Below are 54590 nucleotides of genomic sequence, written 5' to 3' on the forward strand. Positions count from 1 at the left end.
CGCCCAGCTCGCCATCGCCCAGGGGCTGGGCACCGAGGTGGCGCTGTGGCAGTGAGCGCCGCCGGCTGGCCCACGCTGCCCGCCCGGCCCGCCCCGCCCCCGCCGCCGGTCCGTGCTGCTCAGTCGGCGGCGCGGAAGCCGCGCAGGCGCAGGGAGTTGCCGACGACGAAGACGGAGGAGAAGGCCATGGCCGCCCCCGCGATCATCGGGTTGAGCAGTCCGGCCGCGGCGAGCGGCAGGGCGGCCACGTTGTAGGCGAAGGCCCAGAAGAGGTTCGAGCGGATGGTGCCGAGAGTCTTGCGGGAGAGGCGGATGGCGTCTGCCGCGGCCCGCAGGTCTCCTCGTACGAGAGTCAGGTCGCCGGCCTCGATGGCGGCGTCCGTGCCCGTCCCCATCGCAAGCCCCAGGTCGGCCTGGGCGAGCGCGGCCGCGTCGTTGACGCCGTCGCCGACCATGGCCACGCTGCGGCCCTGGGCCTGGAGCTTCTTGACAACGTCGACCTTGTCCTGGGGCATGACCTCGGCGATCACTTCGTCGATGCCGACCTCGGCCGCGACCGACTCGGCGACCGCCTTGTTGTCACCGGTCAGCAGGATGGGCGTCAGCCCCAGGGCGCGCAGCCGGCGGATGGCTTCCGGGCTGGTCTCCTTGACCGCGTCGGCGACCTCGAGGACCGCGCGGGCCTCGCCGTCCCAGGCCACCGCGATCGCGGTACGCCCGGCCGCCTCCGCCTTCGCCTTGGCACGCTCCAGCTCCACCGGCAGCGCCATGGCCCATTCGGTGAGCAGCTTCTCGCGGCCGACCAGGACCGCGTGCCCGTCGACGACACCCTGGACGCCGAGTCCGGGGATGTTCGCGAAATCCTCGGGGGTGGGGAGGGTTCCGACGCGCTCGGCGGCTCCGGTGGCCACCGCCTGGGCGATGGGGTGCTCGGAGGAGTGTTCCAGGGCGCCCGCCAGGCGCAGTACCTCAGCCTCGGTGGTGGTGGGGGTGGTGTGGACGGCGAGCAGGGTCATCTTCCCGGTGGTGACAGTGCCGGTCTTGTCGAGGACGATGGTGTCGACCTTGCGGGTGGTCTCCAGGACCTCGGGGCCCTTGATCAGGATGCCGAGCTGGGCGCCGCGGCCGGTGCCGACCATGAGGGCGGTCGGCGTGGCCAGTCCCAGCGCGCAGGGGCAGGCGATGATCAGTACGGCGACGGCGGCGGTGAACGCGGCCGTCAGCCCGGCCCCGTTGCCGAGCCAGAAGCCGAGCGTGCCCAGTGCCAGGGCGATGACGACCGGGACGAAGACGGCGGAGATCGTGTCAGCGAGACGCTGGGCGGCGGCCTTGCCGTTCTGGGCGTCCTCGACCAGCTTGGCCATCCGGGCGAGCTGGGTGTCGGCGCCGACGCGGGTGGCCTCGACGACCAGGCGGCCCCCGGCGTTGAGCGTGGCGCCGGTGACGGCGTCACCCACGCCGACCTCGACCGGCACCGATTCGCCGGTGAGCATCGAGGCGTCGACGGCGGAGGAGCCCTCGACGACCGTGCCGTCGGTGGCGATCTTCTCACCCGGGCGGACCAGGAAACGGTCTCCGGCCTGCAAGTCCGCCGTGGCGATCAGGAGTTCATGGCCGTCGCGCAGCACCGTGACCTCCTTCGCGCCGAGCTCCAGCAGGGCCTTGAGCGCGGCCCCGGCCTTGCGCTTGGAGCGGGCCTCGAAGTAGCGGCCGGCCAGGATGAAGGCGGTGACGCCGGCGGCGGCCTCCAGGTAGATGTTCCCGGCGCCGTCGCTGCGGGCGATCGTGAACTCGAAGGGGTGTGTCATGCCGGGGGTGCCAGCGGTCCCGAAGAACAGCGCCCACAGCGACCACAGGAACGCCGCCGACGTGCCGACCGAGATCAGCGTGTCCATCGTCGCCGCGCCGTGCCGGGCGTTGGTCCAGGCGGCGCGGTGGAAGGGCCAGGCCGCGTAGGTGACCACCGGAGCGGCCAGCGTCAGCGAAAGCCACTGCCAGAACTCGATCTGCAGCGCCGGAACCATCGCCATCGCGATGACCGGCACGGCAAGAACCGTCGCGGTGACCAGCCGCTGACGCAGCGGCCGCAGGGCGTCCACCTCGGGGTCGGAGGCATCCGCGCCGGAGGCGTCGGGAGCGCTCGGACGAGCAGGAGCCGGACGCGCCGCGGTGTAACCGGTCGCCTCCACGGTGGCGATCAGGTCCGCCACCGAGATGTCGTCGCCACGGTAACTGACCTTGGCCTTCTCGGTTGCGTAGTTCACGGTGGCCTCGACACCGTCCATGCGGTTGAGCTTCTTCTCGATACGGGCGGCGCACGAGGCGCAGGTCATGCCGCCGATGGCGAGTTCGACTTCGGCGGCTTCCGGGACCGTGGTAGTCATCACTGCTCCTCGAGCTGGTGCGGGTGGGGCCGCCGGACCCTGGTGGCCCGGCGGCATGCCCGGGGGGCGTCAGGCCGCCCGGCTGATGAGTTCGTATCCGGCGCCATCGATGACCTTGGCGAGCAGCGCGTCGTCGGGCTCACCGGAGGTGGTGACGGTCACCTGGCCGGCTTCGAGGTCGACCTCGACCGACAGCACGCTGTCGAAGGCGCCGATCTCCTTGGTGAGCGTGGCCCTGCAGTGCCCGCAGGTCATGCCGGAGACGTTGTAAACAGTGGCCTGGCCATCGGCGGTGGACGCCGGCGCTGTGCTTGTGGAGCAGCTGCCATCAGAAGTACAGCAGGACATGGGGTTCCTCCTCGGACGACTGTATACCCCTATGGGGTATCCTCCATGCCATCAATATATACCCCCCGCCCGTATCATTCGCAAGCGATCCCAGGATCACTTGCATATACCCCCCAGGGGTATATGCTCGGAGTGCGGGGCCACCTGGGCCCGCCCGGAGAAGAAGTAGGAGCAGTCATGAACACCGCCGTGAAGATCACCGCGTTCAGTGCCGCACTCGCGGCGGCCTTCGGCGCTGCCTACGGCCTCGGCGACGCCGTCGGGCCCCTTGCCGGCGGCACCGAACCTGCCGCGCACGCCGACCACGCCAAGGGCGCTGCACCGGATCCGGGAAACGGCCACAACGGCCACGTGGACACACCGGCCGGCGGACTCCAGGTTGCCGAGGCTGGTTACTCCCTGGATCTCAAGACCCCGCGTCTCGAGGCGGCACGGAAGAGTGAACTGCGCTTCGCCCTACGCGATGAGGCCGGCCGGCAGGTCACCGCGTACCAGCGCGAACACGGCAAGGAGCTCCACCTGATCCTCGCCTCACGCGACCTGGCCACCTACCAGCACCTGCACCCCACCCGCGCCGCCGACGGCACCTGGAGCACCCCCGTCGAACTCCCCGCCGCGGGCGACTACCGAGTCTTCGCCGACTTCACCCCCGCCGGCAAGAACTCCACCAATCTCACCCTCGGCGCCGATCTCGCCATCTCCGGGCCCTACAAGCCCGCAGAGCTGCCCAAGCCCACCCGCACCGCTACCGTCGACGGGTACACCGTGACCCTGAACGGCGCTCTTCGCCCCGGCGCAGCGGAGGAACTCACGCTCAACGTGCGCAAGGACGGCCGCCCGGTCACCGACCTGCAGCCCTACCTGGGAGCCTACGGGCACCTCGTCGCCCTGCGCGCGGGTGACCTCGCCTACCTCCACGTCCACCCCAACGGCGAGCCCGGCGACGGCACCACCAAGCCCGGTCCGGCGATCTCCTTCACCGCGACCGCGCCCAGCCCCGCTCCCTACCGCCTCTTCCTCGACTTCAAGCACAACGGCACTGTCCGCACCGCGGCCTTCACCGTCCGGGCCGGAACCTCGGCAAGTGCCACTCAGCCGGCGGAGGACGCGACCGAGCACGAGGCCGGAGCCGACAGCCACGAGCACTGAAAGCCCGAACGCGATGCGGACCAAGCCGGGGTGCGGAGCTGGTAGCGGCCCCGTTCGCGAAGGCCGCTACCAGCCCGCCGGCCGCCGCAGACGGGGCCGCCGATCGCCCAGCCGGGCGGCTGCCGCGTGGACCACTGCGGGCGGTACGCGGTGGACCAACCAGGCGGTACTACGCAGCCGCAGCGCACCCTTCTGCCCGTGCGGGCGCAGTGTGCGGGTGAGCCGGCGGCGAGCAAGGCCCTGCGCGTCCTGTCCAACCTGGTTGATCAGGTGACGCCCGGGGCCGGAGTCCAACAGGAAGGCGGCCGCATCCCCGGCGTCGCGGCCCCACGTCCCGTACGCCTCGGCGTGCGTCGTGTCGATGCCCGCATACCCGGCGGCGGACAGCACGGCCCGGACGGTGTGCGGGTCCGCCAGGGAGAACATTCCGGGTCCCCCGGGGCGCCGAAGCCGCCGATGGGCAGGATGTCACCCAGCGCCGCCAAGGCTTGTAGCCACTCGTTCCCTTCGGCCTCCGCCGCGCAGACGAACGCGATACGGCCGCCCGGGCGCAGGGCCCTCCCTGCGTTAACGAAGGCGGCGACGGGGTAGTGGCGGCCGTGCTGTGGTGGCGGCGATAACCTGCCCGGCTGAACCCGCTGACCGGTAGGTGAGCAGCAGCGGCTCCAACTGTGCGTGCAGACTGGCCATGTGGGCCGCGCGCTGCCGGACGACGTGGGCTTGTACGCCCTCGTGCCGCAACAACGATGCCGAATCCCCGGCCGGGATGCGCAGTTCGCCGATCAGCCCCTGTTGCAGGACGGTCGAGCCACGCTGCTGTTGGTAGACGTACAGCGCGGGGCGGTTGTCGCGCACGAGCACGCCACGCTGGAGCCAGCGCTGGAGTTCTCGTGCGGCGTGCTGTGGATGGCGAGCAGGCGGGCAGGGTGGTGGGGTGTTCCGCGCGAGGCGCGTGGCTGGGCGGGACCGATCTCGTCATGGGGTGGACAGATCAAGCTGGAGGGGGCGTCAGTGCGGTCAGGGGCGTAGCGCACGCCGCGGAAGGGGCGTGGCTGCAACCCGGTCTCGGCCGCCTGGGCCGGGGTGGGCATACGGATACTGCTGGAGTGTTGGGGCGGCCGGTGCAAGGGAGGGCGGGTGGTGGCTGCCCTCCCTTGCACTTCCTGGCCGGTCGCGTCAGGCCGTGGCGGGTTCGGGCGGGGCGACGGGCGCCGGAGGTGCGAGGCGGCCGGCGCGGTCGAGCCCGTACAACGCTGCGGCGCACGCAAGGCCCAACAGGAGCAGGGCGATCCTCATGGCCGCCCGAGGGGTACGGCAGGCGATGGGAGTCCGCCCCCCTCACCAGGGCGCCACGCCCTCCTCCGTGACAAAGGCGCGGTCGGGCAGCTCATCGGGGGCCAGGGTGGCGAAGCGGACGATCGTCCGGGCGCCTTCCTGAACCGTCTTCGAGCCCGCGAAGTTGTTCATGTCGGTCGCTACGTATCCGGGAGAGACCGCGCAGACCGTGACACCCCATTCCCTCAGCTGGTCGGCGAGGAGCACTGAGGTCATGTTCAGGGCCACCTTGGACGCGCAGTACGGAATGAGGTCGGCCGGTCCTGCCGGGCCCCTTCCCGTGGTCCGCGCGAAGGTGGCAAGCGCGCTGGTTACGTTCACCACCCGGCCGCCGGCGGTGCGCAGCGCCGGCAGCAACGCGTGCGTGAGCGCGAACGCTCCGACAAAGTTCGTCTCGAGCGTGCTCCTCAGCGTCTCGACGGACATCTCGTCGAGAGACCGGCGTTCACCCCGGACCACTCCGCTGACTCCCGCGTTGTTGACGAGGATGTCGAGCCGGCCGAAGGATTCGCCGACGAGTTCGGCGACCGACCGGATCGACTTCTCCTCGGTCACGTCCAGCCGCGCGAACCGGATGTCGCCGCCCTCGGCTGCGAGTTCGGCTGCCGCGGCTCTGCCGCGTTCTCCGTCCCGGGCGGTGAGCAGAACGCTCATACCCCTTGCCGCGAGCTGTCGGCTCACCTCTTTCCCGAGCCCCTTGTTCGCGCCGGTCACCAGTGCCGTGGGCCGTGGGGCGCGGTCGGCTCCCCCGGATCTCGTCATCCTCGGCCCCCTTCCTCAGCGGTCGGTGACGGCGTCCGCGACGTGGCCACGGGGGCGGCCTGCGCCTGCGGCGGCACGGCGACGCGCAGCCACAGCACGCTGATGACCAGTGCGAGGCCGGCTGCCACGGTGCAGAAGGCGAAGACATCCGCATACGGGTCGAGGCCCCGGCCGCCCGCGCCCTCCATGCTCTGCTGCATGATCACCGCCAGTGCGGCGATGCCGAGCGCGCCGCCGAACTGCCGCGCGGTGGTGTTCATACCGCTTGCCGCCGCGAACCGGGTGGGCGGAGCGCTGAGCGCCGCCGACGCCGAGGTCCCCATGGTGGCCGCGCCCATGCCGATGCCGACCAGGCACCCCGCGGGCAGCCAGAAGGCGAGGAACGAGGGGGTTTCGGTGAGCCCGAAGATCATCCAGAGGCCGCACGCCACGAAGGCAGCCAGCCCGGCCAGTGTGGCGCCCCGGGGGCCGCCCAGCCTGGGGGCCAGCCGGCTCAGGGCCAGCGCGGCGACGGAAGCGGCGACCGCCCCCGGTGTCATGGCGAAGCCCGCCTTGAGCTCGGAGTACTGCCATGCCCCCGTCAGGTAGAGCACGCTGACGAGCAGCCAGGGGTACTGCGCCATGCCGTACAGGAGCGACACGACGTTCGTGACGGCGAAGGAACGATTGCCCAGCAGGGACGCTTCGAGAGCCGGCGCGGGATGCTTCCCGGAGCGCAGCACGGCGACGACTCCTCCGGCGGCTCCGCCCACGAGACAGGCCAGCGTCCGGGCGTCCCACCAGCCCCAGGTGCCGCCCTCGGTGACTCCCAGGGTCGTGGCGCCGACCGCCAGAGCGACGAGAAGCGTGCCCAGTGGGTCCGGAATCTGCTTCTTGCCCGGGTCCGCGGGACGGGGCAGCAGCCGTACCGCCGCGAAGATCAGCAGGATGCCGAACGGGAGGTTGACGTAGAACACCGAGCGCCAGCCGAACAGGTCGACCAGCACCCCGCCGACGCTGGGGCCGACCGCCGCGGCGAACGCCGAGGCCGCGCTCCACAGCCCGATGGACTTCACCCGTTGGTCCGCCGGCCCGTCGAGGAGCAGAATCGCCAGCGACGCCGGGATCATGGCGGCGGCGCCGATCCCCTGGAGCCCGCGGGTGATGATCAGCACGGGCAGGTTGGGCGCGATGCCGCACACCAGCGAGGCTGCGGTGAAAACCCCGATGCCGAGGAGGAACAGACGCCTCCGCCCCAGTACGTCCGACAGCCGTCCGGCCGGCACCAGGAGCGCCGCGAACATCACCGCGTAGGCGCTGATGACCCATGAGAGGTCGGGCAACGAGGCGGTGGGGAAGTCTTCGGACAGATCCGGCACCGCCAGATTAGTGACGGTGGAGTCGAGCATCGCGAGGAAGGTACCCCCGGACGCCGTCAGCGTCACCGCGAGATACCCCCGCCGCTTGTTGGCGGGTTCAGACATCGTCACTACTCAGCACTCCTGCGGAAACTGGATGCGTACAAGCCGGTTACGGCCCTCAGACATGAGGCGGCAGTCAGACGTCGGGGCCGCCCAGCGTGATCACTTTCTCGACCTGCTCGATCCTGGCCCGGTCGAGATCAGTGGCGATTTTCTCGTCCTGCTCCATGAGGGCGTCGAGATCGTGGTGCTCGTACCCGATGATCCCCATCTCGCCGAACGCGTGCTGCATCTTCTTTCCGAAGAGGCCGATGTCCTTGAGCGTCGGAACAATGCGGGAGAAGAGATGGCTGCGGAAGGAACGGAAGTGCTCCGACTCGCGCATGAACTTGATGCATTCGTCCGCGTCGATGTCGAGATTGCGCCAGACTTCCTCACCGACGAACCGCTCCTGCATCTGGTAGCAGGCCTCGATGCAGAACTCCTCGCGCTCGTCCCGTTCCGCCTGCGTGAGTTCCGGATAGTACTCGCGCAGGGCGAGCCGGCCGAATGCCACATGCCGGGCCTCGTCCTGCATCACATAGGTATTGAGTGTCTGGGCCAGCGGCTCCGTGGCATTGTCCCGGATCAGCCCGAACGCCGCGAGTGCCAGTCCTTCGATGAGCACCTGCATGCCCAGATAGGTCATGTCCCAGCGCGAGTCGGAAATGACGTCGTTGAGGATGGACTTGAGACTGGGATTGATCGGATACGCGAGCTCAAGCTTTTCCCTGAGGTAGCGCGAATAGACCTCGACATGCCGGGCCTCGTCCATCACCTGGGTTGCCGCGTAGAACTTGGAATCCAGATCGGGCACGGTGTGGACGATCTTCGAGGAACAGATCAGCGCGCCCTGCTCGCCGTGCAGGAACTGCGAGAACTGCCACGAGGCAAGGTGATGGCGGACAACTCCCTTCTCCTTCTGGCTGAGCTTGTCCCATACCCGGGATCCGTAGATGGCAATGGTCTGTTCCGGCACGCCCATGGGGTTGTCGAGGTCGACGTCGATCGACCAGTCGAGTCGCTCGGCGGCATCCCACTGCCTCTGCTTGCCCTTCTCGTACAGGCCGAGCAGCCGGTCGCGGCCCTCGTCGTACTCCCAGTCGAACACCGTCGTTGCCCCGCTGGGCACTTGCCACCGTGTCTGTTCGACCGGGAGTGCGTAGATCCGTGTGCTCACAGGCGTTCCTCCAAACGGCGACAGCCCGTGCACGTCGGACACAGCAGTGCACAGGTCAAGAGGAAGTACGCGCCAAGTCTGGTCCACCCGTGGCCCACGAGGCATTGGGGATAACCCTGGGCGGGAGGCGGCCAGGGGCCGGGGGGCGCCACCGACGAACAAGCCGTCCGCCGTCCGTCTCGGCCACAGCCACTGCGAATCAGCCAACGTCCGTCGCAGGTTTCAGGTCAACTCCTCACCGTGCGGATGCAAATATGCAATAACCATCGATAATCTGTGCGATGGGCCACCCTGCTGCTAGTGTGCAGGGCGCACTATGCGACACCCGGGGGAGCAGTCCGCACCGGCGCGGACATGAGTCCTGTATGCGACGACGGGGGGGCGATGACACGTACCGGCCGTAATCTGCGCCAGCATGCTATTTCATCCGATTCAGACATGTGGAGTGCAGCGGGGGCTGCGCCCATTCATGCGGAATCAGAGACTCTCGCCGGACGGCGAGATGTATTGCGGACACTGAGCGACGCACTCCGCCAGGTAGGAGGGCGTCAGCCGGTTGCCCGGCTTGTCAAAATAACGGGCGACCCGGGCATTGGCAAGAGTGCGGTATTGGGGAAGTTCGCCGCCATCGCGCGTTCCGGGAACTCCCGCGTATTCACCGGCAGGGTGGATCACCAAGAAGATACCGCACCATTCGGCCTTTTCTCCGACGCATTCGGCGACCAGCACGATCTCGTGCGCACGGCCGTGGAGGCTCTCCCTCCGTGGCAGCGCGACGAGTTGAAAATCGCTCTCCGGCTGACCGGGGAGGGCGACGGAGAACACGCGGCAGACGCCGTGAAGACCATGGCGCGGACCGGCTTCCGCTCCATACGCGAATTTCTCGAACAACTGTCCGCGCCCCGGCTGGTTCTCGTCCTTGACGACTACCACGCCGCCGACCCGGCCTCCGTCGAACTGCTCGGCAGTCTGCTGCGCAGGCCGCCGCGGGCGCCCATGCTGTTCGTGATGGCGTACCGCAATCGACAGGCGACGCCCGCACTGCAGGCGGCTCTCCGCGGCCGATCCGAACAAGTGGTCGTCGAGCACGTGCACCTGGAACCGCTTCTCGAAGACGAGGCAAGCCAGATGCTGGCCGGCGAGGCCACCGCCATCAACCGTCAACGCCTCTACCGGGAGAGCGGCGGCAACCCCGGGTATCTGAACGCGCTCGTCTCCGAACAGCCTGTCTTCACCGCACGCGACGACCTGGGCCGGCTCAACCAGACCCCGCGCTTCGGCAATTACGCCCGGTACACCGAGGAATTGGTGCCGCTCCGGCCGGAGATGAGGGAGGTGATCGATGCCGCTGCCGTCGTCGGCCACGAGTTCGAGGCGGGGCTGCTTACGCAGATGCTGGGCCGGACCGAGACCGCGGTCCTGGGCACCATCGGCGAGCTGATCCGGCGCGACCTGGTCCACCCGGTCGTACCCGGGCAGTACTTCGCCTTCCGGCACCCGGTGGTCCACCGGGCCGTATACAACTACAGCGAGCTGAGCTGGCGCGTGGACATGCACCTGCGCGCCGACGAGGCTCTCTGCACCCGTGGCGCCTCCGCCGTCGAGCGCGCCCCGCACGTGGAGCAGTGGATCAAGCATGGCGATCTCGCCGCGGTCGAAGTCCTCGCCGAAGCGGCCGGGGTCATGGCCTCCACCGACCCCGGCACGGCATCGGCCTGGCTCACCACCGCGCTGCGCGCCCTGCCGCAGCAGCCCCGGTTCGAGGCCCGGCGGGCCGGCATGATGACCCAGCTCGCGGAGGCGCGCGGGGCAACGGGGCAGTTGCAGGAGTGCCGTGATCTGCTGCACGAGGCGCTGAGTATTCTGCCCAGGGATCCGGCGCCCGCCCACGCCCGAGCCGTGGCCTTCGCGGCGATGGTGCAGCGGCTGCTCGGCCGCCGCGAGGAGACCGACGCCATGCTGCGCATGGAACTGGACGCGCTGGGCAGCGAGGACGCCCTGGTCCGCGCATCGCTCCAGTTCGAGATAGCCGCCGGCCAGCTGCACAGCGGTGACCCACTGGGCTGCTACCGGTGGGCACAGGAGGCGCTGGCCGTGGTGGAGCGGCACGGGGACCGCCCCCTGCAGGCGTCCTGCCTCGGTCTGATGGCCATGGCGAACACCGCCAACGGGTGCACGGAGCTCGCCTACGAGCTGCTCGGGCAGGCCACCACGATCCTGGACGGGATGCTGGACAGCGAACTCGCCCACAGCCTCGACGCGGTGATCTGGATCGGCTGGAGCGAGGTGCTGCTCGAACGCTGGGACGAAGCACTCCGCCACTTCGACAAGGGCGTGGGCTTCGCCACGCGCAGCGGGTACCGGCTGTTCATGCCGCACCTGCTGGCCGGGCAGGCGTTCGTGCTGCGCGACCGGGGCAAACTCGCCGACGCGCGGATCGCCGTCGAGCACGCGGTCTATCTCGCCGAGCGCACGGACAGCCCGGAAGAGCTGGTCAACGCCTACGCGGTGCAGGGCTACGTGGACATCGCGCTCGGCAATCTCGACGGCGCCCTGCAGAGCTCCCTCGCCGCCACCTTGCAGCCCCGGCACTCGGCGAGCAGCTGGAAGGAGGCGCTCGCCCTGCGGGTTCTGGGTGAGGCGAGACTGCTCAACGGCGACCACGAGGGATGCCTGGCGCTGGTGAGCGACGCGGGCGGAGCCGACCTTCCGACCGCGGACGCCGGTTCCCGGGTCGCCTGGTACGAGTTGCTCGTACGGGCGGAACTCGCCGCGGACCGGCCGGGACGGGCCGCGGAGTGGGCGCAGCGCGCCAAACGGGCCGCGGACCTCCTGGAACAACCCGGCCGCATCGCGCTGGCGACGCTGGCCGAGGCGCAGGTGCTGCTCCGCCAGAACCCGGAAAGAGCGCTGGCTCCCGCGCAGCGGGCCGCAGCAGGTCTGGAGGAGGCGGGCCGGACGATCGACGCACTGCGCGCTCGGGTGATCGCGGGCCTCGCCCTGTGGCAGGACGGCCAATTCGACGAATCGGCACACGAGTTGAAGGCCACCCAGCTGGCCTGCGAGCAGCTGGGGGCCTCCGCTCTGGCACGCCAGGCCCGCGTCGAGCGGCGTCGGCTGGCCGCCCGTGCTCCGCGCGCGAAGAGTTCCGACTCGGAGAGCAGCGTGATGGTCCTGACCGGACGGGAGCAGCAGATCGCCGCGCTCGTGAGCGACGGGCTGACCAACCGGCTGATCGCCAAGAGGCTGCATATCGCGGAGAAGACCGTGGAGATGCATCTGTCCAACGTCTTCGCCAAACTCGGCGTCTCGAACAGGGCGGCCGTCGCCGCGATGGTGACCCGTGGGGGCCCGGACTCCCCGCCCGGGTTCTCCTCAGGGGACTGACGCGACGGGGGCCGGGGAGACGGGCCGGCCGGCCGGGCCCTCCCCCAGGTGCCCGGCCGGCCGGCCGCACCTCAGGCAGGCCGGGTCGTCGACGGTTGTGCCCGGGCTGTCCCTGCCCTCGGGCACACCCATGCCCGGACCCAACGGGATTCCTGCCGAGATCCCGATGAGGGTCCGCAGCCGGGCGTTGAGTTCCTCCCGTTCGTCTGCCATGAGATCAGCAACTCCTGTCCTGTCGAGAGTCAGAGTGGAATATTGCTGTGCTTCTTCGGCAGCGGCGCGACCCGCTTGCTCCGCAGTGCGCGCAGCGCCTTGATCACGGCGATCCGCGTCTCGGACGGCGCGATGATGTCGTCGACGCAGCCGCGTTCGGCTGCGGCGTAGGGACTGGTCAGCGTCTCCTCGTACTGCTCGGTGAGTGACCGCTCCAGTGCGGCGGGGTCGTCGGACGCGGTGAGATCGCGGTGGAAGAGCAGGTCGATGCCGCCGCGGGCACCCATCACGCCGATCTCCGCGGTCGGCCAGGCGAAGCAGATGTCCGCGCCCAGCTCCTTCGAGCCCATCACCGCGTACCCGCCGCCGAACGCCCTGCGGGTGATGACGGTGATCTTGGGCACGGTGGACTCGATGTACGCGAACCCGAGTTTGGCGCCGCGGCGGATGATCCCCCCGTACTCCTGGACGGTCCCCGGCAGGAAGCCCGGGACGTCGACCAGGGTCAGGATCGGCACACCGAAGGCATCGCAGAACCGGACGAACCGAGCGGCCTTCTCCGCGGCGTCGATGTCCAGCGAACCAGCCAGGTGGAGGGGCTGGTTGGCCACCACGCCGATGGTGTGCCCCTCCATCCTGGCGAACCCGCACAGAATGTTCTGTGCGAACTCCGGGTGCACCTCGAGCAGGTCCCCGTCGTCCACGAGCCGTGCGATGACCTGCTGCATGTCGTAAGGCTGCTCGGAGACGTCCGGGATCACGGAGTCCAGTTCGAGATCGCCGGCCGTGCCCGCCGCATCCACGCGTGTCGGATAACTCGGCGGCTCCGTGAGGTTGTTGCTCGGGAGATACGACAACAGGTCCTTGACGTACGCGAGGGCCTCCTCCTCGTCCGCCGCCATGTAGTGCGCGTTGCCCGTCCGCCGCGCATGGACCCTCGCCCCGCCGAGCTCCTCCAGGCCCACCGTCTCACCGGTCACCGACCGGATCACGTCAGGGCCGGTCACGAACATGTGCGAGGTACGGTCGACCATCACGATGAAGTCGGTCGCGGCCGGGGTGTACACCGCGCCCCCGGCGCACACCCCCATGACGACCGAGATCTGCGGGATCATTCCCGACGCGGTGACCACCCTCCTGGCGACCTTGCCGTACGCGGAGAGAGCCAGCACACCCTCCTGGAGCCGCGCGCCGCTCGAGTCGTTCATGCCGATCACCGGGCAGCCGATCTGCATGGCGATGTCGAGGAGTTTGCCCACCTTCTCCCCGAACACCTCACCGACGCTGCCGTTGAAGGAGGTCGCGTCCTGGGCGTACACACACACCTGACGGCCGTCCACCGTTCCCAGGCCGGTGATCACGCCGTCGCCGGCCGGGCGCCGGCTGTCGATGCCGAAGTTGGCCGAGCGGTGCCGGGCCAGCGGGTCGGTCTCCATGAAGGAGTCGTCGTCCAGAAGCAGTTCGATGCGCTCGCGCGCGGTGTGCTTTCCCAGTACGTGCTGTCGCATCGCCGCCCGGGGCGATCCGGGTTGGCGTGCCAGCCGCTGTTTTTCCCTGTACTCCTCGATGCGCTCCGCGGTGGTGTGCCGTACGGCCCGGGCCGGCTGGGATGCGGACTCGTGCTGCGCGGTCATCCGGTCACCCCCGCCATGGCTTCGCTCGATCCACCGAACGCCATGGCGAACGCGGTCACTTGGCGGCCGACCGTCAGCAGCTGCGTCTCGAACCGGTCGCCGGTCCCCATGCCGGCCGAGGCCAGTGGATGTTCGGTGGTGTTCAGGGCGACGCCCAGCGGGGTCGGCCAGCCGCGCAGCGCGTGCACGATGGACCGCAGCGCGCACAGGGTGGTCCCGGCGGACTGCCAGCCGGCGGCGGTGACCACGCAGCCGACCGCCCGCCCGTCCAGGTAGGGGCGCGGATCGTCCCGGAGGTCCTCCAGATAGTCGAGCGCGTTCTTGATCAGACCCGATACGCCGCCGTGGTAGCTGGGGCTGGCCAGCAGCACGCCGTCGGCGCGGGCAAGGGCGTCCAGCAGTTCGATCGTGGTCTCGCCGCGCTCCTTGTGCTGCGGCTGGAAGAGCGGCAGCACGCCGAGAGTTCCGGCATCGAAGAGACGGGTCCGGGCACCGGCCTCCCGCGCGCCCCGCAGCGCCAGTGCCAGCGCCTTGTCCGTCGTCGATCCAGGTCGTCCCGTGCCGCCGATGCCGACGACCAATGGCTTCATCTCGCCCGACCACGTGGCCAAGTGAATCTTCTCCCCTCCTGGCTGGCCGGCCGGCTGTTCAGCCGGCGCGCATGCTGCGTGGGCGCAGATCCGTCCACACGTTTTCGATGTGGGCGAGGCAGTCGTCCCTGCTGCCGGAGAACCCCTCCGCGTGCCAGCCGTCCGGCATCTGCAGCGCCACGTCCCAGATCGAGTACTGCTCCTCCTCGTTGAGCACCACCGCATAGGTGGCGGGTGCTGCCGGAGTGCTGTCGTGGTCGGCCATGAGCTGCCTCTCCCCCGCTACTTGCGGGTGTCCTTGACGATGGTGCCGCCCTTCATCACCAGGACGACTCGGTCGGGGTTGTCGAAGAGTTCGGGCTCGGCGAGCGGATCGAAGTCCACCGCCACGAGGTCGGCGTACTTGCCTGGCTCGATGGAGCCGATCCTGTCCGCGACACGCATGATGGAGGCGTTCACCGAGGTGGCCGACATGATCGCTTCCCGGGCGCCGATGATCTCGGCCTTGAGGGCGATCTCCAGGCCCCGCCGGTTCTGGTTCGGTCCGATGAGGTCGGAGCCGGAGCCGATGGGGACGCCGGCCTCCCGCGCGGCGAGCAGCCCGTCGGTCATGCCCCGCATCGTGTCGCCGACGCGTTCGCGGATCTGCGGCGGCAGCCCGTGCTGTTCGAAGTTCTCCGTGAGGACCTTGGCGATGGACAGGGTCGGTACGAGGCTGACCCGGCCGGCCGCCATCATCGCGGCGGTCTCCTCGTCGATCCCGGTTCCGTGCTCGACGCATTCCACACCCGCCTTGACCGCGTTGTGGATGCCGGCGACGTTGTGCGCGTGGACCGTGACGTAGGTGTGCCGGGCCCGTGCCTCGGTCACCGCGGTGGCGATCTCCTCGATGGTGAACTGGGTGTCGTCCAGGGAGTCGGCGATGGACACCACGCCGCCCGTGACGGCCATTTTGAGGAAGGTCGCGCCCTGTCTGAAGCACTCGCGAGCAGCCTTGCGCACCTCGTCACTGCCGTCGGAGATACGGCCGACGGCAGTCAGCCCGCGCACCCGGAAGTGAAAGGTCTCGTCCGGCGGCAGGAACGGCGACCCCAGGTGCCCGTGTCCGCCGCACTGCACGAGGGGGGACGCGGACGCCCAGATCCTCGGCCCGGGGACAAGTCCGCGCCCCACGGTCCGCAGCACTCCGTGGTCGATCCCGCCGCAGTCGCGCACGGCGGTGAACCCGGCGTCGAGGGTCTGCCGCAGCGTGCGGAAGATGTCCGCGGCCCGTTCGGCGACAGAGAGTTCCATGTTGAGGATCGCCCGGGACTCACTGGAGTGCCCGAGGTGGACGTGCGCGTCGATGAGACCGGGCAGCAGCGTCAGACCGCTCAGGTCGACGAGGTCGGCATCGCGCGCCGGTCCCCGTACGTCCGTCCCGGTGATCCGTTCGCCGTCGACCAGCACCGAACCCGCGGGCACCGGGTCGCCGCCCAGGCCGTCGATGACCGTGGCGCCGGTAAGGAGTTGTGGCATGTCTCGTTACTTCTCCGTCCTGGTGGTGGTCGCGCCGCTCTCGGGCGCGGGCAGCAGTCGCCGGCGTACGAAGAATCCGAGCATCCGCTGGAAGAAGGGAGCGTCCAGGGCCGGTGCGGGGGCCAGCTCCGGCGGCAGCGTCCGCAGCACGTTGGCGCAGTCGATCGCGGGCATCCGCCGGTCGGGCACGTCTCCGAGCATGGCCATCAGCGGCGCCAGGGCGTTGTCCTCGCCCTCGCGGTCCACCTGCTCGATGAGCGCCGCACGCCACTCCTCGAACGGCACGCTGCGCACGGGATACCCGAACTCCCTGATCCTCTCGAAGATGTGGTTCCACTCGAGCGGCCGCGGGTCGATGGTGTGGAACGTCCGGTTCCGGGAAGCCGGCCGCTGGGACAGCCCGACGACCTGCTTCGCCAGGTGGTCGACCGTACCGACGGACAGCCGGTAGGCCCGCTGCGGCGCGAGCCCCAGCTGGACGCAGCCCTGGATGACCTTGGTGATGTAGTCCTCGCTGTTGGCGGCGCCGTTGCGGCTGTCGCACAGCACCCCGCCCGCGCGGTAGACGGACACCGGTATCCCGCGCTCCCGCGCGATCCGGACCAGCCCTTCCGCCACCCACTTGCTCTGGCTGTACGCCGTGTCGTGGCCGACCGGCCCGGGCAGCGGATCGTCCTCCAGGAGGGTGTCCCTGTCCCCGGTCATCGCCCCCGCCAGGACCGCCAGCGTGGAGATGTGGTGCACGGGCTTGAGGCGCGAGCGGGCTGCCAGCCGCAGAACCTCCTGGGTGCCCAGCACATTGGCCGACTTCAGCGCACGGTACGGGCGTACGAAGTTGACCCATGCGCCGCAGTGGTAGACGGCGTCGGCCTCGGCGGCCAGCTCGTCGAAGGTGTCCGGCGTCAGGCCGAGCAGCGGCTTGGCCAGGTCGCCGGTCACCACGCGCAGCCGGGAACCGCGGGGCGCCGGCAGGCCGTACGAGTCCAGCGCGGCGCGGACCCGGTCGAGTCCCTTCGCCGCGTCCGCGGCCCGTACCAGGCACAGGACCGTGGCGTCCGTACGCTCCAGCAGTTCGGCGCAGAGGAAGGCGCCGACGAAGCCGGTGGCACCGGTGAGCAGCACGGTTCCCGGCGGCCCGTCGTGCGGGGCGGGCAGACCGTCCGCCCGGATGTCCTCGTCCAGCCGCACCTCGTCCTCCAGGTCCGGGCCGGGCGGCGCGGCAGGCGCGTCCGTGCCCCCCAGCGCCCGTTCGACCACGGCGGCCAGCGCCGCCACTGTCGGCGCGCGCAGCACGTCCCGGGCGGCGAGGCCGGTGACTCCCATACGCCGTAACCGGCGGGTGGCCTGGGTCACCATCAGCGAGTGCGCTCCGAGATCGAAGAAGTCGTCGTCGACTCCGATCCGGTCGATGCCCAGCAGGCTGCACCAGATGCCGGCCACTTGGCGTTCCGTCCCGGTGCGTGGCGCCACCAGGGCGTCGGCCCGGTCCTCGCCCGCCTCCGGCGCCGCTTCCCCGGCGTACGGCTGCGGCCCGGCAGCGGGCCGGGTCTGCCGCGCCTCGACCCAGTACCGCTTGCCCCGGAACGGATAGGCGGGCAGCGGCACGCGGCGCGGGGCGGCCTCGCCGTGGAAGGCGTCCCAGTCCACGGCGACCCCCTGCTGCCACAGCCGGCCGACCGCCGTGACCAGGTGGGCCAGGTCGGGGGCCGGGTCGCGCGGCAGCCCCATCGTGGCGACCGCGACCGGCGCCGGGGCCATCCGCTGGGCGGCGATCAGCGACGTCAGCGCCTTGCCGGGGCCGACTTCGAGCAGGGTCCGGCCGGGCCGGTCGAGGACACTGCGCACCCCGTCCGCGAACCGCACCGGACGGCGCAGGTGCTGAGCCCAGTACTCGGGGGACGTGGCCTCGACCGGGGTGATCCAGGTACCGGTGACGCCGGAGACGAAGGGGATCTCCGGCTTGGAGAGGGTGAGCCGGTCCACCTTGCGGGTGAACTCCTCCAGGTAGGGGTCGACCATCCACGAGTGACTGGCCACCGGAACGCTCACCTTGCGGCAGTCGATGCCGCGCCCGCGCAGGTCCTTCAGCAGCGCCGCGATGTCCTCGTCCGGACCGGCGACCACCGTCAGATCGGGTGCGTTGACCGCCGAGACCGACACCCGGTCGGGCAGCAGGCGCAGCAGCTCCTCCTCGGGCAGCTGGACGACGAGCATCCGGCCCGGCTCCATCTTCGCGAACAGCTCGCCGCGGGCGAGGGTGATGTCGAGCGCGCCCGGAAGGGTGAACACTCCGGCGAGGCAGGCGGCGACGTACTCGCCGAGGCTGTGTCCGATCATCGCTGCCGGGCGTATGCCCCAGGCCGTCAGCTGACGCGCCAGCGCGTACTCGATCGTGAACAGCGCGGACACGACCCCGGCTCCCTGGCCGCGTCCCATCGTGGCGGCGCCGCCGGTGAGTTCCCTGCCGCTCAGCGGTGTGAAGGCGGCGGGGAAGAGCAGCCTGCGCAGGTCGAAGCCGAGCCTGGGCACCAGCAGTTCCGCGCACTGGTCCACCTCGGCGCGGAACACCTTCTCCGAGCGGTAGATGTCCAGGCCCATGTCCGGGTGCTGCATGCCGCCGCCGGGGAAGGCGAAGACCGCCTCGTGCTTCCCGTCGGGCGCGCTCCTGGTGTGGAGCCGGTCCGGATCCTCGCCGCGCAGCGCGCGCACCGCGTCCGCCGCGTCCGTGCAGACCGCGAACCTGCGCAGCCCGAAACTTCGCCGGCCGTCCTGGAGCGTGTACGCCACATCGGCCAGGGCCGGGGGCGGATCCGCGCGGTCGAGACGGGCCGCCAGCCGCTCGGTGGCGGCGTCCACGGCGGTCCGGTCACGTCCGGAGACAGGGAGCAGCTGCCACTCCCGCGGCTGCGCCGAAGAGGGTCCGGCGGCCGGGGCCTGCTCGATGACGACGTGCGCGTTGGTGCCGCCCACTCCGAAGGAGCTCACTCCGGCCCGCCTCGGCCCGCTCGCCGGCTGCCAGTCGCGCACGCCGTCCGGCACGTAGAACGGCGTGTCCTCCAGCCGGAGACCGGGATTGGGCAGCGTGAAGTTCGCGGTGGGAGGGATCTGCCCGTGGTGGACGGCCAGTGCGGCCCGCATCAGTCCGGCTGCGCCGGCTGCCGCGTCCAGATGGCCGATGTTGGCCTTCACCGAGCCCAGCGCGCACTGGCCGGCGGCGTCGCCCGGCAGCTGGAACGCCTGGGTCAGCGCGGTGACTTCGATCGGGTCGCCCACCTGTGTGGCGGTGCCGTGCGCTTCCAGGTAGCCGATGGTGGACGGGTCGACACCGGCCATCGCCAGCGCCGAGGCGATCACCCGGGCCTGGCCGTCGACGCTGGGAGCGGCGAATCCGGCCTTCATCGAGCCGTCGTTGTTGACCGCCGAACCCCGGATCACGGCGTAGATGTGGTCCCGGTCGGCCAGCGCCTCCGAGAGCCTGCGCAGCACGAGCACCACAGCGCCGTTGCCGGGCACCGTGCCGCCTGCCTTCGCGTCGAAGGGGCGGCAGCGTCCGTCGGCGCTGAACAGCCCGCTGTCGGCGACCGGATAGCCGGCCTTCAGCGGCACATTGACCGTCACTCCCCCGGCCAGCGCCACATCGCACTCGTAGCTGAGCAGTGACTGGCAGGCCAGGTGAGTGGCGACCAGAGAGGTCGAGCAGGCCGTCTGCACCGTGTACGCCGGGCCGGTCAGGTCGAGCAGATAGGCGATGCGGGTGGCGAGGAAGTCCTTGTCGTTGAACATCCGCGCCACGGGGGCCATCGGCGAGTGCAGGAAGCGCGCATTGGTGTTCAGGTTCTGGGCCATGTACTTGTTCATGAACGAGCCGCCGAAGACGCCGACCGCCCCGTCGAAGCGGGCCAGGTCGTGGCCGAAGTCCTCCATGGCCTCCCAGGCGGTCTCGCAGAACATGCGCTGCTGGGGGTCCATCGTCTCGGCCTCGCCCGCGTTGAAGCCGAAGAACGAGGCGTCGAAGTGGTCCGCGCCGTCCAGATGGCCGGAGGCGGGGACATAGTCGGGATCGGCGAGGGTCTCCTCGTCGACGCCGGCGGCCGCCAGCTCCTCCCGCCCGAACCAGGTGATCGAATCCACCCCGTCGCGCATGTTGCGCCAGAACTCGTCGACGGTCCTGGCCCCCGGCACCCGGCAGGCGAGGCCGACAATGGCCACCGGCTCGACGCCGTCCAGCTCTTCGCCCCCTGTCATGCCCCACTCCGTTCCGCTCGTCGCTTCGCCTGCCGGGCGAACGCGTCGGCCCGCCGGCCGGCCGCCTTGCGTACCCGGTCCAGCCCGTCGCCGCTCCCCGCCGCGCCCGGTGTGCCCGCCGTGTCGAACGCGGCGACCAGCGCCCGCGCCGTGGGATAGCGGAAGATGTCCACGAGGGACAGCCCGTCGCCGAGCACGGGCTGCAGCCGTGCCCTCGCCTGCACGGCGAGCAGCGAGTTCCCGCCCGCGTCGAAGAAGTTGTCGTCCATGCCGATCCGCTCGGCGCGCAGCACCTCGGCCAGTGCCTCGGCCACGTGACGCTCCTTGTCGTTGTCCGGCGGCCGGTAGGCGGCGGCCGGCCGGTTCTCCAGGCCGGGCAGCCGGCCGCGGTCCACCTTCCCGTTGGCCGTCATCGGCAGGGCGTCGAGGAGGACGACGTCCGCGGGAACCATGTAGTCCGGCAGCGACTTGGCGCCGAACGCCCGCAGTGCGGGCGCGGTCAGGGCGTTCGCACCGTGCGGGACGGGGACGCAGTAGGCGACGAGGCGGCTGTGCCCGCCCTCCCCGCGCACGGTGACGACCACGTTCCGTACGTCGGGATGCGCGCCCAGGGTGTTCTCGATCTCGCCGAGTTCGATGCGGTGGCCGAGGACCTTGACCTGGTGGTCCAGCCGGCCGAGGAACTCCAGCTCACCGTCGGCACGTCGGCGCACCAGGTCCCCGGTGCGGTAGAGCCGCTGCCCCGGCTCCGCGGCGAAGGGGTCCGGGACGAAGCGTTCCGCGCTGAGCCCGGGCCGGCCGAGATAGCCGCGCGCGACACCCGGGCCGCCGAGGAGCAGCTCTCCCGGGGCGTTGGCGGGCGTCGGCCGCAGATAGCCGTCGACGACGTACGCCCGTACGTTGGCCAGCGGCCGCCCGATCGTCACCGGCCCGGGGCCGCCGACCGGCGCCGTCGTCGCCCAGACCGTCGCCTCGGTGGGGCCGTACATGTTGTGCACCTTGCCGGGCAGCAGTGTCGCCAGCCGCTCGGCGAGCGGGGCGGGCAGCGCCTCGCCACCGACCAGCAGCCGGTCCAGCCCGTGGAACGCGGCGGCCGCGCCGTCGTCCTCCGCCAGCAGCCCCGCCACCGAGGGCGTGCACTGCAGATGGGTGACCCCGTGCCGGACGAGCTGCGCCGCGAGGGGCTCGTCGGCCTGCGCGGTGCGGCGCCGGGACTCGCTCAGCTCGCGTGCCGTCGCGAGGTGCTCCAGGGAGGCGAGCACCCGCTCGTGCTCGACGCCGAAGTCGATGAGGCAGGCCACCTCGTCCACCTCGATCGATTTGAGCCGGTCGATCACATCGGCGCAGTGCTCCGGCGTACCCAGCAGCCCCGACGTTTCGAAGAACCGGTCGAAGGCCTGCGCGACGAGGTGGTCGAGCTCGTCCTCGGGCAGCGTACGCAGATCGGTCTCCCGCCCCATGGCCTGTCCGAGGCCGGCCAGCAGGTCGAAGGAGGACTTGAGGTACGCGCACAGGGGCTCGCGTACGGTCTCCCGCACCTCGTCGGTGTCCGTCCCGACGAAGGTGTGGAGCATGACCGTCACCTGGCCGCTGCCCGGATGCCCGGCATCGTGCCACGCCTGCCGGTAGAGCTGGATCTTCTCCGCGAGCTGTTCGGCGCTGTGGCCGAGCAGGTGGGTCAGCAGCCCCGCCCCGCTCTCACCCGCGAGCTGGAACGTCTCGGGGCTGCGGGCGCTGGTGACCCACACCGGCAGTTCGTCCTGGACGGGCGGCGGGAAGATACGTACGTCTGCCTCGGCGCCGGCCCCGTTGCGGCGGCGTACGGTCTCCCCGCGCCACAGCCGGCGCAGTTCGCCGAGACCGCTCATCATGGCCTTCTTGCGGTCGGCGTAGACGTCGGGCGCGAGCACGAAGTCGTCCGGCTGCCAGCCCGACGCGACCGAGACGCCGGCCCGGCCGTGGGAGATGTTGTCCACGACGGACCACTCCTCGGCCACCCGCAGCGGATCGTGCAGCGGCAGGACGACGCTGCCCGCCCGTACCGCCACGCGCTCGGTGATCGCCGCGATCGCGGACGCGGTGACCGACGGGTTCGGGTACAGCCCGCCGAACGCGTGGAAGTGCCGCTCCGGCGTCCATACGGCCGAGAAGCCGTTACGGTCGGCGAACTTGGCGCCCTCGATCAGCAGCCGGTACGCGTCGCCCGGCTCGCCTCCCCGGTCGCCGCCGAAGTAGAACAGGCTGAGGTCGAGCGGCCGCGCCTGCGTCGAGGAGGTCACGGCCGGGCTGCCGGACCCGACGCTGTGCCGGGTCGGCTCGTCGCCACGGATGATCACCCGGTAGCCGTGTGCCAGCGTCCACAGCAGCTCCAGAACCGAGATGTCGAAGGACATGCTGGTGACGGCGAGCCAGGTGTCCGGGGCGTCTCCGCCGAGCACCTTGTCCATGCCGCCGAAGAACGTCTGGACATTGCGGTGCGAGATCATCACGCCCTTGGGCCTGCCGGTCGAGCCCGAGGTGTAGATGACGTACGCCAGGTGCTGCGGCGAGACGGCGGCGGCCGGGCCCACTGCCCCGGCGGGCGTTCCGTCCGGCTCGGGCGTGTCGAGCAGCAGCGGCGACGCGGGCAGCCCCGCGACGCGGCGGGCCAGGGCCGCTCGCGTCACGATCACCGGGGAGCGCGAGTCCTCGGCCATGAACGCGATCCGGTCGGCCGGGTAGCCGGGGTCGAGCGGCAGATACGCGCCGCCCGCCTTGAGGACGGCCAGCAGGGCGACGACCAGGTCGGGCGAGCGGTCCAGGTAGACGCCGACCGGTACGTCCGCGGCGACCCCGTGGGCCCGCAGCCGGGTGGCCAGCGCCTCGGCGCGCCGGTCCAGTTCGCGGTACGTCATCGCGTCCTCGGGCTGCTGCTCCGCGCCCAGCAGCGCCGGGGCGTCCGGCGTCCGTGCGGCCTGCTCCGCGATGAGCTCGTGGATCAGCACGTCCGGTACGGGCTCGGCGGGCGGATTCCAGTCCACCAGGACACGGCGGGTCTCGTCCGGTGACAGAACGGGCAGTTGACGCAGCGGGGTGTCCGGGGCGGCCACGGCGGCGGCGAGGACGGCCCTGTACTGCTCGCCGATCGAGCGGGCCGTGGCTTCTTCGAAGAGGCCGGTACTGAACTCCAGGCGGGCCGACAGCCGGTCACCGGTCCGGGTGAGGCTGAGGGTCAGGTCGAACTTCGAGGTCTCGGTGTCGCCCGGCACCAGCTGTACTGCGCAGCCCGGCAGGACCAGGCCGTCGGCGTCGCCCTCGTGGTAGCTGAACATGAGCTGGAAGAGCGGGTTGTGGGCCGGGTCGCGACTGGGCTGCAACTCCTCGACCAGCTTCTCGAAGGGCAGCTCCTGGTGCGCGACCGCGGACCGGCTCTCGTCCCGGGCGCGGGCCACCAGCTGCCGGAACGTCGGCTCGCCGGAAACGTCGACGCGCTGCACCACGGTGTTGGTGAAAAAGCCGATGAGGGACTGCAGTTCGGCCCTGGTCCGGCCCGCCACGGGTGATCCGACGATCACCTCGTCACCGCCTGCCCGGGAGTGCACCACGGCGGCGAACGCGGCCAGCAGCACCGCGAACGGCGTGGCGCCGTCGGCACGGGCCAGCTCGCCCACCCGCTCGGTGACATCGGCGCCGATGGCGAAGTCCAGATGGCTGCCGAGGTGGCTCTGTGTGGGAGGTCTCGGACGGTCCCCGGGCAGCGTCGCCAGAGCGGGGGCCCCGGCCAGCCGCTCCCGCCAGTAACCGAGCATCTCCTCCAGCCGATCCCCCTGGAGCCTGGGCTCCTGCTCCTCGGCGAAGGCCGCGTACTGCACCTCCACCGGAGCCAGTTCCGGCTCCCGGCCCTCGGCGAAGGCGCCGTACAGGGCCGACAGTTCGCCGCCGAGGACACCGAGCGACCACCCGTCGCAGGCGATGTGGTGCAGGCTCAGGCAGAACCAGTGCGCGTCGGGCGCGAGCCGCAGCAGCAGAGGCCGTACGGGCAGGTCCGCCGCCAGATCGAACGGCCGGGCCGCCTCCCGCCGGCACTCCTGCTCCGCCTCGGCCGCCGGGTCGGGCCGGGCGGACAGATCGTGGACCGGGATGGTCAGGGGCCCGGCCGGGCGGACGAACTGGCGCGGGGTGCCGTCCACCGACCGGTAGACCGTACGCAGCACGTGGTGCCGGCGGACCACTTCGCCGAGGGCGCGCTCCATGGCGGCCACGTCCAGCGGGCCGCTGATCCGGTAGATCAGCGGGACCACGTAGACGGCGTTGTCCGGGTCGAGCTGGTCGAGGAACCACAGGCGCTGCTGTGGGTAGGAGAGCGGGTAGTGACGCTCGGAGATACGCCGCTTGAGCCGCTCCGCGAGCTGGGCCCGCCGGTCGTCGGCGGCGCCGCCGAAGAGAGTGCCGTCCGTCATCGTTCGACCTCGTTCTCAGCCATGTCACGCAAGAGTGCGTTCACCTCGTCGTCGGAGAGTTCGTCGATCCGGTGGAGCAGGTCCTCGTCGGAGTCGGCCCCGCGGGCGGGGGCCGGCGGCCGGCCGCCGCCGGCGGACGCGAGCGCGGCGTCCACGTCGGACGCGAGGCGCTCGACGGTCGGCGTGAGGAGGAAGTCACGCAGCGGCAGGTCCACGACGAACCGTTCGTTGACCCTGCTCATCAGGCGCATCGCCAGCAGGGAGTTGCCGCCGAGAACGAAGAAATCGTCCGCCGCGCCGACTTCGGGGACGTCGAGCATCTCGGCGAGCAGCGCGGCCAGTGTCCGCTCCGTCACGGTTCTCGGTGTCACATGGCCTTCGAGCGGCAGCCTGCTGTCGGTGACTGCCGGCAGTGCGGCGCGGTCCACCTTGCCGCTGGTGGTCAGGGGCATCGCCGCCACTTCGGCGTACACGGCGGGCAGCAGATACGCGGGCAGGGTGCGGGCGAGGAAGTCCCGCAGCTCGTCGGGGGGAGGCGCGGACCGGCCCGGCGCGGACGCCACATAGGCGACCAGCCGCCGGCCGGACGGGGCGTCGTCGACGACGACCGCGGCCTGTGCCACTCCGGGGTGGGCGGTGAGGGCCGCCTCGACCTCACCCGGCTCGATCCGGTATCCGCGGATCTTGACCTGGTGGTCGGCCCGGCCGAGGAACTCCAGCGTTCCGTCCCTGCGGTAGCGCGCCACATCGCCCGTGCGGTACATCCGCGCCCCGCCACCGGCGTACGGATCGGGCAGGAACCGTTCGGCGGTGAGTCCGGGCCGGTTCGCGTATCCGCGGGCCACACCGGGGCCGCCGATGTACAGCTCGCCCGGCACACCGACCGGAACCGGCCGCAGACGCGGGTCGAGCACGTGGGCCGTCGTGTTGGCGATCGGGCGGCCGATGGGCACCGAGGACGTACCGTCCGGCAGTGACTCGATCAGGTGGCACACCGCGAACGTCGTGGTCTCGGTGGGTCCGTATCCGTTGACCAGCCGCGCCGGCCTCTTGTCGGCGGGACTGTCCAGCAGTTGCCGTATTCGGCTCACGTTGAGCACATCGCCGCCGACGAGCAGGTTGGTCAGCCCGGCGAAGGCGCCCGGGTTCTCCGTCATCACCTCGGTGAACAGCGCCGAGGTGAGGAACATGCCGGTCACACCGTGCTCGCTCAGTGCGGCCGCCAGCCCGCCGGGGGTGAGCAGCTGTTCCGCCTCGACGACGCACAGCGCGCCACCGTGCAGCAGCGCGCCCCACAGCTCGAAGGTGAGCGCGTCGAAGGAGGCGTCGGCGACCTGGGCCAGCCGCTCCTGCGTACCGAAGGAGACGTAGTCGGTCCCGCAGACCAGCCGCAGCACCGAGCGGTGTTCGACCATCACGCCCTTGGGCCTGCCGGTGGAGCCGGAGGTGAACAGGATGTACGCGAGGCTGCCGGGTGCGGCCTGCGCGGCCGGCGCGTGTGCCGGTGCCTGGGCGAGTTCCCCGGCCACCTCGTCCAGGACCAGCGTCCGGGCCGCCCCCGGGGCCAGCCGCCCCTTCAGGCCGGCGCGCGTCACCACGAGCGGCGCGGCGACGTCGTCGAGCATCGCGGTGAGCCGCTCCGCCGGATATCCGGGATCGAGAGGTACGTACCCGCCGCCGGCCTTGAGGACGGCCAGCAGCGTGATCACCATCTGGTCACCGCGCTCGAGCAGTACGCCGACGGGGACATCCCTGCCGACGCCGCGCGCCCGCAGCAGGTGGGCCAGGCGGTTGGCCCGCTCCTCCACCTGCGCGTAGGTCTGGGTCCGTCCGCCGCAGACGAGCGCCGTCGCGTCCGGCCGGGCGGCCGCCTGCTCGGCGAACAACTCGGGGACGGTCCGGTCGTACGGGAACGCCGTCGCCGCTCCCCGCGATCCGCTGAGCACGTCGGCGAGCTCACCGCCGGCGAGCAGCGGCAGCCGGTCGAAGGGGAGCCCGGGGGCGCCGAGTGCCTCCTCCAGGAGGGTCGTGTAGTGCTGGACCATCCGGCGCATGGTCGGTGCGTCGAAGAGGTCTGTGGCGTACTCCCAGATCAGGGTGATGGCCGAGTCGTCGTCACCGACCCCGTGACCGGCGTGTTGCTCGGCACGTGGAATCACGACGACGTTGATGTCGGTCTTGGCGGAGTCGTTGTGCAGTTCCAGCAGGGAGCCGCGGATGCCCATGAAGTCCAGGTCCGGGACCTGCGAGTCGTGGAAGCTGAACATGACCTGGAACACCGGGTTGCGGGAGGGGTCGCGGGGCAGCGCCAAGGCGTCGACGAGCCGGTCCAGCGGCACGTCCTGCCATTCGTGTGCCCGTCCGACGGTGTCGTGTACGCGCCCGACGAGGTCGTCGAAGTCCGGCTGCCCGGACAGGTCGATGCGCAGCGGTACGGTGTTGACGACCATGCCCATCATCTGCTCGATCTCCGTCAGCCGCCGGTTGGCGACCCCGCTGCCGACCACCACGTCACGCTGGCCGCAGTAGCGCGACATCACCGCGGAGAATCCGGCGAGCATCGTGGAGTAGAGGGTGGTGCCCCGGGAGCGGCTGTAGGCGCGCAGTCCGCGGCAGAGCCCGCCGGGCAGGTCGATACGCACCGAGGAGCCCCGGAAGCTCTGTCCGACCGGGCGCGGCCGGTCCGTGGGGAGCTCCAGGGCGGGCGGTATGCCGTCGAGTTCCCTGGTCCAGTGCGCGAGGTACGCGTCCAGCACATCGCCTCGCAGCCACTCCCGCTGCCACAGCGCGAAGTCGGAGTAACCGATGGCCGGTTCGGGCAGCGGTGACGCCTCGCCCCGCGCCAGGCTCGGGTAGAGCTCCTGCAGTTCCCGCAGGAAGAGGGCGTACGACCAGCCGTCGTGCACCAGGTGGTGTTCGACGTGTACGAGCGTGTGATCGTCCTCGCCGTGCCGGATCAGCACCCAGCGCACCAGCGGCGGCGTGGTGAGGTCGAAGGCGGCCTGCACGGTCTGCCTGATGACGGCGTCGGCGCGCTCCGTCCCCTCGTCGGCGCCGAGCCCGGTCAGGTCGTGCAGCGGCAGCTCGATCTCCATCGGCGGCTGCGGGAACTGCAGGGGCCGGCCGTCGACCTCCCTGAACGCGGTACGGAACACGTCGTGGCGGCGCACGATCTCGTTGAGGGTGGCGTGCAGCGCGTCGACGTCGAGCGGGCCGCGCAGGCGGATCACGGCCTGCGCGTTGTACGCGAGGTTGCCCGGCGCGAGCTTCTCCAGGAACCAGATGCGTTCCTGGGGGAAGGACAGCGGAACCGGTACGTCCGCCTCGTCGCGCTTCCGGGCCCGGATCGGCGGCACGGTCGGGCCGCCCGAGGGGGCGGCCGAGTCGATCAGGAGGGCCATCGCCGCCACGGTGCGCGCTTCGTACACGCGGCGCAGCGGAAGCTCCCGGCCGAGCTCCGAGCGCACCCGGGCGGCCAGCCGCCCGGCCAGCAGGGAGTGGCCGCCGAGGGCGAAGAAGTCGTCGTCCGCGCCGACCGAGTCGAGGGAGAGCAGGTCGGCCAGTACGGCCGCGAGCGCCCGTTCGGTGGGGGTACGGGGCGCCGTGCGGCCGGAGGTGTCCGGTGTTCTGCCGGGCGCGGGCAGGTTCTCCCGGTCGATCTTGCCGCTGGGTGTCAGCGGCATCTGCTCCAGGGGCACGATGACGGCCGGCATCATGTGGACCGGGAGGCGCTCCGCGAGATGGGCCCGCAGCCGTGCGGTGTCCAGGCCGGTGCCCGTCGCGTAGGCGACGAGCCGTGGGCCCGCCCCGTCGTCGCGCGGGACCACCACGGCGTCGGTGACCTGTGCGTGCTCGGCCAGCTGCCGGGCGATCTCGTCCGGCTCGATGCGGAAGCCGCGGATCTTGACCTGGTGGTCCAGGCGGCCGAGGAACTCCAGGTTGCCGTCGGCCCTCTCCACCACGCGGTCACCCGTGCGGTACAGCCGGGCTTCCCCGTGCTCTGCCGTACCGGGACCGGGGATGAACCGCTGCGCGGTCAGGTCCGGCCGGCCGAGGTAACCGCGCGCCACGCCCGGCCCGCCGATGAGCAGCTCGCCGGGTGTGCCCGGGGGCACCGGCCGCATCGACTCGTCGACGACCAGGGTGCGGGCGCCACGGATGGCCGTGCCGATGGAGGGCTTGCCGCCGCCGGGCGCCAGCTCGGCGACCGTGGCCCAGACGGTGGTCTCGGTGGGCCCGTACGCGTTGAACATGCGCCGTCCGGGCAGCCACTGCTCGACGAGGTGCTCCGGCAGCGCTTCACCGGCGCACACCAGGACCGCCAGGTCGGGCAGTGCGGCCTCGGGCAGCGTGGCCAGTACGGAGGGCGGCAGGGTGACGTGGGTGATGCGGCGGTCGCGCAGGAAATCCGCGAGGCCGGGGCCGGGTGCGATGTCCTCGCGCGGCGCCAGCACCAGGGTGGCCCCCGCGTACAGCGCCATCGTCATCTCGAACACCGACGCGTCGAAGCTGGCCGGCGCGAACTGCAGCACCCGTCCGTCCGGCCCCACGCCGAAGGTCTCGCTCTGCGCGCGGCCCAGATTGGCCAGCCCCCGGTGGGTGAGCGCGACGCCCTTGGGGCGGCCGGTGGACCCTGAGGTGTAGATGACGTAGGCCAGTCGGCCGGGCACCGGCAGCGGTTGCGGCTCCCCGGACCGGGGCGTCACCGACACGGCGCCGTCCACGTCGGGGCTGATGGTCTCCAGCCCCTCGTACACCGGGTCGCGAGCGGTCTGCGGATCGGCGACCAGCAGGGCGAGACCGGAGTCGGCGATCATGTAGCGGAGCCGGTCGGCCGGGTAGGCCGGGTCGAGAGGGAGCCAGGCCGCACCGGCGCGCAGGATGCCGAGCACCGCCAGCGGCAGGTGGAGCGACGGACTCGCCGCGATCCCGACCACGCTGTCCGGGCCCACGCCCCTGCGGACCAGCTCCGCAGCCAGCCGGGCCGATCCGTCGTCCAGTTCACGGTACGACAGCCGCTGGTCCTGGAACTCGACGGCGATCGCTTCCGGCGTTGCCGCGACGTTTCGGTTGAATATCTCACCGAACAGTGGAGTCGTCTCAGGCATGTGTTCTGGGCTCCCCGATTGCGCTCGGCCTGCTGTGACTTACTGACCTTCCTGACACATTCCGCACAAGATCGCTCAGTGCTAGGGAGTGAAACTCCAGCGCGCGGTCTCCGGTGATTCGAGGACCATTCGCGAGGTCTCACCGAATAAGAATTCCCTGGGGTCCGAGGCTTCGTAGGCATCGGGATCCAGGGCGATCTCTATTTCCGTGACGCGTTCCAGCCGGTCGCCCGTCTCCAGCCGGAGGGTGAGGCCGTGGCCGCGCAGTTCCCGTACCCCGGGCCCGGTTTCGGCCTCGGCGAAACCGAAGACCGCGAGCGCGCCGGCGAGGCGCCGGCCGCGCTCGGCGGTAACCGAAACCGTCACGCCGGTGACGTCCCTCATGAGCCGCTTCGCCCCGTCCGGAGCACCGAGCGCCGCGTCCAGATAGCTCTTGCGGAGCAGCGCCCCGTCCGGTGCGGGCCGCGCGCCGAGGGAGTGGAAGTACTCGGGCGTCACCTCGTTGAGGAAGAGCAGCAGCGGACTGCCCTCGCCGAGGCCGACACTGATCAGGTGGTACCACGGCTGCTGTTCCCCGGCGCCTTCCACCGTACGGAGCACCAGGTCGTGGTGGTACTTGACCTCGCCGGAAGCATCCAGCGCGGCGCGGGCGCGCTCGGCGGACCCCGGTTCCTCGAACGAGAACACCAGACCTCCCGTGAGCGGTGACGCGCTCGGCAGGTCGCTGCCGAACAGCTCGATCAGCGTGTTCTCGCCGGCCACTCCCAGCGTGGAGTACTGCCCGGCGACCGAGCTTTCCGCTTCCTTGCGCTTGATCCTGCCGAAGCGTTCCGCCAGGAATCCGCTCGCCGACACATCGCGGTGCGCGGCCCCGTCGAGCAGCACCATGACGTGGTCGAGGCGGGGTACCGGCGTTCCGTTCGCTGCAGATCCACTCGTCACACGTCTGCTCCGATCGCGTCCGAATTTGCGGTCCGACGAATACTCAATACGCATCGCATTCCACGCGGTTGCCCTCGGCGGACTCCGGGGCCAGGAGTCTTGCATCCGCCGCCCCGGCAAGGCACCGGGGGAATCCCTGGGCACCCTGGGGAGCCCCTGGGTCGCCCCCTGTACCCGCCAGAAATCCCTTGACAGTCCAGCTGCCGCACGACAACCATTACGCCTGGCCAATTTGACCAAGTTTGATCAACGCGAGATCGCGGTAGCCGGCAACCGGACACCATTGCGATGCCGCCGACAGGACGCCCGACGAGTCGAATTGACTTAGGAGTGTCGTGCACATCGAAATTCTTGGCACCGTATCCGTCACCGTGGGCGGTCACCCACGCGAAATCCGCGCGAACAAAGTACGCGCCATGTTCGCCACCCTGGCGCTGGAACCGGGGCGGGCGGTCTCCCATCTCGAACTCGCCGACGAGCTGTGGTCCGGTCAGTCACTCGGCAATGTGCACAACGCGCTTCAGGCGCATGCGGCGCGCCTGCGGAAGGTCCTGGACGGCCCTTCCCAGGGACGGGCCGCCGGGACCGTACTGCGCGCCGTACACAACGGCTACGTACTGGACATCCCGCGCGAGGCCGTGGACGGCAACCGGTTCCTCGATCTCGCGGCGCGGGGCTCGGCGGCCTTGCGCCATGACCCCTGCCGGGCCGTCGAACTCCTCGAGTCCGGACTGCGGTTGTGGCGTGGACCGGCCCTCCTCGACGCCGGAGACGGATTGCGGTGCAGGGCGGCGGCCGCGCTGTTCGACGAGCGGCGGCTGACCATGTGGGAAGACCTCATCAGCGCCAGGCTGGCCGTCGGCGACGTCCGCCAGGCGGCCGCCGAACTACGCCAGCTCGTCGCCCAGCAGCCCCTGAACGAGCACTTCTGCGAGCAGCTGATGATCGCCCTGTACCGGTCGGGGCGGCAGGGTGAAGCACTGACCCTGTATCACGGCACCCGTCAGCGACTGGACGAGGAACTCGGCGTACAGCCGGGCCTGCCACTGCAGCAGTGCTACGCCGAGATCCTGGCCCAGGACCCCGCGCTCACGCTGACCGGGGCGGGCCGGCCCTCGGCCGTCGGCCGGATCGCATGAGCCGGGCAGCGGTCCTCGCGGGCATCGGCGGCTGCCTGCCGCCGCGCGCGGTGTCCAACGAGGAGATCGCCGCGGTCTCCGGTGGCTCCGACGAGTGGATACGGTCCCGGACAGGCATCCGGCAGCGGTACTTCGCCGCTTCCGGGACTGCCACCTCGGACCTCGCGGTCGGAGCGGGCGAGCAGGCACTCAAGTCCTCCGGCGATCCCTCGGTGGACACCGTGGTCGTGGCAACCTCCACGCCCGACCGGCCGTGTCCGGGGACCGCGCCCACGGTGGCGACGCGGCTCGCGCTGTCCGGTGTGGCGGCGTTCGACATCTCCGCTGTCTGCACCGGCTTCGTCTACGCCCTCGCCGCCGCCGCCGGGCTGATCGCGTCCGGCTCGTCCACCCGCGCTCTGGTCATCGGGGCGGACACGTTCTCCAGCATTCTCGACCCGAAGGACCGGACGACATCAGCCATCTTCGGTGACGGCGCGGGGGCGGTGGTGCTGCGCGCGGGGGACCACGGGGAGCCGGGCGCCATCGGCCCGTTCGACCTCGGCAGCGACGGGGAGGGCCGCGATCTCATCACGGTGCGCTCCGGCGGGTCGGAACAGCGCCTGTCCGGTCTGCCCCCCGAGGCCGCGGACCACTACTTCGCGATGGCCGGCAAGGAGGTCTTCCGGCACGCGGTACAGCGCATGGCGATGTCGTCGGCCACCGCGCTGGAGCGGGCCGGCTGGCGCCGTACCGACGTGGACTGGCTGGTCGCCCACCAGGCCAACGCCAGGATTCTCATCCGGCTCGCCGACGAACTCGACATCCCGCACGAGCGCGCCGTCAGCAACATCGCCGAGGTCGGCAACACCGCGGCCGCGTCCATCCCGCTGGCCCTCCACCACGCGCATGCCACCGGGATGCTGCGGCCGGGCGACCGGATCCTCCTCACCGCCTTCGGCGGCGGCCTCACCTGGGGCTCGTCCGTACTGACGTGGCCCGCGACCGGCCCGACCTGACACCCGCGGCGCGGCACCACCGCCGCCCCGCCCCTTTTGCGCACACCACCACACGACAGCCCCACACGACAGCAGCACAGGACGGAAGGAATCCGTGATGGCAGCCATGTACGACACGCTCGCCGACATCCTGGTCAACCGTTTCCAGGTGGATCGATCCGAGATCACACCGGACGTGACCTTCGAGGACCTGGAGATGGACTCGCTCTTCCTCGTGGAACTGCTGCTGGTGGTCGAGAAGGAACTGGGCGTAAAGATCAGTGACGACGCCGCGTCGCCGCGCGACACCATCGGCCGGGCGGCCGAGGTGATCGAGGAGCAGGCGGCCGCGGCGACGACGTCATGACCGCTGCTCCCGTCGCCGTCACGGGGGTCGGCCTGGTCACCGCCGCGGGCATCGGCGCCGAGGCGAGCTGGCAGGGCATGTGCGAGGGGCTGTCGAGGGCCGCGTACGATCCGGCTCTCGAGGGCCTGCCGGTCGACATCTCGTGCACGGTCCCGGAGTTCAACGCGGCCAGACTCGTCGGCCGCCGCAGCACCCTCGTACACGACAGGTTCGTCCAGCTGGCCATCGTCGCCGCGCGGGAGGCCGTCGCCGACTCGGGGCTCGACCCGAGGACGTGGGACGGCGCGCGCGTCGGCGTTGTCATGGGGTGCGGGCTCGGCGGTGTCTCGACCTGGGAGCAGCAGCACCGGACCATGCTGTCCGAAGGGCCGGGCTCCGTCTCGGCCCTGCTGATCCCCCTGTTGGTGCCGAACATGGTCGCGGGTCACCTCGCGATGGAGTTCGGCGCCCGCGGTCCCAATTTCGTCACCGCGACTGCCTGCGCCTCCGGTGCGACCGCGATCGGGGCCGCGACGCAGTTGCTGCACGACGACCGCTGCGACGTGGTGGTCACGGGCGGCAGCGAAGCCGGGGTGAGTCCGCTGATCGTCACCGGGTTCGCGCAGATGGGGGCGCTGTCCCGACGGCTGGACGACCCGGCCGCCGCTTCCCGCCCGTTCGACGTGGACCGTGACGGCTTCGTCATCGGCGAAGGCAGTGGCGTCCTGGTCCTGGAACGCGAGACGGACGCACGGGCTCGCGGGGCTCGCGTACGGGCGAGGATCGCGGGGTACGGCGCCTCCGCCGACGCTCACCACATGACGGCGCCGGACCCGCGGGGCACCGGTGTCCGGCAGGCCCTGGAAACGGCACTGGCCTCGGCGGGCGTGACACCGGACGAGGTCGACCACGTCAACGCGCACGGCACCTCGACGCCGCTGAACGACGCGGCCGAGTCCAAGGTCCTGCACGAACTGCTGGGCGACCGTGCGACGGTGACGTCCGCCAAGGGCGCGGTCGGTCACGCCCTCGGGGCAGCGGGCGCGATCGAGGCGGTGCTGACCGTGCTCACCGTGCAGAACGCGACCGTGCCGCCGACGGCGAACCTGGAGAACCTGGACCCGGAGATCGAACTGGACATCGTCGCGAAGGGCCCCCGCGCCCAGCAGATCGAGGTGGCGGTGAGCAACTCGTTCGGCTTCGGCGGCCAGAACGCGGTGCTGGTCTTCACCTCCGCGTGAGAACCCCCGGCCCCGCGCCCGTCCCTCGCGCGCGCCCGAACCCGAACCCGAACCCGACGAACCGTCAACGGAGGCCGGAACGTGGCCGAACAGCTCAGCGAGGGTCCCTTCGACGTCATCGTGGTGGGTGCCGGTTCCGCCGGCTGCGTCGTCACGCGGCGGCTGGTGGACCGGGGCGCGAAGGTCCTGCTTGTGGAAGCCGGCGGCGAAGCCACCAACCCGGCCATCGACGACCCGCTGCGGTTCGGTGAACTGTGGTTCGGCGAGCAGGACTGGGCGTACCGCACCACACCGCAGGAGCACGCGGCCGGCCGCAGGCTGCACTGGCCCCGCGGCCGGGTGCTCGGCGGGTCGAGCGCGCTCAACGCGATGATCTACACCCGGGGCGCGGCGCTGGACTACGACCACTGGGCGTACCTCGGCAACGACGGCTGGTCCTGGCAGGACGTCCTGCCGGTCTTCCGGGCCATCGAGGACTACGACACCGGGGCGGACGGAACGCACGGCTCGGGCGGGCCGCTGCCGGTGCTCACCAAGTACCACGCGGACCCCATCCACGAAGCGCTGATCCAGGCGGCCGGGGAAACCGGCATCCCCCATCAGGCGGATTACAACTCAGGCCGCCCCGAAGGGATTTCGAAGATCCAGTTCACCATTGCCGACGGCCGCCGGTGCAGCGCGGCCGCGGCCTATCTCGATCCGGTCGCCCAGTCGCCCGGCCTGACCGTGGTCACCGGGGCCCGCGTGCGGCGGGTACTCCTCGACGGCACGCGGTGTGTCGGCGTGGAGTGGCTGCGGGAAGGGACCGTCGAGCGGGCCACCGCCCGTGCGGAAGTGGTGATCAGCGCAGGAGCGATCGAGTCGCCCCGGCTGCTGATGCTGTCCGGCATCGGCGCCGCGGCTGAGCTGCGCTCTGTGGGCATCGACGCGGTGGCCCACCTCCCGGGCGTAGGACGCAACCTGCACGACCACGTCCTGGCACCCGTCGTCTTCAGCACGGAGCGTCCCGTCGGCCGGCCGTCGCCGGGCCTCGGTCCCGCCCAGACGCATCTGTTCTGGCGCAGCCGGCCGGGTCTGCCGGTGCCGGACCTCCAGCCGCTGCACTTCCCGGCCCCCATGTACCAGCCGGGGATGACGGGCCCTCCCAGTGGCTTCACCCTTCAGGCCGGGATCGTCCGGCCGGCCTCCCGCGGATCGATCCGGCTCACCGGCGCGCAGCCGGAGGACGAGCTGCTCATCGACCCCGGCACGTTGCGTACGGCGGCGGATCTGGACAGCCTGGCGGCCGCCGCGGCGTTGTGCCGGAACATCGGACGCTCCCCGGTCCTGCGTGAGGAGTGGGGGGCCCGCGAGCTGTACCCGGGCCCGGAGGCGGGCGAAGAGACCGCCGACCCGGCCCTGCGCGACTATCTGCGGCGTACGGTGACGACGTACCACCACCAGTCGGGCACCTGCAAGATGGGGGTGGACGCCGACGCCGTCGTCGATCCCCGGCTGCGGGTGTACGGCATCGAGGGCCTGCGGGTCGCGGACGCCTCCGTGTTCCCGGCGATCACGACGGGCAACACCCACGCGCCCGCGCTGATGGTCGGGGAGCAGGTCTCCTCCTTCATCGCGGCCGACCACGGGACGGCCTAGATCAGGCCGGGGCCGCCCCGAGCACGCGGGGCGCGTGCCGCTCCACGAACTCTTCGAGCTCCCGCACGGTCAGGTCCATGGGCGGGACCACGACGAGCCGGTCCACGCCCAGTTCCGCGTACGTCCTCACGGTGGCGGCGTCCAGCGGCCGGGCCGGGGCCACGGAAACCTTGAGCGGCCGGTCCTGCCGCCCGGCACGGTCGGAGAGCTCCTTGAGCGCGCGCACCTGTGCCGCGGTGGAGCGTACGCCGACGAGATAGCCGAACCACTCGTCTCCGTGGGCGACCGCGCGCCGATGGGCCGCGGCGCTGTGTCCGCCGATCACCAGCGGCACCGGCCGCTGGAGGGGCCGCGGACGGGCATCGACGGAATCGAAGCGGGCATACGAGCCGTGGAAGGCGGGCTTGTCCTCGTACCAGAGGGCGTGGATGGCCTGGAGGTACTCGTCCGCCCGTGCGCCGCGGCCGGCCATCGGGACGCCCACAGCGCTCATTTCGGGCTCCAGGTAGCCGACGCCGGCGCCGAACAGCAGCCGGCCCCCGCTGACCACGTCGAGGCTGGCCAACTGCTTGGCCAGGATCACGGGGTTGCGCTGCGGCAGGATGACGCAACCGGTGCCGAGCCGGATCCGTTCCGTGTGGGACGCCAGATGCGTCAGAGCCACCACGGGATCGAGCAGGGGGGTGTCCGGCTCCAGCGGGGAGTCCTCGGTACGAGGCCGCGGCAGGACGACATGGTCGGCCGCCCACAGCGAGTCGTAGCCGAGCTCTTCGGCCCGCCGGGCGATACGGGCCGAGACCGCCGGGTCCGCCGCGGCGTTCATGTTCATCCCGAACAGGCCCACTGTCGGGGCAGTCGATGCCATGACGGTCATGCTAGCCACGTCCGGCGTATCACGTCCGTCCCACCGCCGTCTCACGTCGTCGGACTGCTCTGGCGTGCGAGGAACGTTTCGACCACCTCGCGAAAACGGGCGGGTTCCTCGAGGTGCGGCATGTGGCTCGACTCCTCGAACAGGAGCCACTCGGCCCCGGGCACGCCGCGCCGGATCTCTTCGACCGCGCGGGGCGTCACCTCGTCGTGCCGTCCCGATACGAGGAGCACGGGGACTTCCACCCGGTCGAGCCGGTCGCGGATGTCCCAGCCGCGGAGCGTTCCGGTCATGCTGAATTCGCTCGGCCCCATCATGGTCTCGTACACCGCGGGATTCGCTCCCAGGTACGCGAGGGTTCGGAGGAGCTCGGCGGGCACGGGCCGGGCCCGGCACACATGACGCCCGTAGAAGGCCCGTAGCGCGGCCTGGTACTCCGGCGAGCCGGTGGTTCCCGCCGCCTCGTGGCGCTCTATCGGCTCCCTGATGTCCTGGGGCAGTTCGCTCAGCAGCCGGCCGACTTCCTCGCGGTACGTCCGCGACGACGCGAATCCGTCGGCGACGACGACCGAGCGGAGCCCGGCCGGACGCCGGACCGCCAGTTCGAGGGCCAGCATCCCGCCCCAGGAGTGCCCCAGCAGGTGGTAGCCGCCGGCCATGCCCAAGTGGCCGAGCAGCGCCTGGAGTTCCTCCACGAAGAGCTCGGGCGTCCAGAATCCGGCGGGGGCGTCCCCGTGGTGTTCCGAGCGCCCGTTGCCGATCTGGTCGTACAGCACGCAGGTCCGGCCCGCGCCCATCGACTCGGCGACCGGGGCGAGGTAGTCATGGGTGAGGCCCGGGCCACCGTGGCAGATCACCAGCGGAGCCCGGTCGAAGCTCCGGCCGGGCGATCCCACTACGCGGTACCACGTCTTCCGCCCCTGCCAGTCCACCGTGCCCTCGGTCACGGTCGCGCCGTCCAGTGCCGTCAAGGCCGCCTCCACGCGTCGGATGCTCCGGGCCCCCGCGCCATCGGCGCACGGGCACACGTGGCGCATCGTCGCCGTACCGGCTGACGGCTCACTGACCTGCCGCTGACGGCGGGGCCGCGCGGCGGCTGGGGACCGGCCCGGTCAGCGATCGGTCAGCCACCGGTCAGCCCGCGGGGCCAGGCTGGACCCGACCGGTGACCGGGAGCCCTCGCGCCCCGGTTCACGCGACCACAGTGCGATGCCGTATGGAGGCAGACCCTTGAGCGATGCGACGCAACCGACCGATGCCACGGAGATCGCAGCAGCAGTGAGGCAGGTCCTCGGCGACTCACTCGGCTACCTCTACCCCGCGGCACTGCGCGTGGCCCTGCGTACCGACATCGCCGGCCACCTCACCGACGGACCCAAAACCGCCTCCCGACTCGCCGAACTCACCGGCGTACACGCCCCCTCCCTCCACCGCGTACTGCGCTTCCTCGCCACCCGCGGCCTCTTCCGGGAAGACGCGGACTCGGCCTTCCACCTCACCCCCGCCGCCCACGTCCTGCGCACCGACGTCCCCTACTCCGTACGCTCCACCGCCCTGCTGCTGACGGACGAGATGTACTGGAAGTCGACCGGACGCCTCGAAGACACCGTCCGCGACGGCAGCACCGCCTTCAACGACATCTTCGGCGCCCCCCTCTTCGACCACCTCGCCCAGAACGAGGAGAGCGCCCGGACCTTCCACACCGGCATCGCCGACCTCTCGGCCATCGAGCAGGGCGGTATCGCCGCGAGTTACGACTTCCCGGCGACCGGGAAGATCATCGACGTCGGCGGCGGTCCCGGCGGCTTCCTGCGCACTGTCCTCGCCGACAACCCGGGGCTGCAGGGTGTGTTGTACGAGCAGGACGCGGTACTCCAGCAGCACCAGCTCGACGACGAGGCGATCGCGGGCCGCTGGGAGACCGCCGAGGGGAACTTCTTCGATGTCGCGCCCACCGGCGGCGACATCTACGTCCTCAAGCGCGTCCTCCACGACTGGAGCGACGACGACAGCCTCCGGATTCTCCAGGCCGTCCGTAAGGCCATGTCCGACCAGGCCCGCCTCCTGATCGTCGACGCTGTGGTGCCGCCCGGCAACGACCCGCACCCGGCCAAGCTGTACGACGTGGCGATGATGACGATCTTCGACGGCAAGGAGCGCACCGAGACGGAGTTCAGGGAACTCCTCGCCGCCGCCGGCCTACGGCTGGTCCGCGTCATCCCGACTCCGGGCACGGTGTCCATCCTCGAAGCCGTTACTGCCTGAGCGGTCGGCAGCCCACTGCTCGTGCACCCGACACAGGAAGAGCCCACCTTGAGCGATGCGACGCAACCGACCGATGCCACGGAGATCACAGCAGCAGTGAGGCAGGTCCTCGGCGACTCACTCGGCTACCTCTACCCCGCGGCACTGCGCGTGGCCCTGCGTACCGACATCGCCGGCCACCTCACCGACGGACCCAAAACCGCCTCCCGACTCGCCGGACTCACCGGCGTACACGCCCCCTCCCTCCACCGCGTACTGCGCTTCCTCGCCACCCGCGGCATCTTCCGGGAAGACGCGGACTCGGCCTTCCACCTCACCCCCGCCGCCCACGTCCTGCGCACCGACGTCCCCTACTCCGTACGCCCCGCCGCCCTGCTGTTCACGGACGAGATGTACTGGCAGCCGGCGGGACGCCTCGAAGACACCGTCCGCGACGGCAGCACCGCCTTCAACGACATCTTCGGCGCCCCCCTCTTCGACTGCATCCAGGGCGAAGGAGAGCGTGAACAGCTCTTCACCGATGCGATGGACACCATGTCCATGACGGAGCAGAACGGCATCGTCGCGAGCTACGACTTCCCGCAGACGGGTACGGTCATCGATCTCGCCGGCGGCCTGGGTGGCTTCCTGCGCACCCTGCTCGCTCAGAACCCCGGTCTGCACGGTGTCCTCTTCGAGCGTGAATCCGTGCTCCGGCGGCACAAGTTGGACGACCCGGCGATCGAGGGGCGCTGGGAGACCGCCGTGGGCGACTTCTTCCAGGCCGTACCGCCCGGCGCGGACTTCTATGTCCTCAAACGCATCATCCACGACAAGAGCGACGCCGACAGCCTGCGCATTCTGCGGACCGTACGCAACGCCATGTCGGAGCAGTCGCGCCTCCTGATCGTCGACGCGGTGCGCCCGGACGCGGACATCCCGCCGTCCGCCCTCATCTCCGACGTACTGATGCTGACCGTGTTCGACGGACTGGAACGCAGCGAAGAGGAACTCGAGGAGCTGCTCTCCGCAGCGGATCTCAAGTCGCTGCGGATCGTCTCCACGCCGGGAGCGCTGTCCATCGTGGAGGTGGCCCCGGTCTGACCATGGAAGTGGCTGATTCTCCTGCCCCGGGGGGCGCCCCACTGTTACCGTCCAGCATTCCGCTCGTCCCAGCCCACCTTGGAGGCAGGCATGACCCAGCCCGAGACGACCGTGGAGCGCGGCATCGTCGAACCCGGCTACACCCACTTCGACGAGCTCGACTCGATGGGCTTCGTGCACAACTCCCGCTACATGGTGCTGGTGGAACGGGCGTTGACCACTTTCTGGGCACGCCAGGGTTTCGCGTTCACCGACGGGAAGTACACGCAGCCCGATGTGTTCCTGGCCGTGGCGGAGTTCTCGATCAGTTACCGGGCGCCCATCCGCGGCACGGGTGAGATCGGTATCCACCTCTGGATGGACAAGCTTTCCGACTCCAGCGCGGTATACGGATTCCGGGTGCTCTCCGCGGACGGCGGCGTGGTGCATGCCGAAGGGCGGCGGGTGCACATCCGGCTCGACCCCAAGACGCTGCGCCCCACGGCGTGGAGCGACGCGTTCAACGATGTTGCGAAGACCTTGCTCTGAACAGCGGTGAAGATGCCGTCCCACGGCCCCGGGCCGACAGGCCCGGGGCCGTAGGCATGTCCGCGACCGACTGTCCGAAAGGCCACGATGACCCCTGAAGCCCGGCCAGTACCGGCCACCGACGCCCCATCGCCGCCGGACAGGCCCAGCGATCCGGTCACGCGGGTGGGGCCGAGGTTCGTGACCGGTATCGCGCTGGTCAGCCTGGGCATGTGGACCGCCTTGTACACACCGCTCCAGGTACTGCTCGCCCAGCAGCTGGAGACGATCGATCCGGACGGCAAGGAATCGGCGCTCGGTCTGGTCACCGGCATCGGCGCGCTGATCGCGCTGGTCGCCACCCCGGTCGCGGGCGCCCTGTCGGACCGCACCACGTCACGTTTCGGCCGCCGCAGACCCTGGCTGGCCGGCGGCGCGCTGGGCACTGCCCTGGGCCTGCTGATACTCGCCCCCCAGACCACGGTGACCGGTGTCGTGTTCGGCTGGTGCGTGGCACAGCTGTCGCTCAGCGCGATGCTCGCCGGCCTGGTGGCCGAGGTGCCCGACCATGTCCCGGTCGCACAACGTGCCGTCGTGAGCGCGTGGGTGGGGGCCGCTCAGCCCCTGGCCGTCGTGTTCGGTACGGTCCTGGTGACCGTCGCCGTGAGCGGACCGCGCAGCGGCTACCCTCTGATCGCCGTCGTCCTTGTCCTGTGCGCCCTGCCGTTCCTGTGGTCGGTCGAGGACGCCCGGCTGCCGGCCTCCGCGGTGCCCGCTGTGAGCTGGTCGCGGTTCCTTGCCGGGTTCTGGATCAGCCCCCGCCGCCATCGCGACTTCGCGCTCGCCTGGCTGACACGGCTGCTCGTACAGCTCGGCAACGCCACAGGAACCTTGTACCTGCTCTACTTTCTGCGCGACGAGGTGCGGTACGAACAGCGCTTCCCCGGGCGCGAGGCCGAGCAGGGACTGCTGACTCTCGTCGTCCTCTACACCACCGGCATCGTGCTCACCGCATTCATCGGCGGTATGGTGTCCGACCGCCTCGGCCGCCGGAAATCGCTGGTCACGGCGTCCGGTGTGGTGATCGCTCTCGGCTCCGCCCTGCTGGCGGTCCGGCCGACGTGGCCGACCGCGCTGGTGGCCGCCGGCCTGATGGGCCTCGGTTACGGCGTCTACGTCTCGGTGGACCAGGCGCTGATCACCCAGGTCCTGCCCACCGCGGACAACCGGGGGCGGGATCTCGGCGTCATCAATATCGCGAACTCCCTCCCGCACGTGCTGGCGCCGGCCATCGCCGCCGTGCTGGTCACTCACCTCGGCGGCTACCCGGCACTCTTCGCTTTCACCGCCGCTCTCACCCTGCTCGGCGCTGTCCTGGTCCAACGCATCCGAAGCGTGCCCTGACGGCAGGCCCCCGAGGTGCGGGGCGGCCGGCGCTCGTCAGGCCGGCGCCACGAGAGTGGCGTACGTGTCGTTCCACCGGTCCTCCACGCCGTCGGGCAGCAGGATGATCCGCTCCGGCTGCAGTGCCCCGACGGCGTCCTCGTCGTGCGTGACGAGGACGCCGTGGCCCCGGTAGGTACGCAGTGCGCCGAGGATCTCCTCACGGTTCGCCGGGTCTCCTCGCCGCCGGACGGCACACCCGCCGGCTTGTCCACGTCGTCGCCGGAGAACAGGAACGACCCGAGCACCTTGCGGATCTCCACCAGGTCCGGGCCGGACGCCGACGTCCGCGTGTTCTCCAGCACCGTGCGGTCCGGGCGACCGTGACGCGAACGGCAGCCTCGCGGCTCGATCAGCCTTCCCTCCCTGTTCGCCGTCCCGGGAAGGCGGTCACTCCGTGGCCGCTTCCAGCGTGTCTTCGGTGACCGGAGTGGAGCCGGAGTGGCACAGGCGGTGGAGGTCGGCCTGATCCACGGGACCGACCACGGTTTGGTCCACTCGGCTGCGACCGCACCGGCGGACAGACCGCCCGTGCCGGGGGCGCGTCGGCCGGCATGCCGTCCGCCTGGAACACGGTCAGGCCCTTGTTGATCACTGCCTCGCATGCCGAGCCCCGGAACGTGCCGGTCAGCAGGCCGGGGTACGGATCACGCGGTTTCCCGTCGCGGTGCGGGGAGGCGGTCCACCGCGCGAGCGCGGTCCGTGCGCGAGCACGGTCGCCCCGGCGGGAGGAACGGACGCGGACCACGGTCTCTTCACTGCGGCGCGGGAACGGACCCGGCCGTCGTTCCACGCGGCGAGGTTCGAGCCGTACGCTGAACGCAGACAGCCGTTTCGGGCTTCTCGTTTTCGTCTGCCGTGCAGCGGGACCGCGGCTCTCTCATCATCGAGGGCGACGGGCGGACGCGGGCCGTCCCCGTTCGATGGGCCCTGCCATGGTCACGCTCCATGATTCCGCGCACATGCTCACAGGGCTGTTGCGCGCCAGCCACCTGGTCACCTTCGAGCAGCTGCCCGCCCTGGTGGACCGGCATGCCGCCGGAGCCGGCCTGCACCGGGCGCGCATTTTCGTAGCCGATCTGCAGGAAGAGATGTTGCGCGAAGCCACCGGAGAGGGGATCGACGCGGGCGGCGGAGGGCAGGAGATGCGCATCGACGCCACCTTGTCCGGCCGGGTCTTCCAGTTCATGCAGGCCCTGTCCACCTCCGCGGGCGACCGTCTGCAGCACTGGCTGCCGATCCTGGACGGCGCCGAACGGCTCGGCGTGCTCCGCGTCGAAACCGACACCGAACCGGACGAGGCCGGCCACGACAGCATGCGGGACCTGGCATCGCTGCTGGGCATGCTCCTCGTCTCCAAGCGTCACCACAGCGACTCCTACGCCCGCCTCACCCGTATCAGCCCCATGTCGGTCTCCGCCGAGATGCAGTGGACCCTGATGCCGCCGCGCACCTTCGCCAACGCGAGGGTGACCATCGTCGGCGCCATGGAACCCGCCTACGCCACCGCGGGGGACGCCTTCGACTACGCCCTGGCCGGCGACACCGCCCACCTGGCCGTCTTCGACGCCATGGGCCACGACACCTCCGCCGGTCTCACCGCCAACCTGGCCATGGCCACCTGCCGCAACCGACGGCGTCAGGGCGCCGGACTCGTCGAAGCCGCTCTGGCCATCGAAACGACGCTGGTCGAGCAGTTCACCCGCAACCGGTACGCCACCGGCGTCCTGGCCGACCTCGACCTCGGTACCGGATTGCTCACCTGGGTCAACTGCGGGCACCACCCGCCCGTCCTCGTCCGCGGCGGTCGCTGGACCACCACCCTGGACTGTGTCCCCTCCCACCCGCTGGGAACCGATCTCGGACTGCCCGTCACCCTGTGCCGGGAGCAGCTCGAGCCCGGTGACCAGCTCCTGCTCTACACTGACGGCGTCACCGAGGCCCGTGACGCCTACGGCCACGAATTCGGGCGCGACCGCTTCGTCGACTTCATCATCCGCCACCAGGCCGACGGCCTTCCCGTCCCCGAAACCCTGCGCCGCCTGGTCCGCGCCGTGCTCGACCACCACGACGGCAGACTCACCGACGACGCCACCGTCCTACTCTGCGAATGGCACGGGCCCGAGAAGCCCTCCGGCTCTTCGACGGTGTGCTGAGGTTCCCGGCGGGTGCTGTGCTGCAGCTGTACGGCGAACGGCTGCGACTACGGCGCGTGGGGCGGACGGCCCAGGATGTCGGCGGTGATGTGGGCCAGGGTCCGTCCGGTGCGAAAAGCACGGGCGCGCAGGAGAGCCAGGGCGTCCTCGGGACTCAGCCCGCGCCACGCGGCCACCATGTCGATGGCACGCCGGGTGTCGAACCAGTGGGCGCGGATGACGTCCACCGGTTCCCAGGCAGGCGCCTCCTTCCCCGTGATCAGCTGTTCACGAGCCGGTACGAGGGCCGCCGCCACGGCGTCGGCCACATGTGGCCCGTGCTTCACCGTGTCCTCGCCCAGAGCGTCGGGCCGAAGAGCGAGCACGTCCAACGACCCCAGGACGTAGTCGCCGAAGTACACCGGGAAGGCGTACACGGCCCGGACCTCGGGGAGTTGTTCGCGCATGCTCGCCCCGAACAGGGGCCACGGCGTGGGCGCGCTGTGCAGGTCGTTCACCACCACGGGCTCGCCGCCGGCCGCCGCGCTGATGCACGGACCCTCCAGAACGGTGAACTGGATCTCCTCCAGCAGCAGCGCGGTGGCGTTCGAGGCGCCCAGCAACTGCCGGGACGGTGTGTCGGTCAGCAGTGACAGCGTCGCCCCGTCCGCCCCCAGGCCCTCGCACACCGCTTCGCACAGGCGCCGCGGGAGCTCCTCCGGGGAGACGCCCACGCCGGCCTCCGTCACCAGCCGTGCCGCCCCCGTCTCGTCGGCCGTCACCCGGCGTACCCCTTCGACGGCAGACGTCCGGGCGGGAAGGAGCCAGCGGCCCGGGGCGTGTTCGGACTGTCCCGGCATCGCCGGCGAGGGAGCAGCGGAGTGCTGTGGTCATGGGTCATGCATGGGGCGTACCCGGCAATCGCCGACTGGAACGTGAGCCGCGGGCAGGCGTGTTCACCACTGGAGACCACGCCATCGGCAGGCGGTACGGAACCGGGCCGAGGGCCGGCGCCGCCCGCCGGAGCCATTGACGCCCCTTTTCTGTTAGCGCTAACGTCCAAGCGTCGAACAGGGACCCGACCACCACCGGCCCCGCCCCCGGCGCGTGCGCCGCCGCCGTCGACCGCCTACGCCGGACCCGCCACCGAGGGCGGGCACCGTGCGGGCCCCGCCTCCCAGACCGCACATGGACACGAATGGACCGGCGATGGACGAAGCAGTGACCAACTGGGCAGGCAACATACGGTTCGGCGCGCAACGGCTCCGTGTCCCGACGTCCGTCGAGGAGTTGCAGGAGCTGGTCGCCGGGAGTCGTTCCGTACGCGCGCTGGGAACCGGTCACTCGTTCAACGCGATCGCGGACACCCGCGGCGATCTGGTGTCCACGTCCGCCCTGCCCAAGACGGTCGACATCGACCGGCAGGCCGGGACCGTCACGGTGAGTTCCGGCCTGCGCTTCGGCGAGTTCACGGGAGCGCTGCACGAGGCGGGGTTCGCCCTGCACAATCTCGGATCGCTCCCGCACATCTCGGTCGCCGGCGCCTGCGCCACGGGCACGCACGGCTCGGGGGTCCGCAACGGCAGCCTCGCCTCCGCCGTGCGCGCGCTCCACTACGTCTGCGCCACGGGCGATGTGGTGGCCCTGGCTCGCGGCGACGAGCATTTCGCCGGTTCGGTGGTCGCCCTGGGCTCCCTGGGGATCGTCACCCGGCTGACGCTCGACCTGGTGCCGGCCTTCGACATCCAGCAGTGGGTCTACGAGGGACTGCCCCACGAGACACTGCGCCAGGGGTTCGACGAGGTGATGTCGGCGGCGTACAGCGTCAGCCTCTTCACCCGGTGGCAAAGCGACCGGATCGATCAGGTGTGGCTCAAGCGGCGGGTGGGCCCCGAGGGACCGCGACCGGCGCCGGAACGGTGGCTCGGGGCCACGCTCTCCGACGGTGCCCGGCATCCCGTACCCGGAATGCCGCCGGAGTCGTGCACCCCGCAGTCGGGGGTTCCCGGCCCCTGGCAGGCCAGGCTTCCGCACTTCCGGCTCGAACACACGCCGAGCAGTGGCGACGAGTTGCAGTCGGAGTACTTCGTGGCGCGCGAGGACGCCGCCGCCGCCTTCGACGCACTGCACGCGGTCCGGGAGCGGATCGCGCCGTGCCTGCAGATCGGGGAGATCCGCAGCGTCGCGGCCGACGACCTCTGGCTGAGCCCGGCCTGCCACCGCGACTCGGTGGCTTTCCACTTCACCTGGCTCCCCGACCCGGCCGCGGTGACGTCGGCTCTGCGTGTCATCGAGGACGCGCTCTCCCCTTTCCGCGCCCGGCCGCACTGGGGGAAGCTCTTCACCGCCGGCCCGGAGTCCGTGCGCGGGCTCTACGAGCATTACGGGCGTTTCGAACAGCTGATGGCCGCGTGCGATCCGGCGGGGAAGTTCCGCAACGACCTCATCCGGCGTTACTTCGCGTAGGAACACCGGCGGCCGACGGGCCCGGTGGCGGCGCCGGCATTTCACCGGCCCCGAATGTTATCGCTAACACAGACTCCGCCCTCCCTGGTGATCCCTCATGGCGCTGCGATATGGAACGGTGATCTCAGGGACCTTGACGTCACTTCTGTTAGCGTTAACACTCTTGTAACGCCAGGTCGGAGAGACGGCCGGAGCCAGCACGGGCGAGCCCGTCGGAACAGCCGCCGGACCGGCTGCGGCCAGCGGACCGCGCCCGTACGTACGGACCCGCCCGCTTTCCCGGCGCAGCTCCCGGCCCGTTCCCGCTCGACAGACCCGAGGCCCCCGCCGAGGTCACGCCGATCACGGCATATCACTGGAGGAAAAGTGCGGAAGGTTTCGACAGGTCTCGCTGCGGCGGCGCTCACCCTGACGCTGGCCGCCTGCGGCCAGAGCGCCAACGGCGTCGGCCCCTACGCGGACAAGGGCGACGACAAGGGCGGCCTCGTGGGCATCGCCATGCCCACCAAATCGTCGGAACGCTGGATCAACGACGGCACCAACATCGCCAAGCAGTTCCGGGCCAAGGGCTACAAGACGGACCTGCAGTACGGCGACAACGTCGTGGAGAACCAGGTCTCGCAGATCGAGAACATGATCACCAAGGGTGCCGAGCTGCTGGTGATCGGCGCGATCGACGGCTCCTCGCTCACCGACGTGCTCCAGAGGGCCGCCGAAGCGAACATCGAGGTGATCTCCTACGACCGCCTGATCCACGGCACGGAGAACGTCGACTACTACGCGACCTTCGACAACTTCAAGGTCGGGGTCCTGCACGGCACGTACATCGTCGACCGGCTCGGTCTCGAGGACGGCAGGGGGCCGTTCAACCTGGAGGTGTTCGCCGGCTCCCCGGACGACAACAACGCCACCTTCTTCTTCAAGGGCGCGATGAGCGTCCTCAAGCCGTACATCGACGACAAGAAGCTGGTCGTCCGGAGCGGGCAGACCAAGTTCAACCAGGTGGCGACCCTGCGCTGGGACGGCGGTGTCGCGCAGTCCCGGATGGACAACCTGCTCAGCAAGGCGTACACGTCGGCCCGGGTCGACGCGGTGCTCTCCCCCTACGACGGCATTTCGATCGGCATCCTGTCGTCCCTCAAGGGCGTCGGCTACGGCGGTGCGGGAAAGCCGCTGCCGATCGTGACCGGCCAGGACGCGGAGCTGGCCTCGGTGAAGTCCATCATCGCCGGCGAGCAGACCCAGACCGTGTACAAGGACACCCGTCAACTGGCCGAGGTGACCGTGCAGATGGGCGATGCCCTGCTCACCGGCGGCAAGCCCGAGGTGAACGACACCAAGCAGTACCACAACGGCGTCAAGGTCGTCCCGGCCTACCTGCTGCAACCGGTCAGCGTGGACAAGGGCAACTACCGCAAGGTGCTGGTCGACTCCGGCCAGTACACCGCCGACCAGCTCAAGTAGCCACGACCGGCCCCCTCAGGGCCGCAGAGCCGGTGGTACGGGCGGTGGCGTCAGGCCACGACCGGCCGCCGCCCCCCGCCCGTACCACCCCGAGTCGAACGGATGCACCACCATGGCCGGACCCCTCCTCGAGATGCGTTCGATCAGTAAGTCCTTCCCCGGTGTCAAAGCGCTCTCCGACGTCGAGTTGAGCGTGGCCCCCGGCGAGGTCCATGCCATCTGCGGTGAGAACGGCGCCGGCAAGTCCACCCTGATGAAGGTGGTCAGCGGCGTCTACCCGCACGGTTCCTACGAGGGCGAGATCCTCTTCGACGGCGAGCCGTGCTCCTTCAAGGACATCCGGGCCAGCGAGCAGCGCGGCATCGTGATCATCCACCAGGAACTCGCCCTGATCCCCTACCTCTCCATCGCGGAGAACATCTTCCTGGGCAACGAGCACGCCTCGCGCGGCATCATCAGCTGGCAGCGGACGCTCACGCACGCGAAGGAACTCCTCGCCCGCGTCGGCCTGCACGAGAACCCGCAGACCCGGATCGCCGACATCGGCGTGGGCAAGCAGCAGCTGGTCGAGATCGCCAAGGCCCTCGCCAAGGAAGTCAGACTGCTGATCCTGGACGAGCCGACGGCCGCGCTGAACGACGAGGACAGCCGCAAGCTGCTCGATCTCATCCTGGAGCTCAAGGCCCAGGGCATCGCCTGCATCATCATCTCGCACAAGCTGAACGAGATAGCCCGGGTCGCCGACGCCGTCACCATCCTGCGCGACGGCCGGACCATCGAGACGATCGCGGTCGGCGCCGAGGGGATCTCCGAGGACCGGATCATCCGGGGCATGGTCGGCCGCGACCTGGAGCACCGCTACCCCGAGCGCACCCCCGACATCGGCGAGGTCGCCTTCGCCGTCGAGGACTGGACCGTAATGCACCCGATCGACCTGCACCGCAAGGTGGTCGACAACGCGTCGGTCACCGTGCGGCGCGGTGAGATCGTGGGCATGGCGGGCCTGATGGGCGCCGGCCGCACCGAGCTCGCGATGAGCGTCTTCGGCCGCTCCTACGGACGCCGCACCGGCGGCCGGGTGCTGCTGGACGGCAGGGAGATCCGGACCCGTACGGTGCCGGAGGCCATCGGCAACGGCATCGCGTACGTCACCGAGGACCGCAAGCACCTCGGGCTCAACCTGATGGACGGCATCAGCCGCAACATCTCGCTGAGCGCCCTCGGCAAGGTCTCCCGGCGCGGCTGGGTGAACGAGCACGAGGAGACGAAGGTCGCGGAGAGGTTCCGCACCACGATGAACATCAAGGCACCCACGGTGTTCGCGGAGACCGGCAAGCTGAGCGGCGGCAACCAGCAGAAGGTCGTCCTCAGCAAGTGGATCTTCTCGGATCCCGAGGTGCTGATCCTCGACGAGCCCACCCGGGGCATCGACATCGGCGCGAAGGCCGAGATCTACGCGGTGATCGCCGACCTGGCAGCCCAGGGCAAGGCCGTGCTGGTCATCTCCTCGGAACTGCCGGAGCTGCTCGGCATGTGCGACCGGATCTACACGATGGCCGAGGGCCGGATCACCGGCGAGGTCGACCGTGCGGACGCGACCCAGGAATCCCTCATGCGCCTCATGACCGTGAGCGCGGCAACCCAGAACGAGCAGGTGTAAGGCATGGCCCAGGTGAAGACAGAGAACATACCGGCGTCCGCCCCGGACGCCGGGCCCGCCGGCGGGGGCGGCGTCGGCGCGCTGCTGCTGGAGACGCTGCGCGGCAACGTCCGGCAGTACGGCATGCTGGTCGCGCTCGCGCTGATCGTGGTGCTCTTCCAGATCTGGACCGACGGCACCCTGCTGAAGCCGCTGAACATCACCAACCTCATCCAGCAGAACGGCTACATCCTCATCCTGGCCATCGGCATGATGATCGTCATCATCGCCGGACACATCGACCTGTCGGTCGGTTCGCTGGCCGCCTTCGTCGGCGCCGCCTCGGCCGTGATGATGGTCAAGCACGACATGCCGTGGCCGCTCGCCCTGGTGATCGCACTGCTGATCGGCGCGGTGGCCGGTGCCTGGCAGGGGTTCTGGATCGCCTACGTCGGCATCCCCTCGTTCATCGTCACCCTGGCCGGCATGCTGCTGTTCCGCGGCGGCACCCAGATCCTGCTGCAGGGCCAGTCGGTGGCCCCCTTCCCCAAGGGCTTCCAGGAGATCAGCAGCGGCTTCCTGCCCGAGGTCGGCCCGTACACCGACTACCACAACCTGACCCTGCTGCTCGGCCTGTGCGTGCTGGTCGTGGCCGTCCTCCAGGAGATCCGCGGCCGTCGCCGGGCGGCTTCGTACGGCCTCGAACTGCTCCCCATGGGCTTCTTCCTGGCGAAGCTGGCCGCGATCACCGCTGCCGTCGTGGCGTTCACCCTGCTGCTCGCGAGCTACCACGGCGTCCCGATCGTCCTGCTCATCCTCGGCGCGCTGCTCGTCGCCTTCGGGTACGTGATGCGCAACTCCATCCTGGGCCGCCACACCTACGCGATCGGCGGCAACGAGGCGGCCGCCAGGCTGTCCGGTGTGAAGAGCAAGCGCATCGTCTTCCTGGCCTTCGTCAACATGGGTGTCCTGGCCGCGCTGGCGGGCATGGTCTTCGCGGCGCGGCTCAACGCGGGCACGCCGCAGGCCGGCATCAACTTCGAACTGGAGGCCATCGCGGCGGCCTTCATCGGCGGCGCCTCGGCCTCCGGAGGCGTCGGCACCGTACTGGGCGCGATCATCGGCGGCCTGGTGCTCGGCGTGCTGAACAACGGAATGTCGCTGGTCGGCATCGGCACCGACTACCAGCAGGTCATCAAGGGCCTGGTGCTTCTCGCGGCCGTCGGCTTCGACGTCTACAACAAGCGCAAGGTCGGCTCCTGACCTCTCGCCCGGTCTCCTGACTCCGCCCGGCCTCCTGACTCCGCCCGGTCCCAGTGACCGGGCGGAGTCGTCTGTGCGGGGCCGCGCACGGATCCGGCCGCGCCCCGTGTGGCGGGCGCGGCCGGACGGAAGGGTCAGGACCAGGGTCGAAGCCGGATCAGGCCAGGTCGGATCGGGTCACTGCTGGTGGAACGTGGCGTCCTGCTTGGCGAGCGTGGTGCCGGCGCCCTGGAGGTGGAGCAGGAAGTCGAAGTGCCGGACGTACTGGCCGGGGGCGGTGTACGCCTCGTAGGAGACACCGGCCGGATCGGCGAGGCCGGGCCGCTGGTAGAAGCCGGCGCTGCCCTTGAAGGCGGTGGTGCCGTCGTTCTTCTCCACCCAGATCTCGCCGTTCCTGTGGCGCAGGTAGTAGCCGGGGAAGTTGGCGGACTCCAGCGAGACGGTGCCGCTGCCGGCGAGCCCGGTCACGGTGCGGAACTGCGAGTCGGCGAGGTGGGTGACGTTCGCCTCCAGCTTGCCGCGGTACTCCCAGTGCCGGATGTAGTGGTCGGGGAAGTTGGCGGAGGACAGGCGCCTGGGCGTGGCGCCGTCGGCGACCGGGATGCCGAAGTGGGGCGTGCCGTCGGCGTTCCAGTAGAGCTTCTGCACGCGGGTACGGCGGTTGGGGTCGTTCAGCGGGTCACCGGTGATGTCCTTGTAATTGCGGTCGTGGTAGACGAGGACGTCGCTCCTGCCGTCCTCCGACGTGGTGAAGGAGTTGTGGCCCGGACCGTACTGGCCGGTGGCGGCGTTGCTGGTGAAGACCGGGGCCGGGCTCTTCTTCCAGGCGGCGGGGTCGAGCAGGTTGCCGGTGGCGGAGGCGGTGAGCAGGCCGAGGCAGTAGTTGCTGTCGGTCGCGGACGCCGAGTAGCTCATGAAGACCTTGCCGCCGCGCTGGATCACGGCCGGGCCCTCGTTGACCTTGTGGCCGACGGTCTCCCAGCTGTACGTGGGCACGGCCAGGCGGACCGGAGTGCCGGTGATCGTCCAGGGGTTGGCCATCTTGGCGAGGTAGACGTTGGAGTTGGTGTCGATCGCCGGGTCCTTCTGCGCCCAGCTGAGGTAGCGGACGCCGTTCACGACGAAGGTGGTCGCGTCCAGCGCGAAGCTGTCCATCGGGGTGGCGATCCGGCCCTTCTCGGTCCAGCCGCCGGTCAGGGGGTTCGCGGCGGAGCTCTCCAGGGCGTACATCCGGATCTTCCAGACGTCGTCGGCGCGCCCGGCAGCGAAGTAGATGTACCACTTGCCGTCGATGAAGTGGATCTCCGGGGCCCAGATGTGCGCGCCCATGTCGCCGGTGGCGTGCTTGGTCCAGATCACCGTCTCGGGGGCGGTGGACAGGCCCTGGATGGTGGTGGCGCGGCGCAGGACGATGCGGTCGTACTCGGGGACGGTGGCGGTGAAGTAGTAGTAGCCGTCGGTGTGCTTGAAGATGTGCGGGTCGGCGCGCTGGTTCACCAGGGGGTTGGTGTACGAGACGGCGGGTGAGGCGGGCACGGCGGCCTGGGCCGGTGCGGGCAGCAGCAGGGCGGCCAGCATCGCGGCGCCGGTGGCGAGGGCGCCGGAGAGCTTGCGGATTCTCATCGCGGTGTCTTTCTCTTGCGTGGTGTGGGGGCGGGGTGGTCAGTTGGGCTTGATCTGCCACTGCTGGCAGGGGTTCGCGAGCCAGGACCACTGGCGTACGTCGGCGCCGTCCGCCGTCGAGCAGCCGGCGACGTCCGCGGCCCTGCCGCTGTTGGCGTTGACCAGGCGCACCCATCCGCCGGTGTCACTGACCACCATCCGGAAGCGCTGGCAGGTGTTGTTCAGCCACGACCACTGGCGCAGGTCGGCGCCGTCCGCGGTCGAGCAGTCGGCGACGTCCAGCGCCTTGCCGCTGGCGACGTTGACCAGGCGGCTGGTGTCGTCGGCCTGGTCCTCGATGCGCCACTTCTGGGCGGCGGCGCCGTTGCAGGTCCACTGGCGTACGTTCGCCCCGTCGGCCGGGGAGGCGTTCTCCAGGTCCAGGCACTTGCCGCTGTTGCGGTTCACCAGGGTGTACGACGTCGGCGTGGCCGTCTTCTCACCCGAGGGGCCGGGCTGGGAAGCTCCCAGTGCCACGGGGGCGCCGAAGTCCGGTGAACCGTCCGCGTTCCAGGTGAACTTCTGCGCGCGGGTGGTACGGCCGTTGTCGCAGCCCTCGCTCGCCCGGTCGTTGGCGTGGTAGACGATCCAGTTCTCCGTGCCGTCGGGCGAGGTGAAGAAGCCGTTGTGGCCGGGCCCGTAGACGCCCGCCGCGTCGTTGCGCTGGAAGACCGGGGCGGCCTTCTTCGTCCACGACGAGGCGTTCAGCGGGTCGGCGCCCGTCAGTTCCAGCTGACCGAGCTTGTAGTCCGCGGTGGTGCAGTAGCTGGCGGAGTAGACGACGAAGGTCTTGCCGTTGCGGTACAGCGGTTCGGGGCCTTCGTTGACGGGGGCGCCCTGGCGCTCCCAGGCGTGCGTCGGCGTCGAGAGGGTGCGCAGCGGGCCGCTGACGGTGTACGGGTTGCTCATCGGCGCGATGACCAGGTTCTGGGTGCCGTTGCCCATGGCGCTGCCGAGCAGGTACAGCTTTCCGCCGGCCCGCAGCACGCTGCCGTCGATCAGCCAGTTGTCGTTGGCGGGGTCGTACAGCCGGTTCTTGTAGCGGTACGGGCCCGCCGGGTCGGACCCGGTGCTCTCCAGTACGTGCGTGCGCTGGGTCTTGTTGTAGTCGGTGATGCCCTCCCCGGCCGTGTAGTAGAGGTACCAGCGGCCGTCGAAGAAGTGGATCTCGGGTGCCCAGATGTTGCAGCAGCGGGACGGCGTGGTGTCGGACCACACCTGGACGCTGGGCGCGGTGGCGAGGCCGGCCAGCGTGGGCGACTTGCGCATGGTGATCTCGGAGGACCACGAGGTCGTCACCAGGTAGTAGTTGCCGTTGTAGTACTCCAGCCAGGGGTCGGCGCCCTTCTGCGACTTCACCGGGTTGGTGTAGGTGGCACCGGCGGCTGCCGTGGCGGGCGGGCTGACAGTGGTGCAGAGCAGGGCGAGGACGGCGATCGCGAGGGCGATCCAGGTACGGGGGCGAGTACGGATGGGGGTGCGGGTGGGGGTGGGGGTCACAACGGTCCCTTGGTGGTGGCGCACGGGCTGCGCCGTGGGCAGGGGGTCGCGGAAGAGAGCGCTCACAACGCCTTGAGCGGGTGGTGGACACCGACGGCACGCAAGGCTGCGTTTCTATCGCGTTGCGCGATTGTTAACGCTAACAGCCCGTCAGTCAAGGCTTTCGGCCAAAGCTGCCGCTCCCCGGAAACGCAGTGGCGCCCGGACCGTGGGAACGGCACCCAGCACCTGGGCGATGACGTGAAGGCCGGAACCGCCCTCCGCTACAAGGCGGTTGT

The 54590-nt window shown here is 70.5% G+C and carries 37 protein-coding genes and 1 pseudogene; 16 read left to right on the forward strand and 22 right to left on the reverse strand.

The features are described 5' to 3' along the window. Nucleotides 1–119: 119 nt before the first annotated feature. Both ACWDZ4_RS28820 and ACWDZ4_RS28825 read right to left on the reverse strand, forming a co-directional pair. A complete protein-coding gene (locus ACWDZ4_RS28820) occupies nucleotides 120–2384 on the reverse strand; it encodes a heavy metal translocating P-type ATPase (RefSeq protein WP_451511321.1) in 2265 nt (754 codons plus the stop codon). 69 nt (nucleotides 2385–2453) lie between these two features. After that, nucleotides 2454–2732, reverse strand: a complete 279-nt coding sequence (locus ACWDZ4_RS28825; protein WP_451511322.1) for a heavy-metal-associated domain-containing protein — start codon at nucleotides 2730–2732, stop codon at nucleotides 2454–2456. Nucleotides 2733–2909: 177 nt separating this feature from the next. Between ACWDZ4_RS28825 and ACWDZ4_RS28830 the strand changes: the two genes are divergently transcribed. Further along, the gene (locus ACWDZ4_RS28830; protein WP_451511323.1) at nucleotides 2910–3881 is read left to right on the forward strand and encodes a hypothetical protein; all 972 of its coding nucleotides are present in this window, start codon (nucleotides 2910–2912) and stop codon (nucleotides 3879–3881) included. Nucleotides 3882–3947: 66 nt separating this feature from the next. Here the strand turns inward: ACWDZ4_RS28830 and ACWDZ4_RS28835 are convergent, their stop codons facing one another. From ACWDZ4_RS28835 to ACWDZ4_RS28855, 5 genes are all read right to left on the reverse strand, one after another. Continuing rightward, nucleotides 3948–4307, reverse strand: a complete 360-nt coding sequence (locus ACWDZ4_RS28835) for a hypothetical protein (protein WP_451511324.1) — start codon at nucleotides 4305–4307, stop codon at nucleotides 3948–3950. 141 nt (nucleotides 4308–4448) lie between these two features. Further along, the gene (locus ACWDZ4_RS28840) at nucleotides 4449–4736 is read right to left on the reverse strand and encodes a DUF1015 family protein (RefSeq protein ID WP_451511325.1); all 288 of its coding nucleotides are present in this window, start codon (nucleotides 4734–4736) and stop codon (nucleotides 4449–4451) included. Between the two features lie 483 nt (nucleotides 4737–5219). Beyond that, nucleotides 5220–5978, reverse strand: coding sequence for an SDR family NAD(P)-dependent oxidoreductase (locus tag ACWDZ4_RS28845; RefSeq protein ID WP_451511326.1), 759 nt, complete (start codon nucleotides 5976–5978; stop codon nucleotides 5220–5222). After that, the gene (locus ACWDZ4_RS28850; protein ID WP_451511355.1) at nucleotides 5975–7441 is read right to left on the reverse strand and encodes an MFS transporter; all 1467 of its coding nucleotides are present in this window, start codon (nucleotides 7439–7441) and stop codon (nucleotides 5975–5977) included. The genes ACWDZ4_RS28845 and ACWDZ4_RS28850 overlap by 4 nt, the downstream gene beginning before the upstream one ends. A gap of 73 nt (nucleotides 7442–7514) precedes the next feature. After that, nucleotides 7515–8597: a ferritin-like domain-containing protein gene (locus tag ACWDZ4_RS28855; protein WP_451511327.1), complete on the reverse strand. Its 1083-nt coding sequence runs from the start codon at nucleotides 8595–8597 to the stop codon at nucleotides 7515–7517. Between the two features lie 438 nt (nucleotides 8598–9035). On the opposite strand from ACWDZ4_RS28855, the gene ACWDZ4_RS28860 reads away from it, so the two are divergent. Further along, the gene (locus ACWDZ4_RS28860) at nucleotides 9036–11984 is read left to right on the forward strand and encodes an AAA family ATPase (protein ID WP_451511328.1); all 2949 of its coding nucleotides are present in this window, start codon (nucleotides 9036–9038) and stop codon (nucleotides 11982–11984) included. Here the strand turns inward: ACWDZ4_RS28860 and ACWDZ4_RS28865 are convergent. The 9 genes from ACWDZ4_RS28865 to ACWDZ4_RS28905 form a co-directional block, all read right to left on the reverse strand. Next, on the reverse strand, nucleotides 11973–12197 hold the full coding sequence (locus ACWDZ4_RS28865) for a hypothetical protein (RefSeq protein ID WP_451511329.1): 225 nt from the start codon (nucleotides 12195–12197) through the stop codon (nucleotides 11973–11975). The genes ACWDZ4_RS28860 and ACWDZ4_RS28865 overlap by 12 nt on opposite strands. Before the next feature lie 29 nt (nucleotides 12198–12226). Next, nucleotides 12227–13831, reverse strand: a complete 1605-nt coding sequence (locus tag ACWDZ4_RS28870) for an acyl-CoA carboxylase subunit beta (protein ID WP_451511330.1) — start codon at nucleotides 13829–13831, stop codon at nucleotides 12227–12229. Further along, nucleotides 13828–14442 carry an NADPH-dependent FMN reductase gene (locus tag ACWDZ4_RS28875; protein ID WP_451511331.1) on the reverse strand — a complete coding sequence of 205 codons (615 nt, stop codon included), beginning with the start codon at nucleotides 14440–14442 and terminating at the stop codon, nucleotides 13828–13830. Before ACWDZ4_RS28875 ends, ACWDZ4_RS28870 begins: the two co-directional genes overlap by 4 nt. A 37-nt stretch (nucleotides 14443–14479) precedes the next feature. Beyond that, on the reverse strand, nucleotides 14480–14686 hold the full coding sequence (locus ACWDZ4_RS28880) for an MbtH family protein (protein ID WP_451511332.1): 207 nt from the start codon (nucleotides 14684–14686) through the stop codon (nucleotides 14480–14482). A 17-nt stretch (nucleotides 14687–14703) separates the two neighbouring features. Further along, on the reverse strand, nucleotides 14704–15939 hold the full coding sequence (locus tag ACWDZ4_RS28885) for an amidohydrolase family protein (RefSeq protein WP_451511333.1): 1236 nt from the start codon (nucleotides 15937–15939) through the stop codon (nucleotides 14704–14706). Nucleotides 15940–15945: 6 nt separating this feature from the next. Then, complete coding sequence (locus tag ACWDZ4_RS28890) at nucleotides 15946–20184, reverse strand: type I polyketide synthase (protein ID WP_451511334.1); 4239 nt, start codon at nucleotides 20182–20184, stop codon at nucleotides 15946–15948. Further along, nucleotides 20181–24623, reverse strand: a complete 4443-nt coding sequence (locus ACWDZ4_RS28895; protein ID WP_451511335.1) for a MupA/Atu3671 family FMN-dependent luciferase-like monooxygenase — start codon at nucleotides 24621–24623, stop codon at nucleotides 20181–20183. Before ACWDZ4_RS28895 ends, ACWDZ4_RS28890 begins: the two co-directional genes overlap by 4 nt. Continuing rightward, a complete protein-coding gene (locus ACWDZ4_RS28900; protein WP_451511336.1) occupies nucleotides 24620–29731 on the reverse strand; it encodes an amino acid adenylation domain-containing protein in 5112 nt (1703 codons plus the stop codon). Before ACWDZ4_RS28900 ends, ACWDZ4_RS28895 begins: the two co-directional genes overlap by 4 nt. Nucleotides 29732–29812: 81 nt before the next feature. Then, nucleotides 29813–30673: a DUF5829 family protein gene (locus ACWDZ4_RS28905; protein WP_451511337.1), complete on the reverse strand. Its 861-nt coding sequence runs from the start codon at nucleotides 30671–30673 to the stop codon at nucleotides 29813–29815. A 416-nt stretch (nucleotides 30674–31089) separates the two neighbouring features. On the opposite strand from ACWDZ4_RS28905, the gene ACWDZ4_RS28910 reads away from it, so the two are divergent. The 5 genes from ACWDZ4_RS28910 to ACWDZ4_RS28930 all read left to right on the forward strand — a co-directional run bounded on the left by ACWDZ4_RS28910 (nucleotide 31090) and on the right by ACWDZ4_RS28930 (nucleotide 36014). Beyond that, nucleotides 31090–31812 (forward strand): AfsR/SARP family transcriptional regulator, encoded by a 723-nt coding sequence (locus ACWDZ4_RS28910; protein ID WP_451511338.1) that lies wholly within the window; start codon nucleotides 31090–31092, stop codon nucleotides 31810–31812. Then, complete coding sequence (locus ACWDZ4_RS28915; RefSeq protein WP_451511339.1) at nucleotides 31809–32810, forward strand: beta-ketoacyl-ACP synthase III; 1002 nt, start codon at nucleotides 31809–31811, stop codon at nucleotides 32808–32810. Before ACWDZ4_RS28910 ends, ACWDZ4_RS28915 begins: the two co-directional genes overlap by 4 nt. A 97-nt stretch (nucleotides 32811–32907) precedes the next feature. Then, nucleotides 32908–33156, forward strand: coding sequence for a phosphopantetheine-binding protein (locus tag ACWDZ4_RS28920; protein WP_073751640.1), 249 nt, complete (start codon nucleotides 32908–32910; stop codon nucleotides 33154–33156). Next, on the forward strand, nucleotides 33153–34376 hold the full coding sequence (locus ACWDZ4_RS28925; RefSeq protein ID WP_451511340.1) for a beta-ketoacyl-[acyl-carrier-protein] synthase family protein: 1224 nt from the start codon (nucleotides 33153–33155) through the stop codon (nucleotides 34374–34376). The genes ACWDZ4_RS28920 and ACWDZ4_RS28925 overlap by 4 nt, the downstream gene beginning before the upstream one ends. 81 nt (nucleotides 34377–34457) lie before the next feature. Further along, nucleotides 34458–36014: a GMC family oxidoreductase gene (locus tag ACWDZ4_RS28930; RefSeq protein WP_451511341.1), complete on the forward strand. Its 1557-nt coding sequence runs from the start codon at nucleotides 34458–34460 to the stop codon at nucleotides 36012–36014. Nucleotide 36015: 1 nt separating this feature from the next. Here the strand turns inward: ACWDZ4_RS28930 and ACWDZ4_RS28935 are convergent, their stop codons facing one another. Together ACWDZ4_RS28935 and ACWDZ4_RS28940 are read right to left on the reverse strand one after the other, a co-directional pair. After that, nucleotides 36016–36879 (reverse strand): LLM class F420-dependent oxidoreductase, encoded by an 864-nt coding sequence (locus tag ACWDZ4_RS28935; protein ID WP_451511342.1) that lies wholly within the window; start codon nucleotides 36877–36879, stop codon nucleotides 36016–36018. Between the two features lie 50 nt (nucleotides 36880–36929). Next, nucleotides 36930–37856 (reverse strand): proline iminopeptidase-family hydrolase, encoded by a 927-nt coding sequence (locus ACWDZ4_RS28940; RefSeq protein WP_451511343.1) that lies wholly within the window; start codon nucleotides 37854–37856, stop codon nucleotides 36930–36932. Nucleotides 37857–38115: 259 nt separating this feature from the next. Between ACWDZ4_RS28940 and ACWDZ4_RS28945 the strand changes: the two genes are divergently transcribed. The 4 genes from ACWDZ4_RS28945 (at nucleotide 38116) to ACWDZ4_RS28960 (ending at nucleotide 42144) form a co-directional block, all read left to right on the forward strand. Continuing rightward, nucleotides 38116–39150, forward strand: a complete 1035-nt coding sequence (locus tag ACWDZ4_RS28945; protein ID WP_451511344.1) for a methyltransferase — start codon at nucleotides 38116–38118, stop codon at nucleotides 39148–39150. Nucleotides 39151–39198: 48 nt separating this feature from the next. After that, a complete protein-coding gene (locus ACWDZ4_RS28950) occupies nucleotides 39199–40233 on the forward strand; it encodes a methyltransferase (protein ID WP_451511345.1) in 1035 nt (344 codons plus the stop codon). Nucleotides 40234–40323: 90 nt separating this feature from the next. Continuing rightward, entirely contained in the window at nucleotides 40324–40761 is a 438-nt protein-coding gene (locus tag ACWDZ4_RS28955; protein ID WP_451511346.1) for an acyl-CoA thioesterase, read from the forward strand. Nucleotides 40762–40941: 180 nt separating this feature from the next. After that, the gene (locus ACWDZ4_RS28960; RefSeq protein WP_451511347.1) at nucleotides 40942–42144 is read left to right on the forward strand and encodes an MFS transporter; all 1203 of its coding nucleotides are present in this window, start codon (nucleotides 40942–40944) and stop codon (nucleotides 42142–42144) included. A 36-nt stretch (nucleotides 42145–42180) separates the two neighbouring features. Here the strand turns inward: ACWDZ4_RS28960 and ACWDZ4_RS28965 are convergent. Next, nucleotides 42181–42500 (reverse strand): annotated as a pseudogene (locus ACWDZ4_RS28965) (ABC transporter ATP-binding protein); the annotation flags it as partial. A gap of 645 nt (nucleotides 42501–43145) precedes the next feature. Between ACWDZ4_RS28965 and ACWDZ4_RS28970 the strand changes: the two are divergent. Further along, nucleotides 43146–44339, forward strand: a complete 1194-nt coding sequence (locus ACWDZ4_RS28970; protein ID WP_451511348.1) for a PP2C family protein-serine/threonine phosphatase — start codon at nucleotides 43146–43148, stop codon at nucleotides 44337–44339. 47 nt (nucleotides 44340–44386) lie between these two features. Here the strand turns inward: ACWDZ4_RS28970 and ACWDZ4_RS28975 are convergent, their stop codons facing one another. Continuing rightward, nucleotides 44387–45100 (reverse strand): GAF and ANTAR domain-containing protein, encoded by a 714-nt coding sequence (locus ACWDZ4_RS28975; protein WP_451511349.1) that lies wholly within the window; start codon nucleotides 45098–45100, stop codon nucleotides 44387–44389. 427 nt (nucleotides 45101–45527) lie between these two features. On the opposite strand from ACWDZ4_RS28975, the gene ACWDZ4_RS28980 reads away from it, so the two are divergent. The 4 genes from ACWDZ4_RS28980 (at nucleotide 45528) to mmsB (ending at nucleotide 51150) form a co-directional block, all read left to right on the forward strand. Next, the gene (locus ACWDZ4_RS28980) at nucleotides 45528–46784 is read left to right on the forward strand and encodes an FAD-binding protein (protein ID WP_451511350.1); all 1257 of its coding nucleotides are present in this window, start codon (nucleotides 45528–45530) and stop codon (nucleotides 46782–46784) included. A gap of 366 nt (nucleotides 46785–47150) precedes the next feature. Beyond that, nucleotides 47151–48248: a multiple monosaccharide ABC transporter substrate-binding protein gene (gene chvE, locus ACWDZ4_RS28985; protein WP_451511351.1), complete on the forward strand. Its 1098-nt coding sequence runs from the start codon at nucleotides 47151–47153 to the stop codon at nucleotides 48246–48248. Between the two features lie 112 nt (nucleotides 48249–48360). Continuing rightward, complete coding sequence (gene mmsA / locus ACWDZ4_RS28990; protein ID WP_451511352.1) at nucleotides 48361–49908, forward strand: multiple monosaccharide ABC transporter ATP-binding protein; 1548 nt, start codon at nucleotides 48361–48363, stop codon at nucleotides 49906–49908. A gap of 3 nt (nucleotides 49909–49911) precedes the next feature. Then, nucleotides 49912–51150, forward strand: a complete 1239-nt coding sequence (gene mmsB / locus ACWDZ4_RS28995) for a multiple monosaccharide ABC transporter permease (protein ID WP_451511353.1) — start codon at nucleotides 49912–49914, stop codon at nucleotides 51148–51150. A 177-nt stretch (nucleotides 51151–51327) separates the two neighbouring features. On the opposite strand, the gene ACWDZ4_RS29000 is transcribed toward mmsB, so the two are convergent. Both ACWDZ4_RS29000 and ACWDZ4_RS29005 read right to left on the reverse strand, forming a co-directional pair. Next, nucleotides 51328–52728 (reverse strand): family 43 glycosylhydrolase, encoded by a 1401-nt coding sequence (locus ACWDZ4_RS29000; protein WP_451511356.1) that lies wholly within the window; start codon nucleotides 52726–52728, stop codon nucleotides 51328–51330. A gap of 84 nt (nucleotides 52729–52812) precedes the next feature. After that, nucleotides 52813–54312 carry a family 43 glycosylhydrolase gene (locus ACWDZ4_RS29005; RefSeq protein WP_451511354.1) on the reverse strand — a complete coding sequence of 500 codons (1500 nt, stop codon included), beginning with the start codon at nucleotides 54310–54312 and terminating at the stop codon, nucleotides 52813–52815. Nucleotides 54313–54590 lie beyond the last annotated feature (278 nt).

Source organism: Streptomyces sp. NPDC003016 (assembly GCF_053591455.1).

Coding starts and splice junctions, on each gene's coding strand:
- ACWDZ4_RS28820 (WP_451511321.1), bottom strand. CDS start 2,384: ATGACTACCACGGTCCCGGAAGCCGCCGAAGTCGAACTCGCCATCGGC.
- ACWDZ4_RS28825 (WP_451511322.1), bottom strand. CDS start 2,732: ATGTCCTGCTGTACTTCTGATGGCAGCTGCTCCACAAGCACAGCGCCG.
- ACWDZ4_RS28830 (WP_451511323.1), top strand. CDS start 2,910: ATGAACACCGCCGTGAAGATCACCGCGTTCAGTGCCGCACTCGCGGCG.
- ACWDZ4_RS28835 (WP_451511324.1), bottom strand. CDS start 4,307: ATGTTCTCCCTGGCGGACCCGCACACCGTCCGGGCCGTGCTGTCCGCC.
- ACWDZ4_RS28845 (WP_451511326.1), bottom strand. CDS start 5,978: ATGACGAGATCCGGGGGAGCCGACCGCGCCCCACGGCCCACGGCACTG.
- ACWDZ4_RS28850 (WP_451511355.1), bottom strand. CDS start 7,441: ATGTCTGAACCCGCCAACAAGCGGCGGGGGTATCTCGCGGTGACGCTG.
- ACWDZ4_RS28860 (WP_451511328.1), top strand. CDS start 9,036: ATGTGGAGTGCAGCGGGGGCTGCGCCCATTCATGCGGAATCAGAGACT.
- ACWDZ4_RS28865 (WP_451511329.1), bottom strand. CDS start 12,197: ATGGCAGACGAACGGGAGGAACTCAACGCCCGGCTGCGGACCCTCATC.
- ACWDZ4_RS28870 (WP_451511330.1), bottom strand. CDS start 13,831: ATGACCGCGCAGCACGAGTCCGCATCCCAGCCGGCCCGGGCCGTACGG.
- ACWDZ4_RS28880 (WP_451511332.1), bottom strand. CDS start 14,686: ATGGCCGACCACGACAGCACTCCGGCAGCACCCGCCACCTATGCGGTG.
- ACWDZ4_RS28885 (WP_451511333.1), bottom strand. CDS start 15,939: ATGCCACAACTCCTTACCGGCGCCACGGTCATCGACGGCCTGGGCGGC.
- ACWDZ4_RS28890 (WP_451511334.1), bottom strand. CDS start 20,184: ATGACAGGGGGCGAAGAGCTGGACGGCGTCGAGCCGGTGGCCATTGTC.
- ACWDZ4_RS28895 (WP_451511335.1), bottom strand. CDS start 24,623: ATGACGGACGGCACTCTCTTCGGCGGCGCCGCCGACGACCGGCGGGCC.
- ACWDZ4_RS28900 (WP_451511336.1), bottom strand. CDS start 29,731: ATGCCTGAGACGACTCCACTGTTCGGTGAGATATTCAACCGAAACGTC.
- ACWDZ4_RS28910 (WP_451511338.1), top strand. CDS start 31,090: ATGTTCGCCACCCTGGCGCTGGAACCGGGGCGGGCGGTCTCCCATCTC.
- ACWDZ4_RS28915 (WP_451511339.1), top strand. CDS start 31,809: ATGAGCCGGGCAGCGGTCCTCGCGGGCATCGGCGGCTGCCTGCCGCCG.
- ACWDZ4_RS28920 (WP_073751640.1), top strand. CDS start 32,908: ATGGCAGCCATGTACGACACGCTCGCCGACATCCTGGTCAACCGTTTC.
- ACWDZ4_RS28925 (WP_451511340.1), top strand. CDS start 33,153: ATGACCGCTGCTCCCGTCGCCGTCACGGGGGTCGGCCTGGTCACCGCC.
- ACWDZ4_RS28935 (WP_451511342.1), bottom strand. CDS start 36,879: ATGGCATCGACTGCCCCGACAGTGGGCCTGTTCGGGATGAACATGAAC.
- ACWDZ4_RS28955 (WP_451511346.1), top strand. CDS start 40,324: ATGACCCAGCCCGAGACGACCGTGGAGCGCGGCATCGTCGAACCCGGC.
- ACWDZ4_RS28970 (WP_451511348.1), top strand. CDS start 43,146: ATGCTCACAGGGCTGTTGCGCGCCAGCCACCTGGTCACCTTCGAGCAG.
- ACWDZ4_RS28980 (WP_451511350.1), top strand. CDS start 45,528: ATGGACGAAGCAGTGACCAACTGGGCAGGCAACATACGGTTCGGCGCG.
- mmsA (WP_451511352.1), top strand. CDS start 48,361: ATGGCCGGACCCCTCCTCGAGATGCGTTCGATCAGTAAGTCCTTCCCC.
- mmsB (WP_451511353.1), top strand. CDS start 49,912: ATGGCCCAGGTGAAGACAGAGAACATACCGGCGTCCGCCCCGGACGCC.
- ACWDZ4_RS29000 (WP_451511356.1), bottom strand. CDS start 52,728: ATGCTGGCCGCCCTGCTGCTGCCCGCACCGGCCCAGGCCGCCGTGCCC.